Annotated in this window: 66 protein-coding genes (1 of these 66 only partly in view); 20 read left to right on the top strand and 46 right to left on the bottom strand. The window is 64.6% G+C overall.

Going from position 1 to position 53,295, the window contains the following annotated elements; all coding sequences use genetic code 11:
- Positions 1–342 carry the 3' portion of a type II toxin-antitoxin system VapC family toxin gene (locus H261_RS10595; RefSeq protein ID WP_008617216.1) on the top strand. The gene continues 72 nt to the left of window position 1, outside the view, so only the last 342 of its 414 coding nucleotides appear in the window; its start codon lies beyond the left edge, outside the window; the stop codon is at positions 340–342.
- A gap of 6 nt (positions 343–348) precedes the next feature.
- On the opposite strand, the gene H261_RS10590 is transcribed toward H261_RS10595, so the two are convergent.
- The 8 genes from H261_RS10590 to H261_RS10555 are packed head-to-tail and all read right to left on the bottom strand — an operon-like array spanning position 349 to position 5,380.
- Positions 349–873: a DUF1833 family protein gene (locus H261_RS10590; protein WP_008617215.1), complete on the bottom strand. Its 525-nt coding sequence runs from the start codon at positions 871–873 to the stop codon at positions 349–351.
- Positions 866–1,198 (bottom strand): hypothetical protein, encoded by a 333-nt coding sequence (locus H261_RS10585; RefSeq protein WP_040476216.1) that lies wholly within the window; start codon positions 1,196–1,198, stop codon positions 866–868. Before H261_RS10585 ends, H261_RS10590 begins: the two co-directional genes overlap by 8 nt.
- Positions 1,199–1,227: 29 nt before the next feature.
- Positions 1,228–1,665 (bottom strand): hypothetical protein, encoded by a 438-nt coding sequence (locus H261_RS10580; protein ID WP_008617213.1) that lies wholly within the window; start codon positions 1,663–1,665, stop codon positions 1,228–1,230.
- A 2-nt stretch (positions 1,666–1,667) separates the two neighbouring features.
- Positions 1,668–3,011, bottom strand: coding sequence for a hypothetical protein (locus H261_RS10575; protein WP_008617212.1), 1,344 nt, complete (start codon positions 3,009–3,011; stop codon positions 1,668–1,670).
- A 2-nt stretch (positions 3,012–3,013) separates the two neighbouring features.
- Entirely contained in the window at positions 3,014–3,580 is a 567-nt protein-coding gene (locus H261_RS10570) for a hypothetical protein (protein ID WP_008617211.1), read from the bottom strand.
- Positions 3,581–3,584: 4 nt separating this feature from the next.
- Positions 3,585–3,995 carry a hypothetical protein gene (locus tag H261_RS10565; protein ID WP_008617209.1) on the bottom strand — a complete coding sequence of 137 codons (411 nt, stop codon included), beginning with the start codon at positions 3,993–3,995 and terminating at the stop codon, positions 3,585–3,587.
- An 11-nt stretch (positions 3,996–4,006) separates the two neighbouring features.
- On the bottom strand, positions 4,007–4,876 hold the full coding sequence (locus tag H261_RS10560) for a hypothetical protein (RefSeq protein ID WP_008617207.1): 870 nt from the start codon (positions 4,874–4,876) through the stop codon (positions 4,007–4,009).
- Between the two features lie 6 nt (positions 4,877–4,882).
- The gene (locus tag H261_RS10555; RefSeq protein ID WP_008617205.1) at positions 4,883–5,380 is read right to left on the bottom strand and encodes a hypothetical protein; all 498 of its coding nucleotides are present in this window, start codon (positions 5,378–5,380) and stop codon (positions 4,883–4,885) included.
- Positions 5,381–5,470: 90 nt separating this feature from the next.
- On the opposite strand from H261_RS10555, the gene H261_RS10550 reads away from it, so the two are divergent.
- Both H261_RS10550 and H261_RS10545 read left to right on the top strand, forming a co-directional pair.
- Complete coding sequence (locus H261_RS10550) at positions 5,471–5,728, top strand: type II toxin-antitoxin system RelB/DinJ family antitoxin (RefSeq protein ID WP_008617203.1); 258 nt, start codon at positions 5,471–5,473, stop codon at positions 5,726–5,728.
- Positions 5,715–5,996, top strand: coding sequence for a type II toxin-antitoxin system YafQ family toxin (locus H261_RS10545; protein ID WP_008617201.1), 282 nt, complete (start codon positions 5,715–5,717; stop codon positions 5,994–5,996). The genes H261_RS10550 and H261_RS10545 overlap by 14 nt, the downstream gene beginning before the upstream one ends.
- Before the next feature lie 2 nt (positions 5,997–5,998).
- On the opposite strand, the gene H261_RS10540 is transcribed toward H261_RS10545, so the two are convergent.
- The 5 genes from H261_RS10540 to H261_RS10525 form a co-directional block, all read right to left on the bottom strand.
- On the bottom strand, positions 5,999–8,989 hold the full coding sequence (locus H261_RS10540; protein ID WP_008617199.1) for a tape measure protein: 2,991 nt from the start codon (positions 8,987–8,989) through the stop codon (positions 5,999–6,001).
- A gap of 3 nt (positions 8,990–8,992) precedes the next feature.
- A complete protein-coding gene (locus H261_RS26860; protein WP_456095269.1) occupies positions 8,993–9,130 on the bottom strand; it encodes a DUF7697 family protein in 138 nt (45 codons plus the stop codon).
- 74 nt (positions 9,131–9,204) lie between these two features.
- Entirely contained in the window at positions 9,205–9,720 is a 516-nt protein-coding gene (locus H261_RS10535; protein ID WP_008617198.1) for a hypothetical protein, read from the bottom strand.
- A 2-nt stretch (positions 9,721–9,722) separates the two neighbouring features.
- Positions 9,723–10,682: a phage tail tube protein gene (locus tag H261_RS10530; protein WP_008617195.1), complete on the bottom strand. Its 960-nt coding sequence runs from the start codon at positions 10,680–10,682 to the stop codon at positions 9,723–9,725.
- A 26-nt stretch (positions 10,683–10,708) separates the two neighbouring features.
- Positions 10,709–11,137 carry a hypothetical protein gene (locus H261_RS10525; protein WP_008617193.1) on the bottom strand — a complete coding sequence of 143 codons (429 nt, stop codon included), beginning with the start codon at positions 11,135–11,137 and terminating at the stop codon, positions 10,709–10,711.
- 65 nt (positions 11,138–11,202) lie between these two features.
- Between H261_RS10525 and H261_RS10520 the strand changes: the two genes are divergently transcribed.
- Both H261_RS10520 and H261_RS10515 read left to right on the top strand, forming a co-directional pair.
- Positions 11,203–11,484: a type II toxin-antitoxin system TacA family antitoxin gene (locus H261_RS10520; protein WP_008617191.1), complete on the top strand. Its 282-nt coding sequence runs from the start codon at positions 11,203–11,205 to the stop codon at positions 11,482–11,484.
- Positions 11,481–12,002, top strand: a complete 522-nt coding sequence (locus H261_RS10515; RefSeq protein WP_008617187.1) for a GNAT family N-acetyltransferase — start codon at positions 11,481–11,483, stop codon at positions 12,000–12,002. The genes H261_RS10520 and H261_RS10515 overlap by 4 nt, the downstream gene beginning before the upstream one ends.
- A gap of 9 nt (positions 12,003–12,011) precedes the next feature.
- Here H261_RS10515 and H261_RS10510 read toward each other — a convergent pair whose 3' ends face one another.
- The 9 genes from H261_RS10510 to H261_RS10470 are packed head-to-tail and all read right to left on the bottom strand — an operon-like array spanning position 12,012 to position 19,767.
- The gene (locus H261_RS10510; protein WP_008617186.1) at positions 12,012–12,647 is read right to left on the bottom strand and encodes a DUF6441 family protein; all 636 of its coding nucleotides are present in this window, start codon (positions 12,645–12,647) and stop codon (positions 12,012–12,014) included.
- Positions 12,644–12,940, bottom strand: a complete 297-nt coding sequence (locus H261_RS10505) for a head-tail joining protein (RefSeq protein ID WP_008617185.1) — start codon at positions 12,938–12,940, stop codon at positions 12,644–12,646. Before H261_RS10505 ends, H261_RS10510 begins: the two co-directional genes overlap by 4 nt.
- 2 nt (positions 12,941–12,942) lie before the next feature.
- Positions 12,943–13,965 carry a major capsid protein gene (locus H261_RS10500; RefSeq protein ID WP_008617184.1) on the bottom strand — a complete coding sequence of 341 codons (1,023 nt, stop codon included), beginning with the start codon at positions 13,963–13,965 and terminating at the stop codon, positions 12,943–12,945.
- A 14-nt stretch (positions 13,966–13,979) separates the two neighbouring features.
- Positions 13,980–14,369: a head decoration protein gene (locus tag H261_RS10495; protein WP_008617183.1), complete on the bottom strand. Its 390-nt coding sequence runs from the start codon at positions 14,367–14,369 to the stop codon at positions 13,980–13,982.
- Positions 14,370–14,381: 12 nt separating this feature from the next.
- Complete coding sequence (locus H261_RS10490; protein ID WP_008617182.1) at positions 14,382–15,590, bottom strand: S49 family peptidase; 1,209 nt, start codon at positions 15,588–15,590, stop codon at positions 14,382–14,384.
- A gap of 8 nt (positions 15,591–15,598) precedes the next feature.
- Complete coding sequence (locus H261_RS10485; RefSeq protein ID WP_040476213.1) at positions 15,599–17,017, bottom strand: phage portal protein; 1,419 nt, start codon at positions 17,015–17,017, stop codon at positions 15,599–15,601.
- Positions 17,018–17,019: 2 nt separating this feature from the next.
- Entirely contained in the window at positions 17,020–17,229 is a 210-nt protein-coding gene (locus H261_RS10480; protein WP_008617178.1) for a hypothetical protein, read from the bottom strand.
- 5 nt (positions 17,230–17,234) lie between these two features.
- Positions 17,235–19,184, bottom strand: a complete 1,950-nt coding sequence (locus H261_RS10475) for a phage terminase large subunit family protein (RefSeq protein ID WP_040476211.1) — start codon at positions 19,182–19,184, stop codon at positions 17,235–17,237.
- Positions 19,162–19,767, bottom strand: a complete 606-nt coding sequence (locus tag H261_RS10470) for a hypothetical protein (protein ID WP_040476209.1) — start codon at positions 19,765–19,767, stop codon at positions 19,162–19,164. The genes H261_RS10475 and H261_RS10470 overlap by 23 nt, the downstream gene beginning before the upstream one ends.
- A gap of 101 nt (positions 19,768–19,868) precedes the next feature.
- Between H261_RS10470 and H261_RS10465 the strand changes: the two genes are divergently transcribed.
- The 3 genes from H261_RS10465 to H261_RS10455 all read left to right on the top strand — a co-directional run bounded on the left by H261_RS10465 (position 19,869) and on the right by H261_RS10455 (position 21,082).
- Positions 19,869–20,231, top strand: coding sequence for a hypothetical protein (locus tag H261_RS10465; protein WP_008617174.1), 363 nt, complete (start codon positions 19,869–19,871; stop codon positions 20,229–20,231).
- Between the two features lie 120 nt (positions 20,232–20,351).
- Complete coding sequence (locus tag H261_RS10460) at positions 20,352–20,873, top strand: DUF3489 domain-containing protein (protein WP_008617173.1); 522 nt, start codon at positions 20,352–20,354, stop codon at positions 20,871–20,873.
- Between the two features lie 11 nt (positions 20,874–20,884).
- On the top strand, positions 20,885–21,082 hold the full coding sequence (locus tag H261_RS10455; protein ID WP_008617172.1) for a hypothetical protein: 198 nt from the start codon (positions 20,885–20,887) through the stop codon (positions 21,080–21,082).
- Here H261_RS10455 and H261_RS24795 read toward each other — a convergent pair.
- The 3 genes from H261_RS24795 to H261_RS10445 all read right to left on the bottom strand — a co-directional run bounded on the left by H261_RS24795 (position 21,052) and on the right by H261_RS10445 (position 21,806).
- Complete coding sequence (locus H261_RS24795) at positions 21,052–21,249, bottom strand: hypothetical protein (RefSeq protein WP_152426818.1); 198 nt, start codon at positions 21,247–21,249, stop codon at positions 21,052–21,054. The genes H261_RS10455 and H261_RS24795 overlap by 31 nt on opposite strands.
- Before the next feature lie 3 nt (positions 21,250–21,252).
- Positions 21,253–21,522 (bottom strand): HU family DNA-binding protein, encoded by a 270-nt coding sequence (locus H261_RS10450; protein WP_040476206.1) that lies wholly within the window; start codon positions 21,520–21,522, stop codon positions 21,253–21,255.
- A 71-nt stretch (positions 21,523–21,593) separates the two neighbouring features.
- Positions 21,594–21,806, bottom strand: coding sequence for a DUF7220 family protein (locus H261_RS10445; protein WP_008617170.1), 213 nt, complete (start codon positions 21,804–21,806; stop codon positions 21,594–21,596).
- Positions 21,807–21,897: 91 nt separating this feature from the next.
- Here H261_RS10445 and H261_RS25775 point away from each other — a divergent pair, with 91 nt between their 5' ends.
- The gene (locus H261_RS25775) at positions 21,898–22,062 is read left to right on the top strand and encodes a DUF6900 domain-containing protein (protein ID WP_008617169.1); all 165 of its coding nucleotides are present in this window, start codon (positions 21,898–21,900) and stop codon (positions 22,060–22,062) included.
- A gap of 2 nt (positions 22,063–22,064) precedes the next feature.
- Positions 22,065–22,280: a hypothetical protein gene (locus H261_RS10440; protein WP_040476204.1), complete on the top strand. Its 216-nt coding sequence runs from the start codon at positions 22,065–22,067 to the stop codon at positions 22,278–22,280.
- Here the strand turns inward: H261_RS10440 and H261_RS10435 are convergent.
- From H261_RS10435 to H261_RS10360, 16 genes are all read right to left on the bottom strand, one after another.
- On the bottom strand, positions 22,267–23,535 hold the full coding sequence (locus H261_RS10435; protein ID WP_040476203.1) for a site-specific DNA-methyltransferase: 1,269 nt from the start codon (positions 23,533–23,535) through the stop codon (positions 22,267–22,269). The two genes, H261_RS10440 and H261_RS10435, sit on opposite strands and share 14 nt — an antisense overlap.
- A gap of 2 nt (positions 23,536–23,537) precedes the next feature.
- Positions 23,538–24,407: a phosphoadenosine phosphosulfate reductase domain-containing protein gene (locus H261_RS10430; RefSeq protein ID WP_008617166.1), complete on the bottom strand. Its 870-nt coding sequence runs from the start codon at positions 24,405–24,407 to the stop codon at positions 23,538–23,540.
- Positions 24,404–26,140 carry a DNA cytosine methyltransferase gene (locus H261_RS10425; RefSeq protein WP_052004214.1) on the bottom strand — a complete coding sequence of 579 codons (1,737 nt, stop codon included), beginning with the start codon at positions 26,138–26,140 and terminating at the stop codon, positions 24,404–24,406. The genes H261_RS10430 and H261_RS10425 overlap by 4 nt, the downstream gene beginning before the upstream one ends.
- Before the next feature lie 426 nt (positions 26,141–26,566).
- A complete protein-coding gene (locus H261_RS10420; protein ID WP_008617162.1) occupies positions 26,567–26,971 on the bottom strand; it encodes a type II toxin-antitoxin system VapC family toxin in 405 nt (134 codons plus the stop codon).
- Positions 26,968–27,318 (bottom strand): helix-turn-helix domain-containing protein, encoded by a 351-nt coding sequence (locus H261_RS24790; RefSeq protein ID WP_008617160.1) that lies wholly within the window; start codon positions 27,316–27,318, stop codon positions 26,968–26,970. The genes H261_RS10420 and H261_RS24790 overlap by 4 nt, the downstream gene beginning before the upstream one ends.
- Before the next feature lie 74 nt (positions 27,319–27,392).
- A complete protein-coding gene (locus tag H261_RS10410) occupies positions 27,393–27,836 on the bottom strand; it encodes a DUF6362 family protein (protein WP_008617150.1) in 444 nt (147 codons plus the stop codon).
- Positions 27,829–28,026: a hypothetical protein gene (locus tag H261_RS10405; protein WP_008617149.1), complete on the bottom strand. Its 198-nt coding sequence runs from the start codon at positions 28,024–28,026 to the stop codon at positions 27,829–27,831. The genes H261_RS10410 and H261_RS10405 overlap by 8 nt, the downstream gene beginning before the upstream one ends.
- 168 nt (positions 28,027–28,194) lie before the next feature.
- Positions 28,195–28,749: a hypothetical protein gene (locus tag H261_RS10400; protein ID WP_008617148.1), complete on the bottom strand. Its 555-nt coding sequence runs from the start codon at positions 28,747–28,749 to the stop codon at positions 28,195–28,197.
- Between the two features lie 339 nt (positions 28,750–29,088).
- Positions 29,089–31,251: a helicase RepA family protein gene (locus tag H261_RS10395; protein WP_008617147.1), complete on the bottom strand. Its 2,163-nt coding sequence runs from the start codon at positions 31,249–31,251 to the stop codon at positions 29,089–29,091.
- Between the two features lie 82 nt (positions 31,252–31,333).
- Positions 31,334–31,966 carry a hypothetical protein gene (locus H261_RS10390; protein ID WP_008617146.1) on the bottom strand — a complete coding sequence of 211 codons (633 nt, stop codon included), beginning with the start codon at positions 31,964–31,966 and terminating at the stop codon, positions 31,334–31,336.
- 27 nt (positions 31,967–31,993) lie between these two features.
- Positions 31,994–32,746: a PD-(D/E)XK nuclease family protein gene (locus H261_RS10385; RefSeq protein ID WP_008617145.1), complete on the bottom strand. Its 753-nt coding sequence runs from the start codon at positions 32,744–32,746 to the stop codon at positions 31,994–31,996.
- Positions 32,743–33,042 (bottom strand): hypothetical protein, encoded by a 300-nt coding sequence (locus tag H261_RS10380; protein ID WP_008617144.1) that lies wholly within the window; start codon positions 33,040–33,042, stop codon positions 32,743–32,745. The genes H261_RS10385 and H261_RS10380 overlap by 4 nt, the downstream gene beginning before the upstream one ends.
- Positions 33,039–33,302: a helix-turn-helix transcriptional regulator gene (locus tag H261_RS10375; protein WP_008617132.1), complete on the bottom strand. Its 264-nt coding sequence runs from the start codon at positions 33,300–33,302 to the stop codon at positions 33,039–33,041. Before H261_RS10375 ends, H261_RS10380 begins: the two co-directional genes overlap by 4 nt.
- A gap of 202 nt (positions 33,303–33,504) precedes the next feature.
- Positions 33,505–35,403, bottom strand: coding sequence for a 7-cyano-7-deazaguanine synthase (locus H261_RS10370; protein WP_161625023.1), 1,899 nt, complete (start codon positions 35,401–35,403; stop codon positions 33,505–33,507).
- Entirely contained in the window at positions 35,396–36,178 is a 783-nt protein-coding gene (locus H261_RS25425) for a hypothetical protein (protein WP_040476225.1), read from the bottom strand. The genes H261_RS10370 and H261_RS25425 overlap by 8 nt, the downstream gene beginning before the upstream one ends.
- A gap of 214 nt (positions 36,179–36,392) precedes the next feature.
- Complete coding sequence (locus H261_RS10360) at positions 36,393–37,025, bottom strand: TetR/AcrR family transcriptional regulator (protein WP_008617123.1); 633 nt, start codon at positions 37,023–37,025, stop codon at positions 36,393–36,395.
- A 193-nt stretch (positions 37,026–37,218) separates the two neighbouring features.
- On the opposite strand from H261_RS10360, the gene H261_RS10355 reads away from it, so the two are divergent.
- The 10 genes from H261_RS10355 to H261_RS10310 are packed head-to-tail and all read left to right on the top strand — an operon-like array spanning position 37,219 to position 48,065.
- Entirely contained in the window at positions 37,219–38,355 is a 1,137-nt protein-coding gene (locus tag H261_RS10355) for a CaiB/BaiF CoA transferase family protein (protein WP_008617121.1), read from the top strand.
- A gap of 28 nt (positions 38,356–38,383) precedes the next feature.
- Positions 38,384–39,226, top strand: a complete 843-nt coding sequence (locus H261_RS10350; RefSeq protein ID WP_008617114.1) for an amidohydrolase family protein — start codon at positions 38,384–38,386, stop codon at positions 39,224–39,226.
- Between the two features lie 2 nt (positions 39,227–39,228).
- Complete coding sequence (locus tag H261_RS10345) at positions 39,229–40,422, top strand: acetyl-CoA C-acyltransferase (protein WP_008617113.1); 1,194 nt, start codon at positions 39,229–39,231, stop codon at positions 40,420–40,422.
- A gap of 2 nt (positions 40,423–40,424) precedes the next feature.
- Positions 40,425–41,189 carry an enoyl-CoA hydratase/isomerase family protein gene (locus tag H261_RS10340; protein WP_008617112.1) on the top strand — a complete coding sequence of 255 codons (765 nt, stop codon included), beginning with the start codon at positions 40,425–40,427 and terminating at the stop codon, positions 41,187–41,189.
- A 15-nt stretch (positions 41,190–41,204) separates the two neighbouring features.
- Entirely contained in the window at positions 41,205–42,062 is an 858-nt protein-coding gene (locus tag H261_RS10335; RefSeq protein WP_008617111.1) for a 3-hydroxyacyl-CoA dehydrogenase family protein, read from the top strand.
- 11 nt (positions 42,063–42,073) lie between these two features.
- Positions 42,074–43,141: a 6-hydroxycyclohex-1-ene-1-carbonyl-CoA dehydrogenase gene (had, locus tag H261_RS10330; protein WP_008617110.1), complete on the top strand. Its 1,068-nt coding sequence runs from the start codon at positions 42,074–42,076 to the stop codon at positions 43,139–43,141.
- A 2-nt stretch (positions 43,142–43,143) separates the two neighbouring features.
- Positions 43,144–44,253, top strand: a complete 1,110-nt coding sequence (oah, locus tag H261_RS10325; RefSeq protein WP_008617109.1) for a 6-oxocyclohex-1-ene-1-carbonyl-CoA hydratase — start codon at positions 43,144–43,146, stop codon at positions 44,251–44,253.
- The gene (locus H261_RS10320) at positions 44,250–45,020 is read left to right on the top strand and encodes a cyclohexa-1,5-dienecarbonyl-CoA hydratase (RefSeq protein WP_008617108.1); all 771 of its coding nucleotides are present in this window, start codon (positions 44,250–44,252) and stop codon (positions 45,018–45,020) included. Before oah ends, H261_RS10320 begins: the two co-directional genes overlap by 4 nt.
- Before the next feature lie 4 nt (positions 45,021–45,024).
- Positions 45,025–45,444 carry an acyl-CoA thioesterase gene (locus H261_RS10315; protein WP_008617106.1) on the top strand — a complete coding sequence of 140 codons (420 nt, stop codon included), beginning with the start codon at positions 45,025–45,027 and terminating at the stop codon, positions 45,442–45,444.
- 29 nt (positions 45,445–45,473) lie between these two features.
- A complete protein-coding gene (locus H261_RS10310; protein ID WP_008617104.1) occupies positions 45,474–48,065 on the top strand; it encodes a bifunctional acetate--CoA ligase family protein/GNAT family N-acetyltransferase in 2,592 nt (863 codons plus the stop codon).
- A 6-nt stretch (positions 48,066–48,071) separates the two neighbouring features.
- Here H261_RS10310 and H261_RS10305 read toward each other — a convergent pair whose 3' ends face one another.
- From H261_RS10305 to H261_RS10285, 5 genes are all read right to left on the bottom strand, one after another.
- Positions 48,072–48,977: a GNAT family N-acetyltransferase gene (locus tag H261_RS10305; protein ID WP_008617102.1), complete on the bottom strand. Its 906-nt coding sequence runs from the start codon at positions 48,975–48,977 to the stop codon at positions 48,072–48,074.
- Between the two features lie 10 nt (positions 48,978–48,987).
- Positions 48,988–49,827: a benzoyl-CoA reductase subunit D gene (bcrD, locus tag H261_RS10300; protein ID WP_008617091.1), complete on the bottom strand. Its 840-nt coding sequence runs from the start codon at positions 49,825–49,827 to the stop codon at positions 48,988–48,990.
- A gap of 22 nt (positions 49,828–49,849) precedes the next feature.
- Positions 49,850–51,142 (bottom strand): benzoyl-CoA reductase subunit A, encoded by a 1,293-nt coding sequence (gene bcrA, locus H261_RS10295; RefSeq protein WP_008617089.1) that lies wholly within the window; start codon positions 51,140–51,142, stop codon positions 49,850–49,852.
- A 4-nt stretch (positions 51,143–51,146) separates the two neighbouring features.
- The gene (gene bcrC / locus H261_RS10290; protein ID WP_040476196.1) at positions 51,147–52,307 is read right to left on the bottom strand and encodes a benzoyl-CoA reductase subunit C; all 1,161 of its coding nucleotides are present in this window, start codon (positions 52,305–52,307) and stop codon (positions 51,147–51,149) included.
- A gap of 136 nt (positions 52,308–52,443) precedes the next feature.
- A partial coding sequence (locus tag H261_RS10285) for a universal stress protein (protein WP_008617079.1) occupies positions 52,444–53,295 on the bottom strand: 852 nt, incomplete at its 5' end.

The following is a 53,295-nucleotide window of genomic DNA, read 5'->3' as shown; positions in this document are numbered from 1 at the left end:
TGGTTCGAGACGGTGCCGCAGGAGGCGCTGTTCCTCAGCGCTCTGACCCTGGGGGAAATCCGCCGGGGCGCTGAGAAGCTACCCGACGGGCGACGGCGTGGCCGGATCATCGCCTGGCTGGAGATCGAATTACCCGACTGGTTCGAGAGCCGCGTGCTGCCGGTCGATGCCGCCGTCGCCGACGAATGGGGCCGCCTGACCGCCCGGATCAAGCAGCCGCTGCCGGCCATCGACAGCCTGATCGCCGCCACCGCCCTGAAGCACCGGCTTACCGTAGTGACCCGCAACGTCGCCGACTTCGCGGCGGCTGGCGTCGATATCCTCAATCCCTGGGAAACCTGATCCCCGTTACCGCGCCAGACCGGGAAAGCGCCGGGCGGTATAGGTGATGGACGGAAACGACTTGTTCCCCGCATCCAGCATGCGGGCGCGCCCCGTCACCCTCATGGTGTCGGCCTCGACCTCGGTCAGGGTCATGGTGATGGGCGGGTCCATATGGGGGCCGTTGAGATCGGTGGAGAGATAGGGCCGCCAGGTGATCTCGATCACCTGCTGGCTGACGGCGGCCCCTTCCAGGGCGTTGGTGATGTCGCTGCCCACATTGTCGAGGGTGACGGTGATTTCCGGCACCGGAGCGGTATCCACCGGCGGCGGCGAGAACTCGAAGGCAAGTGCTGCGAAGGTCACCCGCTTGCCGCCGTCACGGGGAGCACCGGCCTCCAGCCGGGCGGTGAGGTCGGCATGATCCCGCACCACCCGGATCGGCTCGTCAAAGGTCGGATGCCAGATCTCCAACGTATCGAGAATCACCGTTCCGGCCGGGGCTGAAGCAAACGCCTCCTTCAGCGCCTGCGACAACGCCGGATCAGGCATCGCGCCGCTCCTCGCCATAGGGACACAAGGTGCGGGCCTCCAGCAGCAGGCGGATCTGGTGAACGATCTCGGACAGGCCCTCGACCGCCGAGCGCAGCGCCTCGGTCTGGCGGGCCTGCTCCTCCACCACATGGGCGAAGGCCTCGATGGGAACACCGGATGGATCCGGCGCCCCCTGCTTCCGCGACCATGCCCAGGCGACGATGGCGATGATGACCACCGTGGCGGCGATGGCGGCGATCTGGACCATGGGGGCGGCTTGCCCCCACGCGCCCACATACTGGGTGGCGACGCCCGCCCAGATGTCCGGGGATTGTTCTGTCATGGCGAGTTATTCCGAATCGGGGGAGGCGGCTACCAGGAGAAGGACTGGATCTCTTCCTGGGAGGCGAGTTTGGCGATTGCGGCTTCGGCCTGGTTGCTCGCCAGCCGAATGACCTCGCGCTCGGCATAGACCTCCTGGAGGGTCTTGGAGCCGTTTAGGACGTCCCGTTCACGGGCGCGTTCGACCTTCCAGTCGAGATTGGCGATGCGCTGCGCCGCTTCGGCCTTGACCCGGCGAACCAGGGCGGTTCTGGCCGCCTGGAGTTCCTCGGCCTGCCGCTCGACGACGCGCGCGGCATCAATCTCGCGGACCTCGTCGTCGGTGGCGCCGTCGTAGCGGTCGACAACCTCGCCATCGACGAGTTGGAAGCGGTGACCCAGGGTCGACTCCACCGGCAGATCGTGGTCGCCCTCGGGGCCGATGACGCCCCAGTCATTGCCGTGGGGGAAGCTGATTTTGCCGGCCATGATCAGATGCCTCCGATGATCGGGACGATGTAGGGGTAGTTGGTCGAGTGATAGGCGCTGTCGAAGATGTAGACGTTGAAGCCCGGCACCTTGGAACTCATGTCGCCCTTGTCGGCGATGGCCTGAAACACCGTCCGGGTGTCGATGTGCGACATGTAGATGCCGTAACCGCTGTCGGAATTCGGGCTGTAGGAGATCATGAAGTCGCTGTCGCGGATGGGCGCGAACGACCGGCCATAGCTGGAATCCTGGTATTGTAGAAAGGCGTACTTCCCGTCCGCCACCCGGATCAGGAATACCTCGGCCCCGGCCCCATAGTAGTAATAGGGCTGGTAGCAGATGACGTATTTGCCGTCGTTGGAGATCTGGAAGCGGATGCCGTTGCGGTCGGCGGATTCCATGCCGTAGGTGGTGGTCGTGCTCAGGGTGTGGGTGGCTTCCTTGGTGTAGCCTCCGGCGCCGTTCGGCGTGAACCGGTCCAGCATGCAGTAATTGCTGGGCTCCATCCGCACGATGATGATCTTGCCGTCATCGCAGGGAATGACGATGCCGCGATAGAGGCTCTCGGCATACCCGGCCGAATTGGCCGTCCAGTCGTAGAAGATGTGCTTGGTCTCATCGAGATTGTTGAACCAGGCGCGGCGGTTGCTGGCGGAAATGTCGAACGGCGGGACGTTGGAATAGACGTGCAGCCGCATGGAGGTGCCGCCGTTCTTGTTCTCATTGATGACCAGCGTGCCGGTCTTCTCGTTGTAGCCAATCATCCCGTACTTGTTGTACGTCCCGAAATTGTTCTGGGCGTAGAACTTGGTGTTGGTCCAGGCCAGATGCCAACCCTCGGTGCCGGTCAGGCGGCCGGGGGCGATGGCGCGGGGCGCCACGCCCGCATACTGATTCTCCATGAACAGGGCGAGGTTCTTGTTGGTCTTGTTGTTGACCCAGACACCGACATTGCGGAGTGCCGTGCCGGCATAGGGGCTGGGGCGGCCGATCATCGAGCCGTCGGGGCCGATGCCAAGGGCGATATGGCCGAGATGCCCGCACCGCGCCGTGCCGTCGCCATAGGAGGTGTCGGTCGACGAGATGTTCGAGTTCGTCTGGCCGTAGGAATACCAGTTGTTGAAGAATTCGGTGCCCAGGCTGCTGGTGCTGCCCTGCATGTAGCCGCTGTCATTGTAGTGCTGGCGGCAAAGCTCCTGGAGATAGTGGTTGTAGACCACCGTGCCCCAGGGCGCCGAACTGCTCATGGTGACCACGGCGAAGGCCGGGCGCTTCCAGGGATCGAGCAGATCGCTGTCAATACGGCGCTGGTACTGTTTCAGCGCGTTGAATGTCAGGATATCCATCGTCAAACCTCCGTGATGGCGGCGATCTGCCCGTCGGGCGTATAGGTGAAGCTGTAGGCGCGGGTATAGGTGATGCCGCCGAGGGTCAGCTTCTCGGCATAGCCCGCCATGGTTCCGTCGTCGTTGTAGGTGATGCCGTTGATCAGACGCGGCCCCTGGCGGATGGAAGCCGCTCTTCCCGCAACGTCGTAGACGACGTCACCCGCGACGATGCCCCCCGTGAACAGGGCAGCATTGGCGGCACTGACCGAATACCCGGCATTGGTTCCGAGGTAATTGGCGAGATTGACCTGGAACTCGGCCATCTGATTGTTGATGCGGGTTTCGATCCCGTTGGAGAAGGTCTCGATCTTGGCAAGGGCGGCGTTGAGACCGGCGATCACCGTGCCGTTGATGAAGCTGGTGGCCGTGCCCAGCCAGAGCGTGTTGATGTGATCCTTCAGCGCCTGGGCAATGGCATTGAGCCGGGCCGGGATTTCGCGGGCCTTGGAATTGCTGAAGATGCCGACATTGTCGGAGAACGCCACGAAGGGAGCAGCGTTGGGGATCGGGGGGATGGTCAGGGGCATGGGATCAGGTCTCCGCGTAGAAGGTTTCGAGGACGCAATCGCCGAACGATTCCAGGGTGCGCTCGCCGACCATCACGGCGCCGGTGACATCCATGTTCCGGTCATCGCGATTGAGCAGCATCCACCGCTCTTCCCCGCCATGGGGGATGTCGCCCAGCCTGGAAGCCCGGGTCAGCATGAGGATGTCCTCGCCGCTTAAGTCCGGGGCGTAGAGCCCGGCGGCCTTGGCCGCCACCTTGCGCAGCAGGGCGTCGTAGGAATCGGTGTCCTGGACGGTCTCGATCAGTTCGATGGCCTTCACCATCAGGGCGAAATCGTCCATCCGCAGGTTGGGATCGTCGAGTTTGGCCGAGATGGTGGCGAAGGCGTTGTCCTGGGCGGATTTGAGCGTCAGGTAATGGGCAAGGGTGGTCATGGGGCTTCCCTTCAGAACAACTCGATGCCGAGCGTCCGGTAGTCCGAGCCCCTGCGGGCGGAAACGATCAGGGTTTGCAGATCAAGCCCGGTGGCATCGGCGACGATGGTTGCCGCCGCTTCGGCGGCCACGGCGAAGCTCTCGGCTTGTCCGGCCCAGAAGGCGCCGTCGGTTTCGGCCTGGGCTGCTGCCGTGGCGGAACCGGCAGAGGCGGTTTCCGATGCACGGGCCTGGGCGGCCGACGCGGTGGCGCTGGCCTCGGCATGGACCGCCAAGGCCGAGGAGGTCGCCGCCTGCTGTTCCGACAGGGCCGCCGCCTCCGCGCTCGCCTGGGCGGCGACTTCGCTGGTATTAGCCGCTATGGCGGAGGCATCGGCCGCCGATGCCGAGGCGGCCGCATCGATTGCTGCCTGCGTGGTGACGGCTTTCGCCGCCACTGATGCGGTCCTGGACTGTTCCGCCTGGGCGGCAGCGTTTTCCGAGGCTTGCCGGGATGCCTGCGCCGCGACCGCGCTGGCATTGGCCGCAGCGGCATTGCCGGACGCGGATGATGCGCTGGCGGCGGCATGCGTTTCCGACAGGCGCGCGGCCTGGGCATTTGCCGCGATAGCTGCCTCGCTCGTCTCCACCGCATCGGCGCTTTGAACAGCAATCGTCGCGCTGGCCGCCGCCGCGGCAACCTTCTGATCCAGGGTTTCCAGACCGGACTGAAGCCGGGTGTCGATATCGGCGATGGCCTTGGCCACCGTCTTGACCGGCCCACCTTCGGTGACGACCTGACACTCGGTCCCGCTGGCGGGGCCATGCACCACCTTGTGCAGCAGGGTGCTGTCCGCGGTCACCTTGGCGACGGCAGCAGCGAGATCGGTTTGCAGAGTCATGGATGGTCACCAGCGAATGCTGACGGGCAAGCCGACATGCAGGGTGGAATGGAGGGTCTGGATGTTGGCAAAGAGAACGACCACGTCCTCGGCCAGCAGGATGTCCAACGCCCCCGCGTCGAGCATGGGGCGCTCACGAACTTCCAACACCGAGGTGACGATCCAAGCCCCGCCCCGGCTGGGCACCGCCTTGTAGGGGGTGTTGCCCTGGCCGACGAAACGGGCTTCGTGGGCGACAATGCCGCTTCCGCCCAGCAGGGAGATGGCGAACCAGTCGGCGCCATCGTCCAGCTTCAGGCGGAACCACGCCTCAAAGGTGGCGAAATCCACCGCCGACATGCGCCAGCGCACCGGGATACGGGTTGGCGTTTGGGTGAACCGCCGCCGCTGCCGGGCTGGGCCGGATTCCATGTCGGTGCGGGTGACGGCGGATTCCGGTTCCAGGGCATAGCCGTCATAGGTCGGCAGCGGCAGCCGGGCGGGCCAGGAGATGGTGGTGGTCATGACGGTCTCCGGGTACAGGCTCCTTGCATCCGGTGGACGGCCACCTCATCTCTGGGCTACACTGTGGCCCAAGTACAGGAGGTGCCCACCATGAACACTGTTGTCCGTGCCCGCATCGACGAGCACCTGAAGGAGGAAGCCGCAATCGTGCTGTCGTCGATCGGGCTGACCGTGTCCGACGCCTTCCGCATGATGATGGTGCGGATTGCCACCGAGAAGCGGCTGCCGTTCGAGCCGCTGGTTCCCAATGCCGAAACCATCGCCGCGATGGAAGCAGCCCGGCGCGGCGACGTGGTACGGGTCGGCAGCGTCAAGGATCTGATGGCGGATCTGAATGCGGACGATTAGCCGCACCGGTCAGTTCAAGCGAGACTACAAGCGTGAAAAGAAGGGGCGACATCGGGAAGCCCTCGATGCCGACCTTGTCGAGGTGGTCTCGAAGCTGGTGGCCGACGAGCCCCTGGAGGAGCGACATCACGACCACGCCCTGACCGGGAACTGGAAGGATCACCGCGACTGCCATATTAAGCCCGATTTGGTCCTGATCTACCGCCTCTCCGACGAAGAGACGCTCGATCTGGTGCGTCTCGGCTCGCACAGCGAACTCGGCTTGTAGCCTTACCGATATGTCCCTGCCGCCGGGTTCAGCCCATAGCGATGCTCCAGCATCGGGGCCATGCCCTCGCCGCGACCGATGCGGCGGCTCATGCGGCCCTCGATCTCCTCAACGATGATGTCGAGATGGATGCGGCCATCCGCCCCCTGGGATTGCTCGGCGCGGGCCTGGGTGCCCGACGCATGATTATTGACCGTGACCACCACGCCCACCACCATCGGCTGCGACAAGGCGGCATTCAGGATGCGGTCGGCATTGTCCATCTGCCGGGGCGTGAAAACGCCCTCACCGACGCGGGCAACGATGGGGCGCTCCCCCGCCACCAGACCGCCACCATGGTATTTCGGTGCATTGGCGAAGACCGAGGAGCTGAACGAACGAGTGTCCAGCCGGTCGAGACCGATCAAGCCGCCGGAATGGGCGATGGCGAAATTACCGGTATCGGGCACCGGCGCCGCGCCGCCGGAACTGGCGCCGCCAGAAGCGGTCCCGGAAAAGAAACTGCCGATCCCGGCGATCATGCCGCCGAAGATGCCGCCACCGGCTCCGCCGAACAGCGGCGCTACCACCGACATGCGCCAAGCGGCGCGCAAAGCCTCCTCGGCCAGACTGTTGAACAGATCCTGCCCGGCCAGCTTGCCGGTCATGGCCCATTTGACGAAAGCATCCTCGCTGGCCCGCAGCGCCCCGGACATGGCCCGCTCTGCCGAAGCCGCGGCATTGCTGGCTTCGTCGGCATAGGCCCGTACCGCCCGGATGGCGCCGTCCTGCCAGTCGCGGCTGGCGGCCAGCTTGTCCTGCTCCAATTCCCGATAGCGGCGGGTATAGGCTTCCTCCGACAAGGCACCGCTGGCCCGCTGCTCGTTGAGCTTGGCCAGTTCCTCGGCAAACCGCAGGGTGGCGTCGTAGGCCAGGGTAGTCTGGCGGGCCTCATCCTTGACCGCCTCGGCATATTGCCGCGAGCGGGCCGCCCGGTACTCATCGAGTTTGGGATCGTCCTCGGCCAGCTTGTGGCTGCGGGCGAATTTGGCCACGTCATTGTCGATGGTGACTGTGCGAACGCGGTTGCGATCACTACTGCGCACCGCCTCGGCCAGACGCACCTGGGCATCGATCTCGCGCTCCAGATCGGCGACGGCGCGAGTGGCCTCGCTGTTGGCGCGGGACTTCTGCACCAGGGCGTAGGAAGCCGCCAGTTCGCCATTGGCATCACTCAGCCCCTTGGATGCCTGTTCGGCCAGCCAATTGGTCCGCTCCGCCAGGATGGTGTCGGCCACCGAGCCCTTGGCGGAATCGGCGAGACGGTCATTGGCTGCGGCTTCCTGCCCCATGGTGCGGATCAGGCCGTTGGTCTGTTCCAGCAGCTTGGCGGCATCGATGCGGCGCAGCGCCCGATCGTATTCGGCCACCGCCGCGCCGTTATTCTTGAAGGCGAACTCCAGCACCTTGGCGGCCCGCGCCGCATCGATCTGGGCTTGCCCGCCGGTGCGGGCGGCTTCGGCCAGACGCTCCTGGCCACGGGCTTGGAGGTTCAGCCCCAGCACCTCGGCCTGGGCCTGGGCCGACATCTCTCCCGCCCCCTTGGCCTCGGCCTCACGGGCCAGCAGATCCTTGATCTCCTGTTCCTTGGGCTGGGTGCGATAGACGCCGCCTTGCTGGAACAGCTCCTTCTCAATTTGGCGAAAGCCCTTGGCCGCTTCGTATTGGGCCTTGGTGCGGGAGAACACCGCGTTGCCGGCGGCGCGGGCCGTGTTGAGCTTCTCCTGCCATTCCACCTCAAATTTGAGGTCGGTCAGCTTTTCGAGATAGCTGGGCTCGCGCTGCTCGGCCCTTACCCGATCGCGCTCCATCTTGGCCTGGGCTTCCATGCCCGCCCGCTTGCGGGTGATCTCGTCGAGGTCGGCGGCGACATCCTGGCGTTCGGCCAGCAGGCGGCGCAGTTCCTCGTTCTCCTCCCTGACCGCCATCACCACCACGGAATGGGTGCCGGCGGGCAACGGCTTGTCGAGGGCCTGCTCGCCCCCCAGGGCGGCAATGCGGCGGTCCAGATCGGCCAGCCGCGACTTGACCGTGGATTCGCCCGGCGTCAGCGATTCCAGCGTCGCCGCCCCGGCATTGGCGCCGCCCGACAGAACCTTGCGCAGCCAGGGGGCGTTGGTGAAGCCCTGCCAGGCATTGGCCATGCGGGTAAACGACCGCTCGGCGGTATCGGCGCTTTCCTTGGCGGCTTCGTCGAAACCCCGCAGCGCCTTGATCAGGGTGTCGCGGAAGAAATCCGCCGTGACCTTGCCCTGGGTGACCATCTGGCGGAAGCCGCCCGAGGGCAGAGCGGCGGCCCGGTCGAGAGCCTGCAGCAGCCCCGGCATGGGCTCGACAATCTGGTTGAGTTCCTCGGCGCGCAACGTGCCCGACGACAGCCCCTGGGCCAGACCGAACAGCGATTGCTCCAACTGCTCGGACGAGGCCCCCAGCGCGATGGCGGTGGACTGGAAGCCCTCCAGCAAGGCGCGGCTTTCGCCGGTGGTGATGATCCCGGCCTTCTGCAACGCCGCCAGCCGGGAATAGGCCCCGACCACGGTCTCCAAGGCGGTGCCGGTCTTCTGGGCCTGGGCATAGAGATAGCTGGTGGTTTCGGTCAGGGCGGCGGCGCCGACCAGCCCCTTCAGCCGGGCCTCCAGGCTTTCCACCTTGATGGTGGACTCCACCATGGCCTTGCCGAAGAAGCCAATAGCCGCGCCCGCCGCCAATCCCGCCGGACCCAGCGCCATCATCACCGAGCCGATGGGGCCAAGCCGGGAAGCAAACCCCGCCATGCCGCCCTGGATATCCTGGCTGGCGGCATTCATGGCCAGCAGCGACTTCGACGCCGGTTGCGCCGCTCCCTCGATCCGGGCCAGCGCCTTCTGGCCGTCGTTACCCAGTTGGATCAGGGTACGGCGCACGGTTTCGCCATCCTGCAGGGACAGGCGAATGGAGACGGATTTGGTGGCCATCGGTCAGGTCTCGGTTTGAACCTTGGCGGAACCGGCCACCATTCCCCGCTCAGCGAATGGCAGCAGCCGGGCCAGCAAGGGTTGGTCGTAACCCAGCGTCTGGGCCTGGATCAGCAGGGCGGGAAGGTCGAAGCCGGTGATGCCACCACGAGGACTGATGCGGAGGGCGCCGATGGCTCCGGTCAGGAGTTCCCAGGCTTGCCAGCCTGCTTCGGTCAGGGGGGCGTTGCGGTCATAGGGGCAGTCACAGTTTCCGCCGCAGCCTCGGCAGTAGTCAGGCCCGCCGCCGAAATGCCATTCGGCGCGGGCCTGGAGGCGTTTCCCTCGGCGATGACCGCTTCGTGGGTTTCGGTGTACTGGACGACGAAGCCCTCGGCCATGCGGGGAAGCTGCATCAACTCGGCGATGCTCGTGTCTGAGACCTCCGCAGGCTCGTCGGCCTCATCCAGCACGCCCTCCCATTTGGTGATGGCGGAGCGGGCCAGCCCTTGGGCGAACAGCATCTGCGACAGTCCGGCCAGGGCGTCCTCGTCGGATAGGTCCGGCAGGCCGGTAATATCGGCCCCGGCGGCTTTCAGATCGGCATGCTCGGCGGCGATGGCACGGGCCATGCGCCAGCCTCGGGCACGGGCGGCCTCATAGACCGCCGTGGTCAGGGGGCGGACGAACACCCGCACACCATGGGGGAGATCGATCCAGTAGGGTTCCTTGGGGATAGTCAGGCGGATCATGATCAATACCCCGTCACGTCGTTGACCAGGGTGACGCGGAGCAGATACCCCGCCACCGGATCGCGGGCGGCGCGCCAGTCGTAGCTGGCCTGGATGCCGCCGGGTCCTTTGATCTCCTGCTTCTTCTTGGGCAGGAACACGCGGGGTAGATGGAAGGTCAGCGCGAAGGACGAACCGGGGATGGTGAAGCCGTAATCCATCGCCACCGGGCTTTCGGCGGCGATGGCTGAGGTCAGGGTGGTATCGGTGCCGAAGCGGATGTCCACCGAACCTTCGGCGGTGGCTTCGGTTTCGTCCACGCCGTCGATCAACCCGTCGGCGCGGATGGTCTCGACCCGCTCCAGATTGTTGGAAAAGGACAACTTGCCGCCGGTGACGTTGGCGAGTTGGCCACCGCCGACCCGGATGGTGCCGCTGCCCTGGCTGAACCGCTTCAGGGCGAAGGTCGTCGGGGTGGCATCAATGGTAGCGGCGGCTTCGGTCTCGCCCTGAGCGATCACACCGATGCTGGCATTGGCGGCGCCGGAGCGGGCCATGTCGAAGGACAGCTTGTCGAGCTTGGCGCCGCCGTGACGGAAGAACTTCAGCACCGCCAACTGGGCATGACCGATCTCGATGGCAAGGCTGGGCAGCGTGCCGCCCGAGGTGAAGACATGGTCGAAGGTCCCGTCACCGTTATCGGCGGTGGCGGGCGCCCCGAACAGGCCCTTCAGCCAGAAGCCGAGCGCCCTAACATCCAGCGGCACGCCGATATCGCCCTCGTCCTTGATCGCCTCGTAGAACGGGTCCTGGGCGTCGCGACCCTGGCCCAGCAGCGGGTCGTAACCCAGCGGTCGCTCGGCCCCCAGGCTGGATTCCTTGAACGACAGCCGCCCATAACCGTCAGCAGGCAGGGTGCCGTAAACCGTCTCGAAGGCGGCCAGCAGCATGCAATCGGCGCCATAGGCCCGAGTCTTTGCCATGATCAGAATCCTTGATGGATTGGAAATCAGCCCAGCGGATCGTCGCTGGCGTAATGGATGGTGATCGGCACCGTGGCGCCGCGCAGGGCAGCAGCTCCGTCGATGGCTAGGCCGGAAGTCTTGGGAGCGCCCCATTCCAGCCATTCGGCCAGACCGCCGAGGGAGCGGTCTCCAGCCAGGGCGTTTCCCACCGCCATCAGCAGGGTTTCGAGGGCGGCGCTGTCGTCATCCTGGCCGCGCTGGAGGATCACCTCGATTTCGGTCTGGTGTTCCCAGAGATAGGTGACCGGCGACAGGATCACCTCGGGGTCGCCAGGATCACCGTCGCGCAGGATGATCAATCCACCGGAGGGGACCGTTTCCGGAAGCGGCACTTCCCGTTTGGCCGCGGCATCGGGCACGGCCTCGAGCCGCGCCAACAGGGCGGCAAGGACCTGTTCGCGGACGCTGGGCATGGGCAATCCTTGAAACGTGCGCCAATAAGGCGTACATATTTGAAGCATCAATTGGAGCCGCCACCATGCCCAGGACCGCCCAACGCCAGGAGCGCATCAGCATTCGCCTCAGCCCGCAATCGAAGCGGAAGCTGGAACGGGCTGCCGCCTATGCGGATAAGACGCTCACCGACTTCGTGGTCGATGTCGCCTTGCAAAAGGCGGATGCGGTGGTGCGCGAGCACGAGGTCATTTCGCTCGACGCCGAGGAATGGGAGCGTTTTCAGGAACTGCTGCTCAATCCACCCGAGCCGAACGAGAAGCTTCAAAAGGCGCTTGAAGAGCATGCTCGGATCGTGCGCCGGTGAGTTTCGCTGCCGATTCGATCCAGATCGAGCCACTTGATGCCCATCATGACCGCTCGTCTTTCTCCTGCGGCAATGTGTCCCTCGACCGCTATATCCACGAGCAGGCCAGCCAGGATGTCCGGCGGAATACCGCACGGGTGTTCGTGGCCGTCATGCCGGATCGGCCCGAGCATATCCTCGGCTTCTTCACCCTCAGCGCCGCGACGGTGGTCGCCGCTGACCTGCCGCTAGCAATGGAGAAGCGCCTACCGCGACATCCCATTCCGGCGGCTCTGATCGGGCGCCTCGCCGTTGATCTGGCCGCTGCTGGTCAGGGTCTGGGCAGTGTTCTGCTGGCTGATGCCGTCAAGAAGACCAAGGTGGCGGCGGAGACGGTCGCCATGTCGGTGATCGTCGTTGACCCCATCGACGATGGTGCCCAAGGATTCTACGCGGCGTTCGGGTTCCAGTCCCTGCGGGGACCACAGAGACGGATGTTCATGGCTATCCATGGCGGTGCGGCCAAATCGGTGCAGTGATCAGAATGATCACCGCCAATTCCTGACGATCAGCTCCGGCAGCGCCGAAGCCCACCGCTCGGCAGCGCCGTCGACGTCGAGGCGCTTCTTCAAGCTCACCTGCGGCACCAGGATGAACATCACCACGCTGGTCATCCCACGCCCGGAGCGGAGCGCCGAGGCGCTGCCCTTGGCGAAACCACCCCGCTTGCCGGTGCGGACCCGCATGTTCTCGGCCACCAGCAGCGATGGGGCGCCCCGGCGGTAGATGAAGCGCAGCCGGCTGCCGTGCATCTGTTCCCACAGGCTCGGCGTCATGCGTTTGCCTCGGGCACCGGTGCCGGCGGCAGGCGTTGGAATCGCCAACCAGAAGCCGTGCTTGGATTTGATCACCGCGCCCTGGTCAAAGGCGCGGATGATGGTCGGCGCCCTGGTGAAAACGAACCCCGCCGCCTTGATGCTTTTGCGCCCCTTGGGATAAAGCTCGGCCCGCCAGGTATTGGCGAGGCGCTGGCCCATGCCCGCTTCGCTGACCTGGCGGCGAAGATCCGCCTTCAGCCCGTCGGCGGCCTGGCGCATGGCGGCGGTGACCGCATCCTCGGCTTCCTTGACCTCCTCGGCCATGATCTTGCGCAGATCGCCGGAAATAGCCGCCGCCAGTTTCATGCCGGTCTCACGTCGATTGTCCAAACCAGCCGCTCGGCATCCAGACGGGGTTCGCCCTGGACGACGAAGCTGTCGCCATCGTGGACGATCACATCCCCCGCCTGGGGTGCCGCAACCTCCCGCCGCCGGATCTCGAACACCGCCGTGCTGGTCTGCACGGTGATGTCCGAAAACTCGATATCGCGGTCGGGCCGCCGTACCAGGGCGCGGATGGACCGGCCCTGGTAGCTGACGGTGACGGCGAGGTTGGGATCGGCGAACAGGTCGTCGATGGCGTCGGCAAAGGCGGTCACGCTCAGTTGCCCGAGAACAACCGCACAGCCAGACGCGGCCGCTTGTTGACCGGCAGGATGGACGCCTCGGTCTTGACGTCGATGGCGCTGCCGTCCTGGCGGGCAAGCTGCCGGGCGTACATGGGCACGCCCAGGGTGTTGACGGTCTCGATCAGATTGGCGGGGGCGCCGTAGGTGACGAAGGTGTCCATGGTGCCGAGCGGGAAGGCGATGCCCTCGCCGGCCGGGATCAGGGTCTCGGTGCCGCCGGTGGAAAGAGTGACGGTGGCGCTGTATTCCTCGAACACCAGCCCGGCGAAGGGGAAGCGGCGGCGCACGTCTTCCCTGAGCGGCTGGGCGCCCACGGTCGTATAGTACTGGTAGGCCTGCTCGACCTTGGCGTGGCCGATCAGCTTGTCGAAGAAATCGGGGCTGACCAGGGCGGTGACCGACGACATGGTCTCGCCCTTGAGTTCGGTTTCCACCTTGCGCAATACGTCGCGTACCTTGGCCTGGACATTGGTGGTGGCGGTTCCCAGGGCAAAATCCACCTGCTGGCGGGCCAGGCCGAATTCGCTGAAGTAGTCGTAGAGGGTGGACCCGGCGCCGTCGCGGACGATGCCGCGCAGCGCGTTGACCTCCATGAACTCGCGGGTCTGGGCGTGCTTGGAGCGCATGCGGGTCAGCTTGCGCTCCATGATGGTGGTCAGGGGATCGGCGGCATCGGCGCTGCCAAAGCCGCGCACTCCCTGGATATCCTGAGGCAAGATGGTGTCGTCATGGGGAATCCACGGGAGCGAGAAGGCGCGCATGGCGCGGTTGTCCCGGTTGGCGACGGTAGCCGGGCCGCCCAGCGGCACTGTGGGCAGCAGGTTGAGGACGCCCTCGGCCTGCTCGATGATCACCGAGCGCTGGGTGACGCCCTCGAAGCGGAACAGCCCCATCTGGCCGAGCCGGGTGTAGAGGTTGGGCAGGATGTTGATAGCCTGGGTCATTTCGGCCAGCGAATAGCCGCCCGCGTCGAAGGGATTGATAATTTCAACCATGGTTTCCTCGGGGGTCAGGACGTGGCGCGGGCGACGAGGCCCAATGCGGCAAGCTGGGTGATCTTGGCGGTGCGTTCGGCGGGGAGATCGACGGAGGCGTCGAAGGTCAGGACAAGCTGGGACAAGATCACCGGACCACGTGCCAGCACCACGCCGATGGCGTCGCCGGCACTGGCATCAACGGCTTCGGTCAACACGGCACTGGCGATTTCCGCCCCATCGTCGCCGGCCACCAGTGCGGCGGGAGCCAGCCGGTAATGGCCAGAAGCGGTAATGCGCCCCAGCACGGCGCCCAGGGGGTAATTGGTGCCGGCCTTCAGCGTCACCACCTCGCGACAGTAGCTGGGATTGCACTCGAATTTGAGGAGGTCGCCCAGGGTGGGCGCCATGGTCAGCACGGACATGGGGATTGCTCCTTACTTGCGGGCGGCGGCCTCGCGGGCGCGCCGAACGATGGGGCTTTCGGTTTCGGCCTTGGGCGTGGCCCCAGTCGGGGCAGCTGCCACCAAATCGGCGGCATCGGAACGCTCGGCCAGCTGATCCAGCACCGTGCGGCGCAGCGCCTCGGGGCGGATGCCCTTGGCCAGGGCGTCGGCGGCGTCGATGGTGACGCCGAGGCGGGCGGCCTGGGCGGCGATGGCGCTGATCTCGGAATATTCGGTGCGCAGACGCTGCTCGATCTCGGCGGTCGCTTCGGCGGCGGACGGCACAGCCGCCAGAACGGGGACATCCCCCGTTTGCTCGGACATGGTGGTCTCCTTGGGTTTGGACAGAACGGGGGAACGGACGGAGGAGCGCGCCAGGGTGGCGCCGAGATCGGCGAGGGCGACGCGGAGCGTGCCGACCTTGTCAGCCAGACCGGCGGCGACCGCTTGGTCACCGCGATAGACCGCTGCTTCCGTGGCCCGCACGGCGTCGGGAGATATCCGCCGCCGCTCGGCCACCAGGGCGGTGAATTTCCCGTACAGGGCATCAACGTCAGCCTGCAGCGTGGCGCGGGCGGAATCCGACAGCGGCTGATGGGGATTGCCATCCACCTTCGCCGCCCCGGCATGGATGAAGCTCCAGGCTCGCCCGGCCTGGGCATCGGCAGCGGATTCGTCCACATGGATGGCGACCACACCGACCGAGCCGACCTCACCGGTCTGGGTGAGGTAGAGGCGGTCGGCAGTGCAGGCGATGGCGTAGGCCGCCGACAGGGCGGCTTCGTCGGCTATCGCCCAAATCGGCTTGCCGCACTGGGCGCGGATGGCCTGGATGTGGTCGACCAGATCGAACAGGCCGCCCACCTCGCCGCCAGAGGAATCCACGTCCAGCAGGATGGCGCGGATGCCGGGATCGGTGGCCGCCGCCTCGATGGCATCGGCGATGTCGGAATAAGCCGTCAGGCCGCTGGCGGTGCCGAGATAGCCGGAGCGGGCCACCAGGGTGCCGATCACCGGCACGATGGCGATGCCGTCGGGCGTCACCGCCATTTCGGTGGAGGGGGCGGCATCCGCGTCAAAGGACAGTGCCTGTCCGGCCAGCCGGGGACCGAGGGCGCCCAGGATCACGTCCAGTTTGGCGCGGGCAACCAGCAGCGGCGTTCCGTACAGACGGGCCGCGATATGGGGCAGATCGTGCATGTCGGTCCTTATTGTGTCGGTGCGGACGGCATCGGCGTGGTACCGAGAACCAGCCCCAACCGCTGTTCGCGGGCCTTATCGGCGGCGATTTCGGCATCCACCTGTTCGGCGTCGAAGCCTCGCTCGGCCAGGGCCTGGGTGCGGCTCTTGAGACCGGCGTCGATCTGCTCGATCTCGGCGCGGGCATCCTTGAGCGGATCGACCCAGTCCCATTTGGGCGGCAGCCAGGAACAGGCGATGAAACCGGCCCGGTTGGGCTCATAGCCCTTGAGGACCAGGGCACCGGCCATTACGGCGGTATCCATCCAGCGCTGCCAGACGGCGCGGCAAAGCTGGTAGACCATGACGGCATGCTGCCAGGCGTCGATGCGGCGGCGGAATTCCAGCAGGGCGAGGCGCGAGTTGGAGTAATTGGCCTTCAGCATGTCGTTGGACAGGTAGGCGTAGGGCACCCCCAAGGCGGCGGCGATCTGCAGCAAGGTGCGGTATTGGAACGCCTCGTAGGAGCCGCCCACATCGGCGGGGGCCGAGGTCTGGATTTCCTCGCCCGGTTCCAGCATCACCACTTGGCCGGGCTGGACGTCCATCACCCGGTCGCCGGTGCCGCCGTCCTCGGCGATATCGAACGGCTCGCCCGGACTCGGCGTGGTGACGAACAACGCGTACATGGCCGCCACCTTCTTGCGGTCCAGTTCGGCATCGTCGTACTGGTCGAGCAGGAACAGCTTGACGATGGCCGGGGCAAACCGCGACACCCCGCGCAATTGCCCGGCATCCACAGGGTCCATCACATGAATGATCTCGGACGCCGGCACCCGTACTGTTTCACCGGCCATGCCGGGATCGGTACAATCGCCGGGATGGCGGCGCAGGAAGTGATAGGCGACGCGGCGGCCGATGCGATCGAACTCGATGCCCTGGCGGATGACATTGCCGCCGGGCAGGGTCTGGTTCCGGGTCAGCGGCAACATTTCCGAGGGCAGCATCTGCAATTGCAGCGGCACCGACAGGCCGTCCTCGGACCGACGCGGGCGGAAGCGGAAGAACACCTCACCGGCGATGAACACCTCGCGCGCAGCCCGGCGCTGCTGGCCGTAGAAATCGGTCAGCCCCTCGGCATCGGATTCGTCGGTCCAGGCCAGCCACAGCCTCTGCACCTGGGTCTTCAGGGTGGCGTCGGCGATCAGCGAGGACGGCTTGATGCCGGCGCCGACCACATTGCCAGCCCAGCTTTCGATGGCGTTGGCGGCATAACCGTTGTTGCGGACCAGATGGCGGGCGCGTGCCGTGATGTCAGACCCGGCAGCGGCGATCAGAGTGTTGAGATGGGCGCGGCTGGGCTGGAAGCCCTTGAGACGGCGGTTGCTCATGCCCGCCTCGAAGCCACCGATAAAGGCGCCCACCTTGCGGCGCAGGGCCGACAACATGGTCACAGCCCCTTGCTGGCCACGGTCAGGATACGGCGACGACGGCCCTTGCCCTCGGCCAGGGCGATACGGCGGTCGAGATCGGCCAGCACCTGATTGGCCTGGGTCAGGTCGTACTGGACCGTGCGGTCGCCCACGGTGACGCGGGCGACCAGCGAGTTGCGCCGCGCCATCACGCGCTCGCGCTCGGCCTTCATCTCGTCGAGGGTCATCGGGATCAGCCCATATAGCTGGAATGAAAAACCCGCCGGGAGCGGCGGGTCTGGGGTCGGCGGATCTGGCCCGCCTGGGGTTCTTCGGTTTGGGCCTGCTCGGATATGGCCAGTTGCGCTTCCAGATCCCGCCACTTGGCCTCGGGCCAGCGGTCGGCCCCGACGATCCAGGCGGCGGCGCGGGCATAGACCCGGCAATCCAGGGCTTCGTTGCGCTCGCGCAGCTTCTGCCATTCCAGCTTGGTGAAGCCGCGGCGGTTCTTGACCGTCACCAGTTGCTCGGCGACGAACTGCTTGCACCACTCGGACTCGGCCCACGATGGCAGATGCACCGTTCCGGCCGGGAAACGGACGCCTGAAGCCAGGTCCTCGTCGGTAGGACGTTCCAGCCGCAGGAAGCGGTAGGTCTCCGACTTGAAGGTGGAGACCGCCACGATCCACAGCCGGGCACCCCGGCGGATCTTCTTGCCGCCCTCGGTGGCGTCCACGTAGGTGGGCCCCGACACCGGGCTGGAGCGGTTGAAGCCCTCGACGCCCTTGACCGGCGACACGCTGGCGACGCCCATTTTGCGGCCCCAGGTGTAGACCGCCGAAGCCTCGTAACCGGTGTCGATGGCGAGGCGGGCAATGCGCAAGGCGGCGCCGTTGGCGTGGGTCCAGGTTTGGCCCAACACCCGCTCCAGCGCCGTCCAGGTTTCGGCATGTTCCGGCCCGCCCTCGATGACGATGTGGTCGATCAGCCAGCTTTCGAGGTTTCGGCCCCAGGCCCAGACGTCAATCTCGACCCGGTCCTTCTGGACGTCGGCCCCGGCGGTGAGGAACAACCCGCCCGCCGGGACCGTACCGTTGCTCCAGGTTTCCCTGCGGTCGTAGAGCCGCTGCCAATCGGGGGCCTCGCCGGATTCGGTCCAGGTTTCGCCCAGCACGGTGTTCTTGAACACCCGCAGCGCGTCATCATTGCCCTGGGCCGCTTCCCATAGCCGGGCGATGTCCCGCCACGACTGCCAGCCCGGCGGAGAATACAGCGCCGAGATATGGAAGCCGATGGTGCCGGGATCACTGGCAATGGCGGTGGCTCGCCACTCGCCCGCCGCCAGCATGGTGCCCTTGTGGTGCTCGGCGATGTCCTGGTCGCAGGATTCGCAGACGTAACGGACGCTGCCCGGCTGGCCCTTGTCCCACTTGAGGCGCTCGAATTTCAGCCACTGCATGGTCCCGCAATGGGGGCACGGCACGAAGAAGCGGCGCTGGTCGGACGCCTCGTATTCCCGCTCGATCCGCGACATCCCTCGGATGGTGGGCGTCGAGGCCAGGAACGCTTTCCGCCGGTGGGCGAAGGTCAACGAGCGGGCCTCGGCCAAGCCGACCGGGTCGCCTTCCTCGTCGGCCGAGGCCGGATAGGCATCCACCTCGTCCAGAAACAGGTAGCGGGCCGGCATGGAGCGCAGGCCCACCGCACTGTTGGCCCCGGTCAGCACCAAGGTGCCGCCGGGAAAGTCCTTCGACAGCATGGTGTTGCCAGCATCGCGCGACCGGGCCGGTTTGACCCGTTCCCGGATGGCCGGGCTTTCATCGATCAGCGGGTCGATGCGCTGGCGGGACGCCCGTTTCGCCATCTCCACCGTGGGCTGGACGCAGAGCATCGGCCCCGGCGCGTGATGGATGACGAAGCCGATGAAGCAACAGCCCGCCTCGGTGGCCCCCACCTGCGCCGCCTTCATGAACACCACCCGCTGCACCGGGCTGGTGGGCGACAACGCATCCATGATGTCGCGCATATAGGGCGTGCGGGCCGTCCGATAGCGGCCCGGTTCCGCCGAGGCGCGGCTCGACAGCATGCGGTGCTGATCGGCCCATTGGGATACGGTCAGGCGCGGATCGGGGCGCATCCCGTCGCACCAAGCCGCCAGGATCTGCTCCGCCCCATCGAACTCAGCGAAACTCCGGTTTGACATCGGCAAGCTCATTGAGGTGCGCCCGGACATAGGTTTCCAGCAAGGTCTGCATGGTGTGCGGGTCGATCCCGATTTCGGCCGCCATCTGACCGGCGACCCGCGCCGGCCAAGTCACCCAGGAATCACGTTCCTGCCGGGCCAACTTGAACACCATGGCCAGGGCATTGGCGCGGTCGATGACCTCGTCCTTGAGGCGCTGCACCTGGATGCGGGCCTTCTGCGCCTTGGCCACCTCGTGCATGGTCCGCGCCTGGGCGAAATTGGCCCCGGCGGCTTTGCCGCCATCGAACGAGCTACCGCCACCGGCGGCGGCCGGAGCCGGGGCGGTCACCGCCTCACGCTGGAGCGGAGCCGGGGCCGTCGCGGTCACCGACATGGCCGGTGCGGATGGTGCCGCGGGCGGAGCCTTGACCGTGGCGGGGCGCTTGGCCGGGTCGGTCTGGGCGTCCCAGGCGGCATCGGCCCTGGCCGGGTCGATGGTGCCATCCACCTCCTGCGGGATGCGCCCGGCGCGGACGGCCTTCATCACCGCCACATGGCTCACCCCGCGATGACGCGCATAGGCGCGAACCGATAAGCCCATGATCGAACGCCTACGAAATACGCAATTAAATCATCTAGTTATCGAGTTGATGTGCTTGGCTGTAAGAGCGATTGATGGTCCCACGAACAACGGAGACCACCATGCCCGACACCATCCTGCCCACCACCAACACCGATTGGGGCTTCTTCGGCACCATGGCCGACCACGCCGACCCGGCCGAAGCCTGGAAGATGGCGATGCTCGCGATCCAGACCGCCACCGGCTGTCCCGACACGGCGGTGCGCGATTTCCTCGACAGCACCTTTGGGCGCCACTTCGCCGACGACGTTGCCAACGGATTGTTCGCCGGCAAGATCCTGATGGTGGCGGTCGACGCGACGGTGGCCCGCTGGATGGCCTGGACCATCAGCCGCCGCACGGCGCGAGAAACCGGCATCCCGCACGGACTGCCCTACCTCACCGGTTTCGCCACCCACTTCGAGATTCTGGCCGACGCCAGTTGATCGGCGAATTCCCCCTCCCCGCCCCCCGCTTTCGCGGGGGCAGGCCCCGACCGGGTCCGCCCGGCGGGGCTTGGGGTGGTACAGGCGCATCCCCGCGCCAGCACCCCGGAGGGAACCATCATGACCCAGCAGATTCAGCTTTCCGAGACCCAGACTACCATTCTCGCCGCCGCCTGCTCCCGCGACGACCGGCTGGTCTTCCCGGTCACCGCCAAACTGAAGGGTGGCGCGGTCGGCAACGTGCTCAAGAGTCTCTTGAAGAAGGGGCTGATCGAGGAGATCGCCTCCAAGGACGACGCCACCGTCTGGCGGGTCGGCGAAGACGGCACGCCCCTCACCCTGCGCGCCACCGCAACCGCCGATGCCGCCCTCGGCATCGAGACCGCCGACGACGCCCAGCTCGAGGAAGCCGCGACTCCGGCCGCTCCCCGCCGCCAGCGCGAGGGCAGCAAGCAGGAGGCCCTGATCGCAATGCTGAAGCGGCCCGAGGGCACCAGCATCGCCGAGATCACCGCCGAATTCGGCTGGCAGCCCCACACGGTGCGCGGCGCCATCGCCGGAGCTTTGAAGAAGAAGCTGGGCCTGGAGGTCACCAGCGAGAAGATCGAAGGCCGCGGCCGTATTTACAAAATCCAGGACTGAGGCAAACGGCCATGCCCCGCTACAGCGTCATCATCACCCGCGACGTCACCGAAAGCACCAGGGTCGAGGTCGAGGCCGAAACACCCGAGCAGGCCGAGACGAGAGCATTCGAGAAACTGTTCAACAGCGCCGACACCGAATGGGAATTGGACGAAGGGTCCTGGAACAAGGCCGACGCCTACGTCACCGGTGTGGACGAAATCTCCTGATGGCGCTCGATTTCGGTCAGAACCATCAGGGCTTGATCGAGGGCCGGCATATCACCGGCCCTCGACGCGCGTTCAGCTTGCGTTTTGGCCACATCGAGAGCGGCCTGACCATAGTGGTCCATCAGATCATTCGCGGCGCGGGCCACATGCTCAGGGTCAACGGCCATGACTTACAGCGACTTCTTCAGTGCCGCCGAGGTGCTGAACTTGATCGAGGTCGAGGCGGCGATGTCGATGGCCTCGCCGGTTTTCGGATTGCGGCCCTGACGGGCCGGACGCTCCGACTTGGAGAAGGAGCCAAAACCGATGAGGCTGAAGCGGCCCTCGGTCTTAACGCCTTCGACGATGGTGGCCAGTACCGCTTCGACGGCGGCATCGGCCTGGGCGACGCTGCAACCGGCGGCTTGGCGGATGGCCTTGGACATGGCGGATTTACTCATGATGCTCTTCCCCTCGGAAAATGTAGCCCGAAAGAGTAGCCGCCCGCCGCCTCGATTCCAAGTCGGCCAGATCAGCGGCGGCAAACCTCGAACAGTCGCCGCAGAGCGTAGGACCGGAGAATCGAGACCACGGCAAAGACCAGACCGATGGTCAGATCGTCGGCCAGGGTGATGCGGATGCCGAAGAAAGGAAACACTACTACCTGGGTGGCAACCGCGATGCCGTAGCCGATCACCACGTTGGCGGCAGCCTCGACCAGGGACATGCGGCGGGATTGACGCATCACGTTACAGCATTGAAATTGCACGATTAACCAGCTTGATAAGCAGCCGAAACAGAGCGTTACTGGCTTCACCAAAACGGAGGCCAACACCATGCAGACCCGAGACCAAGCCCTGACCGAGATCGCCACCCAGATCCTCGACCTGGAGACCCTGGACACCCGCAAGAGCGACCGCCTGGACTTCCACGAACTGGCGGTTTGGCAGATCAAGAAAGCCCTGGAAGCGGCCTACGCCGCCGGCCAGAAGGCGAAGTGACCATGGCGGCCCGGTTGAACGTCCGCCCCACCGCCGCCCTGAAGGCCCATCCGCAGTGGTCGCAAAGCGACTTCGAATACTTCCGGGGCAAGGGCTATTCCAACCAGCAGATCCTTGAATTCTGGGAGCGCGACCTGCGCCTCGGCTGCAAGCCGCTGGACTGGAAGCCCACCGACGCCAAGTACCAGCATTCCCTACGTCGGATCACCCGGCGCTGACCGCCTTCCCGGCGGCGATTTCCTCGAAGCAGCGGCCATCGCCATCCAGGATGGCCTTGCCCCCGGTCAGCTTCTGCCAGCGACCGACGATCACGTCGGCATAGGCCGGGTTCAGCTCCATGGCGAAGCAAATCCGCCCGGTGGTCTCGGCGGCGACCACCGTGGTGCCGCTGCCCGCGAACGGCTCATAGACCGCCTCACCCTCGGCGCTGTTGTTGAGAATCGGGCGACGCATGCATTCCACCGGCTTTTGGGTGCCGTGAACCGTGGCCTCGTCCTCATCGCCGTTGTTGCCGATGGCCCAAACGGTGGCCTGATCCCGAGCGCCTTGCCAATGGCCGGTGCCGTTCTTGCGCACAGCATAAATGCAGGGCTCATGCTGCCAGTGGTAATCGCCGCGTCCCAGGACGAAGCGGCTCTTGGACCAGATGATCTGGGCGCGGATCTTGAAGTCGTTGGCTTCCAGGCTGTCCGCCACAATCTTGGCGAATATCGCCGCGTGCCAGACATAGGCCACCTCGCCGGGGAACAGCGCCCAGGCTTCCCGCCAGTCGGCGCGGTCGTCGTTGGCGACCTTGCCGGTGCGGGCCGAGGACGACACCCCGGCTTCGTTGCGCCAGGTGGGATCGTATTCCACCCCGTAAGGCGGATCTGTGACCATCAGGTGCGGCGTGGCCCCGGCCAGCAGGCCCTCCACGTCGGTGGCGACAGTGCTGTCGCCGCACAGAAGGCGGTGTCGGCCCAGGATCCACAGATCACCGGGCCGCGTCACCGGATCGGCGGGCGGTTCCGGGATCTCGTCTTCGTCTCCATCGCCCTGGCCGTCACCCTCGTCGTCGAGGGGGGCCATCAGGGCATCCAACTCCTCTTCCGAGAAGCCGATCAGATCGAGGTCGTAGCCCTCGGCGTTGAGCGCGTGCAGCTCCGCCGCCAGGGTTTCGTCGTCCCAGCCAGCATTCAGCGCCAGCTTGTTGTCGGCCAGGATGTAGGCGCGGCGCTGGGCCTCGCTCAGATGGTCAAGGATCACCACCGGCACCGCGTCCAGCCCCAGGGACTTGGCGGCGGCCAGACGGCCATGCCCGGCGATGACATTGCCCTTGCTGTCGGCTAGCACCGGATTGGTCCAGCCGAACTCGACCATGCTGGCGGCGATCTGGGCGACTTGGGCATCCGAATGGGTCCGCGCATTGCGGCCATAGGGGATCAGCCGGTCGATGGGCCAAGGCTCGACCGTGTCGGGAAGCGGATGAGTCATGATCAGTCCGTGCAATCGCAGGGCAGGCAGTCATCGGACGGGCCGCCCTCGAAATCCCGCTGGCGGCGGACGAAATTGAGCAATTCGCGGTAGCTGGGCCGGTCGGCGCGGAACAGGGCCATCTCCGGCTTGGTCAGGGTGCCAAGGGCCGGGGCGTTGCGCTCCATGTCGATCCACCATCTGGCCCGTTCGGGGAACAGGCGCATGATCCCCTTGATGGTCGCCGCGCCCTTCATGAAGCAGAGGTCGCAATTGCCCAGTGGGGTCTTGCCATTGTTGTCGGGCAGGCCAAGATCGAAGGGCTGGCGCTTCCAGAAGGCCGAGACGTCCTGGCGGCTGACGCGGGCCTGATCCAGCGGCAGGACGGTCTCGAAGCGTTCCTTGCCAGCTTCATTCATGGCCTTCTGGCGGGCGACCCGGCGGGGTTCGTCATGGCGCAGGCCGACGACGTTGACCCATTCCCCGTAGCCCAGCATGTCGCGCATGAACGCGATGCCGCGCTTGACCTTGAGGTAATGGGTGCAGAGCCGCATGGTCGGGTTGGGCAGGAAGCCCCGCACCTTGATGATCTTCTCGAAGGGCTCGCCATCGCGCGACGCGCTGTTGTAGCCCACCACGCTGGTGTCGAACGGCTCGGCCGGATCGTATTCCAGCCAAGTGATGGCGACCTGCCAGCGCACCGAGCATTCGTGGACGAAGCGCAGGGTCTGCTCGAACTCCCGCCCGGTATTGAAGAACACCACATGGACGTCGGAGGGTAGCTGGCCGTTATGGGCGTCCAGGATCTGGTGCAGCATGTAGCCGGACGTGCGCCCGCCCGAGAACGACACCAGGGCGGGGCCGTCCATGCGATAGGGATTGCGGGGCATCATCGCCTCCCGGCGGCCTGGATGCGGCGCCCGATCCAGCGCATCACCGGCACGGCCATGGAGTTGCCCAGTGCCCGATAACGCGGCCCGTCGGGACAATCCTCGGCGGCCTTCTTGCGCCACAGGATCTGGGTGTAATCGTCGGAGAAACCCTGGAGGCGCTCGCATTCGCGTGGCGTCAGGCGCCGCACAGCCATGTCGTGCTGGACCGCCAATTGGCCGCCGCCATTGTCGCGGCCTAGGGCATTCATCGCTCGGAGCGTCGGGGTGACGCCGTCGGCATTGATCGTCTGGAACCCGGTGCCTGCCTTGCAGTCGAACGCCACATAGGTCTGCTGCTTGGTCCCCGGCTCAGCGGCCAGAGCGCCCGCAATTGTCAGGGGGCGGACCTCGTCCCGCTGATTCTGGGCGAAGGCGACATAGCTGCGGCTGGAGCCGCCGCTGGCCGCCCGCAGGCTGGCGAGGTTGTCGGCATCAATCTCGGCCTGCGCCCCACCATCGCGGCCGCGCAGATTGAACGCCACGGCGTGTTGCTTGCCCGCCTGCAACGTGAACATCGGATCGCCATCACTGCCGACACCGATTCCGGCACGCACGTCCGTGGTGCTGATGCCGGTGCGGGCACCGGCCTCCTGGATCGGGATAGCCACCGGCACCAACGGAGTGCCGCGTCCGGTGCCGTCTTCCGAGGCGTCGAAGCCCTCACCGCGTAGGGAATGGGTGACCAGGGTGTCGATATCGGGCCGATGGGCGAGGTTCGACTTGGCCCGCAGGGTGTGGGCGATCAGCGTATCGGTGCAGTCGCTGTCCACGCCACGGGACAGGTCGCGTGCCCGCAAGGTGGTGGCGACGAAGGTCTCGCTCTCGAAATCCATCCGGCCACTGGCCGAGGCGCAGGCATTGAGCGCGGTGGCGACATCAATGGGGCCGGAGGTGTTGTTGCCGCCGAACGCCTCGGCAATCAGTCCGCCGCTGGTGGCGAATGACGTTTCGCCGCTTCGGCCAGCGCGAGCATCAAGCGTGGGGGCAACACCTTGTTCCGCTTCTCGGCGCGGCGGATGATCCCGGCGCACGCCTTCGCGCTCAAGAAGTACTTGGACGGGATCGGCCCGGTCTCCAGCACCTGCGACAACGAACACACGGCGGCGGCGTTGGGCCAGGCCGAAATATTGGGCGTCGAGCACCCGCCACGCGACTGTGCGCGCGGGTCCAACGACAACACCAGCGTCCGACCATTTTCCCCCTGGCGGGACGACCGGACCATCTTCTCCGGCCAGTCCGCCCAGAAGACATCCGAAGGCGTTGTCGCGGGTGGACAGGACTCCGGGGACGTTTTCCCAAACAACCCAAGCTGGATCGATGGCATCGGCGAGTTCCACGAATTTGAGGGCAAGGTTGCCGCGGGAATCGTCCAACGACTTGCGCAGGCCCGCCACCGAGAACGCTTGGCAGGGCGTGCCGCCCACCAGCACATCGATCTCGCCTCGCCATGCCCGACCGTCGATAGCGGTCATGTCGCCCAGGTTGGGAACATGGGGGTAATGGTGGGCCAGCACGGCGGATGGGAACGGTTCGATCTCGGCGAAGAAAGCGGGCCGCCAACCCAACGGCTCCCAAGCCACCGTCGCGGCCTCGATCCCGCTGCATACGCTGCCATAGACCAGCCCTTCGGCGGCCAAGGCGCACGACATCGCGCCGATGGCCGGTGGGACCGGCTCGGAATGAGCAAGCTGCATGGGGATGGTAACCGGGCTGTGGGTGGTAACTACCGGCTGGTAACCGGCGAGGTGGTAACCTGGGGCGTGGTAACCGGGCGGTTACCAGGGTTGGTTACCACCCCGCCAGAAACACGAAAGGCGCGCCGTCCTTGGACTTGCGCGCCTCATGGGGTGGTAACTGGTAACCGGGTGGTAACCCAGAAATTCAGGCTGTCGCTAGCGATATTCTGCGCTGTTGCCCCCCGCATAGCGCAGTAGCCAGGGAGGACCCGCTTTATTTCGCGCCGCCCCTCCGCAATCTTTCTCTTGACTGCGATTGGCGCTTGACTTGATGGCGTCGCCGCCGTCCATCCGCGCCTCTCGCAAGCATGACTGGATATTTACCCCAAACCGCCCCACTTGGTCTCAGCGAAAAGTGTCCGCCTCGGCGTTTCTTTCCGACAATCAGGAATCAGGGACCAGGACGGCCTGAATATCGCTCTGGGAGAAGTCGTTGCCCTTGAACAGCAGCGGCAGCCCACGCCCGGCCGCAAGGGCGTAGGCGGCACAGTCGCCGAAGTTGAGGGCGGCGGGGTGACGCCCCTTGCCGAACCGCAGGAAGGCATCGCGGGCAAGCTCGGACTGGCGGCGATCAAACGGCACCACCTCGATGCCGACCCGCTCGATCAGGGCGTCGAGATCCTCGGCGGCGCCGGCTCCCGACCGGCCGGTCAGCACCATGGCGGCTTCCAGATGGCTGACCGCCGACAGGATGCAGCCATCGGCGTCGGCGATGGCCCGCGCCATGTGCGGTGCGTCGTCCTCGCCCCGCAGCAGCGCCACCACGGCGGAGGTGTCGAGAACGATCACGACGGCAGACCGTCGTCGCCGTAGAGGTCGGCCTCGGAGAAGCCGGGATTGATCACCGGGCGGGCCGCGCCGTGACGGGCGATCGCCATGATGTCGGCGAACAGTTCATCCGCCCTGGCGCGATCCCGTGCCGGGCGGCGGCGAACACCGTCGTCGATGAATTCCGCCCCCGCCTCCTCCAGCGCCCGCTGAACTTCCTTCACCGTGCCGGGAGATACCCGCTGAACGCCATTGAACGCCTCCAGCCGCCGAATGGTGGCGGCGGAGATGTGGGCGCGACGCGCCAGATCATCCTGCTCGATGCGGAGAAGCGCCCTGGCGGCGCGAACCTGTTCGGACGTAATCATGAGCGATATATAGCACCTTGCGCTGTTTGGTGCAATTGAGCAGGAGCGGTGGTGAACCGCCCCTGCTCCGACCGTCACCGCGACACCGCCTGCATCCGATCGATCAGGAACTGGCGCGATCGTTTGACGGGCACCGCTTGCCCCCGCAGCCTCCAGGCGATGACGCAAAGGCCGTACAGCCAGTGCTGATGGACGGCGGAACGCTGCATGCCCACCGACCAGCAAATGACCTTCCAGCGGTCGCCATTGGCCCGCAACCAGACGATCTTGGCATCGGTGGGATCAAGCCAGGTCAGCCACGGCAATGCCTCGTCCATGCGGGTGATGGCGGCAGCCGAGGGTGGCGGGCGGCGCAGCTTGACCTCGGCGACGCCGTAGGATTCCCAGTATTCCCGCACATAGGGCGGCCAAGCGCTGGCATGGCCCTGCACCCTGGATTCCGGAAGACGACGCAGGATATCGGCGGCTTCGGCGAGACGCTCCTCGACCTCGGCCGGAGTCAGCGTGGCTTCAGCCATGATCAACCTCCTTGGCCGGACGGGTGCCGTAGAGCTTTTGCCCAAGCTGGCGGATCAGTTCGCGCTCGGGCCAAGTGAGGCGCTGGTCATCCTCGGCGATGACCAGGACACCGCTTTCCCGCCAGCCGTCGCGCTTGACCCGCTCGGCATCGCGACGCTCGCCGCCGAAGCCTTTGGGGAAATACGTCATCGCGCACCTCCCTGGGCATCGACGGCCCAGGCCGGTAGCGCCGGAATGCTTGCAATGTCGCCCTGAACGGGCAGAGTCGGGACTGCCATGAGGATCTCCTTCCATGGGATTGTCGTGGTGTGGGCGGCGGCGGGGTGTTCTTGGTGGGACGACCCGCCGCCGTTCGGCTCAGAATGGGATCGGGTCGCCCTCCTTCCAGTCGATGGTGGCCAGGCCGATGCGGGTGATCTCGGTGCCGGGAAAGGCCTGCTTGACGCCCAGCACGGTGTCACCCAGCGCGGCGATCAGCCGGGCGATCTCGGCCAGGGTGAACACTCTGCCGTGACGGCAGACGGCACTGGCCTCGGCCTCGGTGCGGACGATGGCGACGATCTCGCCGGTCTCGGGCAGGACGCATTCCCACACCTGGGGCGACAGCGGCTGGCCGCCGGTTTCGGTCGCCGCCTTGTCCAGCGCCGCCCAGGCCTTGCGCATGCCCTCGGCCTGGACCCGGACATAGGTCTCCCGCCCGCTGGCGATGGCGGCTTCGAGCTTGCCGCGCTGGGCATCGAACTTGGCCCGCAGCAGGTCGGACACCAGCAGCCGCAAGCGGCCGATGCCCCATTTGCGCTCCATATCGGCCGCGATCAGGTCCAGGCCCTCGACCATGGACTGGATGACGGCATTGGACGGCGCCCACGGGTCGGAGGCGAGGTCATGGGACGGGCGTGCCGGATGGGTCATGACGGTCTCCCGCTGGTCTGAGGTGTGGACGGCGCGGATGGGCGCGAGATCCTCGCGCGCGCATACGCGCAGAGGGGGGTATGGGGGGAGGAACTTCCGCCGCAAACCTCCGCATGCAAAATCAATGGGTTAGCGGTCAACCTCCGTGACTTCCGCACTGGACTTCCGCAAGCGGGATAAGCCCTGTGTTTCCAATTGGTTATCCCGTTCTGATCTGTCGATTTGCGGAGGTTGCGGAAGTTAACCTCCGCGGACTTCCGTAAACTTCCGCAGTCGGCGCGGAGGTTGCGGAGAAGGAACTTCCGCAAGACTTCCGCAACTTCCGCAAATTCTGTGGTTTCAATCTGTTGCGTCATTGGGGACCTCCGCAGCACCGGATACCGGCCGCAAGCCCTTGCGCTTGGAATTGCGGTCGACCACATCGACCTTGAGCCGGCGCAGATCGCACAGCCGGAGATAGGCGGCGCGGACCAGTTCGGTCGGCAGACCGAGCCGGGGCGGCAGCGCCTTGAGCAGATGACGGTCGCGGGCCTGGGGGGCATCGCTGTAGGGATCGCCGCAGTCCCAGGCGCGGCCGATCTCGGCCAGTACGGTATCGAGAACGTCGGGGGCCACCTGGGCGGTCATCGTGGCGGCGATGTCGGCCAGATCCTCCGGCACCAGAACCCCGACCTCGTCGCCATTGGCGATGGTGACGCCTTCGCGCCGGAACCAGCGGGCATCGGCCGAGATCAGGCCGAGATTGGCCTTGGCGTCGTCGAGGCGGATGTAGCGATGGCGGTTCTCAGCCGGAACGTTGAGTTTCTCGGCATCGGACGGACTCATGGAGAACAGGGTCTGCACCACGCGGGCGATGCCCGGCAAGGCGCTGGCGCCACGCGCGGTGTTCATGTTGCCGGCATGGCCGTCGCTGGAGCCTTGCGGCGGCTTGGCGGTATGATGCACCAGCAGCACGGAGCAATCGCCCTTCTGGGCGATGTCGCGGAACATGGCCGCCACCGCCTTCATCTGGTCATTGCTGTTTTCGTCGGCGGCATGGGTCTCGACGAAGGGATCGACCACCAGCACGCCGATGGCATGGCGGCGAACATGCTCGATGCAGGCATCGACGTCGGGGCGGCGCACCACATTGCCGGCGCTGTCTCGCGTCGCCACCAGCAGGGGATGGTCGGCGCCGCTGTTCAAAGCCACGCGGCCCCGGATCTCGGCGAAGGGGATGCGCCAGAATTCCAGCACGGCGGCAAGACGGCGCTTGAGTTCGTCGAGATCATCCTCGTTGTTGTAGAGCCACACCCTGGCCGATTCGTGGACGGCGAGATTGGTGATCTCGCGGCCGGTGGCGACGGCGACCGCCTGCTCGATGCTGAGGGTTGATTTGCCGACGCCGGGTGGCGCCACCATCACCGTCACCGCCCGGCGCAGCAGCATGCGGCCCAGTATCCAGCGGCGACGGGGGATCAGGCCGGGCGCGAAGGCGTCGAGAAAGCCCGGCTCCAGCGGCGGCCCCGAGCTGAAATCCTCCTCGAGAGCATGATCGGGATTGGGGATGGCCCATTTGGCGCGGCCCCCGGCGATCATGGCCGCCACCTCGACGTGGGTCTGAGCGGCGGTCCAGCCCGGCAGGGTCAGGGATTCGGCGGCGGCGATGATTTCGGCATCGGACCAGCCCCGCGCGATCCAATGGCCAACGAGGCGAACCATGTTGTCGTGCCAGTGATCACCGGCCCGCACCGCCGCCATCACCCCGCCGGCGCTGACGCCCTGGGCGGCATTGCCGATGGCGAGGCCGGATTGGGGGATATCGGGGGTCGGGGCAAGTTCGACCACCTCCACCGGCGGAAATACCTTCGCCAGTTGACCGGGCAGATACAGCACCGGCCGGCCATCGGCGAAGGTGTGCAACTCGGTGCGCTCCAGCACCCGGCCCGGCTTCGACGGCCACGCCACCGATCCGGCAAGACGCATGACGCGGGACGGATTGACCACCTTGATGTCACCGCCGAAAGCCAGGGCCAGCGCCCGGTTCTGACGGCGGCAGAGACCTGGATCACGCTCAGGCGATTCGTGCCGCCACCACAATTGCACCCGCAAATGGGGATGGCGGCCGGTGACCACTGCGGCGGTGGGCGGGCAATGCCGATAGCGGGATTTGGCGGCATCGGCGGCGCCGGCATCGTCGAGATCCACATAGAAGGCCGGCAGCGCCAGGACATCGCTGTCATCGGCCCGCCCGAACGGCGACGTCCCGGATTGGCGCAGGGCGGCGCCGACATAGATGTTCTGGCCGGGAATGCGGTTGGCGGCGGCGGCGAATTCGGCCGCCTCGTCCAAATCGTCGGTGCCGACCAGCCTAGCGTGCTGAAGGCGACCGCTGGCACCGTCGGTCCAAGCGATTTCGACCAGCCCGTCCTGGCAGCCATCCAGATCGCCGCCGAATAGATGCTCCAGGTGGCGGAGCATGATGGCTGCGTCCGGTTCAAGCAAAGGGGTGACGTTGGTCATGATCGACGGCTGATCCAGGGAAGGTGCTGGGGGCGCTCTCCAAGGACCCCGCCGGAACGACGGGGCCAAGGGGCAGCGTCCGTCAGAACTCGGACGACATCATGGGATCGGCTTGGGGCGGGCTTTGGCTGGGCGGTGCCACCGGCTTCTGCCCACCGGACGGGGCAGATGTCCGCGCACCGGGAGCCTGGACATTGGATTCCACCGCCACCACCTCGACCAGATCGGCGGGGCGCTCCACCCATTTGGTGATGCGGAACACCGGGCGGTAATTGGTGCCGTAGCGGTCCTTCATGGGCTGCACCGAGTCCAACACCACCACCGGCACCTGACCGCGATGCTCGTCCCGGCCCGCTTCCCAATCGGCATAGAGGGCGTTGACGGCATTGCACAGATGCAGGCTGTTGCCCGACATCTCGCGCACGCCGCCCAGGGCGTTGCGGCTGTAGACCTGCAGCACGAAGCCGCGCTTGAAGCCCTCGCCCTCGGGCCGGGGAGCACTGCCGCCATTGGGATGGTCGAGCAGGCGCTCGGGGGCCTGGCCTTCGCGGAAGCGCAGCCAGCCGGTGACGATACGCTCCAGATCGAAGATGGCGGTCAGGTTGGCGATCTCGATCTGGTCGCCTTCGGCGTCATTGATGGCCAGCCGGCCCGACTTGGCGTTGAACTTGAGGTAATTGGCGGCCTCGCCGCTCGATCCGATGTTAAGAGGCATGATGCGTTTCCTTCGCGATTGGCGTTATCAGATGCCGTAGAGGTCGCGCCCGGCGGCACGGGTTTCCGCCGACCAGCGGAATTGCGAGTAATCGGGCACCAGCAGGCCGGCGATCTCTGCGGCATCGGCGCTGAGCGCCAGCAACCGCGACATGGCGAGCGCGATGCGCCGGGCCTGGGCCAAAGCCTCGTGCGGCTCCTCCAGCCGGTACACCGTGCACTTGGCCTTGGTGGCGTAGCAGAACCGCTGCTCGCGGTTGCCCGAGGCCGAGAAGTAAATGGCGCCCTGGACCCGGTGCTCCTGGCTCATCTGCGAGGGCAGACGGGCCGAGGTCTTGAGGTCCACATCAAGGCCGTGGGCGTCGAAACTGAAATCCTTGAAGCCGATCACCGGCACCGCCACACCGTCGAGATGCACCTCGATGCGCTGCTGGGTGGCCGAGGGTACGCCGTAGGGCCTGAGCGCCTCCAGGGCATGGCCGACCATGCCGGGGATTTCGGCGCCCTTATCGTCGCGCTTGGCATCGCCCGACAGCAGGGTCAGCTCGCGGTAGCGCTTCTGGGCCATGGCGGTGCAATCCTCCACCGCCATGGCCGGATCGAGCAGACCGGCGGCAACGCCCGCCTCCACCGAGGTGCCGCAATGGGCGGCGACACCGACACTGCCGCGCACCTTCAACAGGTATTCCACCACCCACAGGGCCGGGCTGGCGCGGTACAGGTTGAGCTGGCTGGCCGACAGATGGGCGAGGCCGTGGCGCTCGAACGGATTGGCGGTCATGCCCGGCCTCCTTTGGCTTTCGGTGGGGTCGCCTTGATAGCGAGATAGGCCACCCGGTCCTCGCCGACCCGGCGCTGGGCCAATACCACCCGCCCCTGCCCGGCCAGATCCATGGCGCAGACGGCGACGCGATTGATCTCGGCCCGCACCGGCTCCGGCAGGTGCGATATCCGGAAAGCACGGTCGCAGCCGAGATGGCCCTCGTGATAGGCGATCCGCTCGCCGGGGGCGGCGCGGTCGAGCCAGGCGAGGAAGGCGCCCTCGCCCAACACCGGCATGGCGGTGGCGGCGATCATTTGACACCTCCCGCCGCCGGAGCGGTGGCCGAGGTGCTTTCGCGCACCTGCTCCGCCTCATAGGCGTCGATGTCTTCCTGGCGATAGCGCACCCGGCCACGGATCTTGAGGTAACGCGGGCCGATCCCCAGCCAGCGCCACCGCTCCAGCGTGCGTGGGCTGATCGCCCACCGCGTGGCGATGTCCTCCTGGGTCAAATACGGCAACGGCCGGATATCACCGGTCACCACCTTGGGCTGGTCAGACTTGATCTGTGACATGGCACCTCACTACGAATTGCGCCCCCGACCGCGTCGGAACGAGAGCAATAGATTGAATTCGCAGTGATTTTCAGGGTTTCGCGCCGAGAGAGATATGGATGGTCACAAACAAAGTTGTGACATATTCGAGCCTGTCGCCCGAGAATTGCTGCGGCTTTGCGGGAAAAGCTGTGACATCGGGCCGGAAAGTCGTGACATCGGGTCAGTCGGACCCGATGTCACCGAGTTGCCCAGGCTGGATCTGGAGCAGGTAGGGATTGAGGCGATAGCCACGCCAATTGACGTTCTGGATAACGGCATCGTCGGCAATCTGAACATCCAGCTTGTCCAGGAACTGCTTCTCGATGGCGTTACGGGTCCGCACGACTCGCTTGCGCAACGTCGGTTCCTCGATTCCCAAACGCTCGGCAAGAGCATCGCTTTTAATCAGGCGATGCTCTTCGTGCGGAAGACCGGCCGTCACATCTGCGGCGAAATCAGCCACCAGAGCCCGCAAGAGCTTGAATCCTGCTCCGGCGAGTTCGACACCACCACGGAAAAGAATGCGCTCCTTTTCCTCATCCACGGCGAAAAACAGTCCGTTGGCGGATCGCCGGGAGACATCAGCTGCGGCCTGCTCGGAGGCGGGCGGCTCGACCTCAGCCGGGTCCACCGTTTCCATCGATCGCATGGACGTGGATTTCAGCAACATCAACAGCGATGTATCCGGCAGGCCCAGCGTATGCGTCAAACTGGCGTTGTTGCCCAATTCCCAATCAACGACACGGGCCACCGTCTGGCCGTGACGTCGGAGCAGATCATAGATCTTCGCCGCCGCCTCGTCTGGCGGCCCCGGCAGATATGGTAGCACCCGAAATGCCTGCCCGAACGTGCTGAAGAATCCTTGCTCGGACATGCCTGCCAATTTCATGGCGTTCAGCACATAGGATTCAGCCATCACCACGTCCGTACCGGGCTTGCGCTCGCCCTTGAACAGATCGACGGAATAAGCTTCGGCCGATTCGTATTCACCGAGGCCCGCCCCCAGGATGCCGAAGTGACGATCGAGACATTGAGAGCAGACACCGCAATGGCGCTTGCGCTTGGTCGCCTCGCGCACGCGTGTGCAACTGAATGTCTCGGCAATAAGATCGGCACAGCCATGTTTGGCGATGACACCGACCACGTCGCTCTTGGTCAACCACAGATAGGGATTTTCGACCAAGACCGCCTCACCCAACAGCAGCGAGAACAGCGAGGTGAAATCGGCCAATACATGGGGATGGGTGGTACGAGTGGCCCGTGCGCCCAGCACATGTTCGGCCAGTGGTAGATTGATGCTGACGACACCATTCTCGTAAAACCGGATCGTGCGTTGCCCGAACAGATGCGCCACCACCAGTCCCAGGCTCGCGAACAAAAATGACCGCGTCCGCTGGGTGAACTCGACGGCCTCTTCCTGACCTTTATTGACACTGACATAGACGTGAAAAAGCTGACTGGCCCGAGTCCGATTACGCAAGGCAATCAATAGCGCCGATTGTCGCGATGTCACCATGGACGAGCCCCGATGGCTAACCAACGCCACCTTGCGACCGTTGCCAATCAGACTATCCACCGCCCCGGCAAAGGAATCGAGGCCGCCGGAGAACAGCATCACCTCATCGGGAACAAACCCACGATCCGCCGAATGGCCGAGATCAAGGTAGGGCTGCAATCCCGTGGCCGGTGAACCATGCTCGACGAATTCAAGGGCGTAGGCATCCTCAGACAGAAAGCCCAACGTCTCGCATAATGCCTCGATCACATCCCGACGATTCCAGAGGTCGGGGCGACGCACAGGAATGATGAAGCGGAACTGGCGTCGCCATTCCGCTCCCATACTCCGCATTCCATCCCGGCCGCGCCGAGTGAACTGGTCGGCGCAATAAACATAGGACGCCACCTCCAGCAAGTCCGCCAACACGGCCGGAACATCCTGCACCATGCGGGCGCAGAGATCTCCGAGCCGGAGATTGACTTTCTGCGGCGTGCCCTCCGGCGCATTGACGTCCATTTCCAGAACGTTCCTGGCGCCCGGCACACCCGTTACGCCACCGCAGATGACCAGCCGCTCAGCCATCAGCATCTCTCCGTTTGCGCAGTTCCCTGCGTATCTTGTCGAATGCGACATGCCCGAAACGGGCCGCCTTGTCCTGGTCGATGCCGCCCTCATAATTGCTCTTCGAGAACCAGTCCCGTGAGAATTTCTTGACGATTCTGGCCGTCTCACGGGTGTGGGTATCGAGTGCTCCCTCGAATTCCTTATGCTCGCGCGCGGTCTGGAAGCGCTTGCCGACACCGACATGGTTTGGCAGTTCACGACTGAGGTAGTAACCCAGGTGCCGTCGGGTCAGGCGGGCGAAAAAATCCCGCGACAGCACGCTGAACTGATCGGGTGTTCCCAAGCCAGCCAACGCGCCTCGGACATCCTCGAAAGAGGTCCCGAACAGCCCAGGGAGCTCACGACTGGCGACGGCATTAAGACTTTCCGCCGCCGACAATTGTGCCATCTCGCCCAGATCCGTCCGCCCGCCCGCTGTTCGGACATGGCGATCAACAGCATCGGTAAGCGCGGTGACGATCTCTACCAGGGATGGCCGATCACTCAGCTTGAGCCCGAGCATTCGGAGTTCCGGAATGAAATGCTCGCCCATGCGCGCGGCCAATGGGATCTGGGTCAACAGCCAGAATGCGTGCCGGAGCGCTTCATCCTTTCCGGCATCGATCATATCCCGCTCGGCAGCGGCGGAAGTAGCCTCGGCAATGTCCCGCATATCAGCACCGCCGCCGATCATCTCGACGACGCGCTGCCACTTCTTTGTGCGAGGAAGCGTGCCGAGACGCTGGTGGCCCAAGACAGTCCCTTTCATTATGCTTACATTGGCCGCTCGCCTCATGTTTTATGGGGCCAAACGCCATGCTGTGCCTGAAGATCGAGTTGCCCGTGTACCCATCACACTAGGAGATGTGCAACTTTCTTCAGCCCAATACCGAACAGCCTAGCGTCACGCTCTATCCCATAGATATTTCCCGGCAAACGTGTCCCATCCCTTCTTGCCAGCGGGTCACTCAACTTCTGTTCATGATGCCGTGCAACAGGGTTGCCCGAAGGGTGTTCGCGAGGTTCTTGCCTGTCAGTTCCTTGGGCCGACGGTACCACTCAACCAGCACACCATCATGGCCTGCCATGACGATGGCGGTAAGGTCGTGGGCAGAGAGATCCGTGCGGAAGACTCCTTCCGATTGACCTTGGACGATGACCCCCTCGATAGCCGTATACATGCGACGGTAGATGGACTTCACCTTGTCCTCTATCTCGTTGCTGGCACCGCTGAATTCGATGGAAACCAAGATGAGCAACAGCACATGCTCAGGCCGCGTCAGACCGAGAATCGACTGGCTGTGAATGAATTTCACAAGCTTAGCATCTGCCCCCGGCCCAGCCTCGGCGATATGGCTGGCGATAGGACTTACCACGTACTCTTCAGCCTGCTCCAGGAGGCGAAGCATGATGGCGTCCTTGGCCTTAAAGTAGAAGTAGACAGCCCCCTTGGTCAGCCTCGCCTTAGCCGCAATATGATCAATGGTAGTGGCGCGGTAGCCATTCTTCACGAACAAGTTCAAGGCACAAGCAAGGATATTCTCCAGGCTGGCGGCTCGCTGCTCTTCTTTCTTGTTCGGCTTTTTCGTCGTCACATCCATGGCTCGCGGTTCCATCGTGCTTCATAGGCCGTCAAAACAGTCTGACCAGTTAGTATCAATGTCCGCCCAGGTCAATTCGAAAGCGCCCCCCCTGGAACCCCATCGCCGGAAAAGGGTTAAAGCTCGCCGTTGACCTTTACAAACCGACTGTATAGTATGTATGCGAGGCTGTGAAGATAGGATTGCAAACACTATGGGGCCCTTGGCGGATCTGAAGGTTGTCGAACTTGCCGGACTTGGTGCCGCCCCGTTCTGTGCCATGTTGCTGGCCGACCTGGGGGCGGATGTGATTCGTGTCGATCGCTCTGATGCCAGAGGAAAGGGATCGAGCTTCGACATCTTGAATCGAGGTCGCCGCTCGGTCGCCTTGGATTTAAAAAAGCCGGCGGGCATCGCGGCGACTATGCGATTGGTCGGACAAGCCGATATCTTACTCGAAGGCTTCCGGCCCGGGGTGATGGAGCGGTTAGGACTTGGCCCGGAGCACTGCCTGACCGCCAATCCCCGGCTGGTTTACGGCCGAATGACTGGCTGGGGGCAGGAAGGTCCCTTGGCCAAAGCTGCCGGCCACGACATCAATTACATCTCGCTCACGGGTGTCCTGGAAGCCATCGGCACCAACAGCGCAAAGCCCGTTCCCCCACTCAATCTGGTGGGAGACTATGGCGGCGCCATGTTGATGGCTTTTGGCTTAGTTTCGGCCGTTCTGGAGGCAAAAAGCAGCGGTCTGGGCCAAGTGGTGGACGGTGCCATGCTGGATGCCGCCGCACTTACCATGAACCGCTTCCTCGGCCTCCACGCCGAAGGTAAATGGCGCCTTTCCCGCCAGTCAAACTACCTGGATGGCGGCGCCCATTTTTACGACACCTATGCCTGCGCCGATGGCCGCCATGTGGCCGTCGGCCCAATCGAGCCGCAATTCTACCGCCAACTGCTGGAGCGCCTCGGGGTGGAGCTTGACCCATCCCACCAATTGGACGCTCAAACATGGCCAGAGCAGAAGCAGATCCTGGCTCACGCCTTCATGGGGAAAACCCGTGATGAATGGACGGACTTGCTCGAAGGAACCGACGCCTGCGTTTCCCCCATTCTTGATCTGGTCGAAGCCCCGGAGCATCCACATAACGCCGCACGGCAAACCTTCCGCTCCCTGGACGGCGTCATTCAGGCCGCCCCTGCGCCTCGGTTCAGCCGCACCCACGCCGAACTGGACCTGCCGCCACCACAGGCCGGCCAGCACGATGAACAAGCCCTGTCCCGCTGGGGCGTCTCCACCGAGGAAATCGCGAGCTTCCGCCACGGCGGGGCCTTTGGCGCCGATCAACCTTAAAACCTTCAACACTGCGAAGAGGACCGTCATGGCCATCGACTTCCACTGCAATTTGTTCACTCCCGAGGCCATCGAGCGGCACTGGTACGGCCAACCCGAAATGTACCGGCTGATTAAGTGGTGGAAGATGGAGGAGCGTGTGAAAGGCGTCACCGTGGATGACTTCGTCGCCATGATGGACGCCGCCGGGCTGGAAAAAGCGCTGATCCCCGCCATCCGCATGATGTCTTATCAGAAGAAGACCATGGTCTGGGACATCACCGAGGAAGAGGTCCACGCCGCTGTCAGTCGCCACCCCGACCGGCTGGTGGGCCTGTGCGGCTTCAATCCCCTGCAGAAACTAGACAGTGTCCGCAACGTGGAACGGGCAGTGAAGGATTACGGATTCAAGGGCGTCTACATCCACACCTACGGCTTCGGCATTCCGCTCGACCACCGGCTGTACTACCCGCTTTACGCCAAGTGCGTCGAACTGGGCATCCCGGTCTCCATGCAGGTCGGCCACTCCGCCGAGCACATGCCCAACGAACTCGGCCGCCCCATCCACCTCGACAACATCGCCCTCGACTTCCCCGAGTTGAAGCTGATCGGCGCCCATACCGGCTGGCCGTGGACCGAGGAGATGATCTCGTTAGCCTGGAAGCACGAGAACGTCTATCTCGGCATCGACGCCCACAATCCGAAATACCTGGAACCCACCCTGGTCCATTTCATGAAGACCCGGGGCCAGAACAAGGTGATCTACGGCACAAACTACCCGGCCATCACCCATGCCGAGTCCATCGCCAGCATCCGGAACGAGCTAGGACTGACCGAAAAGGTGGCCGACAAGATCCTGCGCGGCAACGCCGCCCGCGTTTACGGGCTCTGATCATGGCAAACGCAAACGACATCGTCGCCATCAGCGCCGTCCGCACCCCCATGGGAGCCTTCGGCGGCAGCTTCAAAGACATCCCCGCCTACGACTTGGGCGCCGTCGCCATCCGCACCGCGCTGGAGCGGGCCGGCATCACCGGCGAACAGGTGGATCAGGCGATCTACGCCAATTGCCGGCAGGCGGGCAACGGCCCCAATCCGTCGCGAACCGCCGCCGTGCGCGGCGGCATCGCCCTCGACCGGCCGGTCTTCACCGTCAACATGGCCTGCCCGTCGGGCATGAAGGCGATGATGCTGGCCGGGTTGGAGCTCGCCAGCGGCGGCTCCAAGATCATCGTCGCCGGCGGCATGGAATCCATGAGCACCATGCCCTATCTGCTGAAGAACGTCCGCTGGGAAGGCTTCAAGCTGGGCGACAAGACCCTGTCCGACAGTTGGAGCGACACCCTCGACCCCCTGTGCGGCTACGGCATGGGCATGACCGCCGAGAATCTGGTGGCCAAATATTCCATCGGCCGCCAGGAGCAGGACGACTTCGCCCTGGCCTCGCAGAAGAAGGCGGCGGAGGCCCAGGCGGCGGGAATGTTCGACAGCGAGATCGCGCCGGTGACCCTTGCCGCCAGCCGCGACCGCGACGAGACCGTCGTGGCGCGTGACGAATCCATCCGGCCCGACACCTCGCTGGAGCGCCTGGCCAAGCTGAAGCCGGTGTTCAAGAAGGATGGTTCGATCACCGCCGGTAATTCCTGCGGTATGGGCGACGCCGCCGCCGCCTTGGTCCTGACCACCCGGGGACATGCAAAATCTATTGGTAAGGCGCCGCTGTTCTCGGTGGTGGCCTCGGCTCAGATCGCGGTCGAACCCGCCACCATGGGCGACGGCCCGGGCTGGTCCATCCCCCTGGCCCTGACGAGGGCGGGGATGACCCTGCCCGACATGGACTTCATCGAGGTCAACGAGGCCTTCGCCGCCCAGATGATCGCCAACGAACGGGTGTTGGGCTGGGACCGCGCCCGGGTTAACGCCTTCGGCGGCGCCATCGCGCTGGGCCATCCCACCGGCAGCACCGGCGCCCGCCTCATGGTGACCTTGGACAACATCCTGCGCAAGCGGGACAAGGAACTGGGGATCGCCTCCATCTGCGGTGGTGGCGGCGTCACCACCGCCATGATCATCCGGCGGGAGAGTTGAGCATGGCCGCCGAAATCCTGCTGGAAAAGCGCGCCGACCGAATCGCCGTGCTGACCCTCAACCGCCCCAACGCCCTGAACGCCATCGACCGCGCCATGGTGCAGGCCTTGCGTTCTGCCATCCGAGACATCGAGGCCGACGATACCATCGACGTGGTGATCATGGCGGCGGCGGGCGAAAAGGCGTTCTGCGTCGGGGTCGATCTCAAGGAGCGCCAGACCCTGAGCGACGACGAAGCCTACACCTTCCGCCTAGGCGAGCTGTTCCCCATGTACGAGGAACTGGAGAAGCAGACCAAGCCGGCCATCGCCGCCGTCAACGGCCATTGCCTGGCCGGCGGATTCGAGCTGGCGTTGTCCTGCGACATGATCCTGGCGACCGAGCGTTCCACCTTCGCCCTGCCCGAGGTCAAGTGGGGATTGATCCCGGCGGCCGGCGGCTGCCGCAAGCTTCCCAAGCTGATCGGGACGGCGCGGGCCAAGGAACTGATCCTCACCGCCGCCACCATCGACGCATCCAGGGCGGAACACCTCGGCCTGATCAACCGCATCGTCCCGGACGAAAGCCTGACGGACGAGGCGCTGGCCCTGGCCAGGCGGGTCCAGGCCAATGTCCAGGTGGCGGTTAGGGGGGCCAAGCGCTGCATCGATCACGCCATGGACATGGAGCACTCCATCCTCTTCGACATCGAGGTCTCCACCGGCTGTTACGCCGCCAAGGATCGCAAGGACGGCATCGCCAAATTCGCCGAGCGCAAGCTGTCATAAAAGGGAACATCACAGATGAAAAAGATCGCCGTCATCGGCGCCGGTGCCATGGGGCGCCAGATCGCCCTGCAATGCGCCCTGTCCGGCTTCAAGACCAGCCTAAACGACTCGCGTCCCGAAGGCCTGGCCGAGGCGGAAAGCTTCGCTCGTCAGTATCTGGATGACCGGGTGGCCAAGGGCCGGCTGAGCGAGCCGCAAAAGACGTCGGCGCTGGCCAATCTTCACTTCACCGCCGATCTGGCCGAGGCGGCTGCCGACGCCGATCTGGTGATCGAGGCCATCATCGAGAAGTTCGAGCCCAAGGCCGAGTTGTTCAAGGCCCTGGACCGGCTATGTCCGGCCAAGACCATATTCGGCAGCAACAGCTCGAATATGCGGGGATCAAGGCTGGCCGAAACCACCAGTCGCCCGGACCGGGTGCTGAACATCCATTTCTTCAATCCGGCCCTGGTGATGGAACTGGTGGAGGTGGTGGTCCACCACAAGGTTCCGGACGAAGTGACCGATGCAGTGGTGGACTTCTGCAAGCGTATCGGCAAGGCCCCGGTGGTCATGCGCAAGGAAATTCCCGGCTTCATCGTCAACCGGATCTTCCGTGCCCTGACCCGCGAGGCGGTCAGCCTCTACGAGGAGGGCTACGCCAGCGCCGAGGACATCGATCTGGCGGTGACCAAGGGCCTCGGCCACCCCATGGGGCCGCTGCGCCTGCTGGACACCACCGGCATCGATGTCTCCTACCTGGCACGCCAGGACGAGTACGAGGAAACCGGGGTCGAGGCCGCCAAGCCCAACCGGATCCTCAAGGACATGTACGAAAATGGCGAGTGGGGCAAGAAGACCGGCAAGGGTTTCTATACCTACCCCAAGGATTGAAGGAGCATTTGATGTCCAAGCAAGCTTACCGCTGGGTGATGACGGGTGTCGGCCAACCCATGGAGAGGCAGGCGTTCGATCCTTTCCCGCCCAGCCCCGGCGAAGTGGTGATCGAGATCTCCGGTTGCGGCGTCTGTCACACCGACCTTGGCTACTACTACGACGGCGTTCGCACCAACCATGCCCTTCCGCTGACGCTAGGCCACGAAATCAGCGGCCGCGTGGTTGCCGTCGGAGCCGGGGCGCAAAACTGGCTGAACAAGGCGGTGATCGTGCCGGCGGTGTTCCATTGCGGCGAGTGCGATCCCTGCAAACGCGGCAAGGGAACCCTGTGCATCAACGAGAAGATGCCCGGCAACGACATCCATGGCGGCTTCGCGTCCCACATCAAGACGCCCACCCATGGCCTGCTGGCGGTGGATGAAGCCCGCTTGGCCAAGGCCGGTCTCAACTTGGCCTCGGTCTCGGTGGTGGCCGACGCAGTCACCACCCCCTTCCAGGCGGTAAGCCAGTCTGGGATCGGCCCGGGCGACCTCGCCATCGTCAATGGGGTCGGCGGGGTCGGTGGCTATTGCGTCCAGATCGCCAAGGCCTTCGGCGCAACGGTGATCGCCATCGACGTGGACCCGGTCAAGCTGGACATGATCGGTCAATATGGCGCCGACCTGATCCTGAATGCCCGCGAGATGGATGGCCGCGAGTTGAAGAAGCGCGTTGCCGCCTTCGCCAAGGAACGGGGCCTGCGCCCCATCGAGTGGTTCGTGTTCGAATGCTCGGGCACCAAGGTTGGCCAGGAAACTGCCTTCGGCCTGATGGTCAAGGGATCGACCCTGGCGGTGGTGGGCTTCACCATGGACAAGGTCGAGATTCGCCTCTCCAACCTGATGGCGCTGCACGGCCGCGCCCTGGGCAACTGGGGCTGCGTCCTATCCAACTACGGGCCGACCCTGGACATGGTCCTGGCGGGTAAGGTGCAGATTCTGCCCTTCGTCGAGGAACACCCGCTGGACCAGATCAACGAGGTGTTCGATGCCGTCCATCATCGCCGGATCGCCCGGCGCGTCGTATTGGTTCCCTGATCATGATCAAAGATATCGTCACCAAAACCGCGCCTTCGCAGCTGGTGGATCATTCCGCCTGCCCAGCGCCGTCGTCCCCAGGCATCCTCTATGAGAAACACCCGACGGCGGCGGAAGGACTCTTCAACGTCTGGGTCACCATCGACAACCCCAGGCAGTTCAACAGCTATTCCATCGACATGCTGAAGGCGTTGCAGCAAGCCTTCCGAACCGCCGGCGAGGCCCGCGATGTGGTAGCGGTGGTGCTGACCGGCGCCGGCAGCAAAGCCTTCTGCACCGGCGGCGACGCCATGGAATTCGCCACCTATTACGCCGGCAATCCCCAGGAATTCCGCAGGTTCATGCGGCTGTTCGACGACACCATCTCGGCCATCCTCGCCTGCGACAAACCGGTGATCTGCCGGGTCAACGGGCTGCGTAGCGGCGGCGGCCAGGAGTTGGGCCTAGCGTGCGATTTATCGGTCGCCCAGGATCTAGCGGTGTTCGGCCAGGCCGGCCCCAAGCATGGCGGCGCCATGGTCGGCGGTGCCACCGACTTCCTGCCGGTGATGATCGGAGCGGAGGAGGCCATGGCCGCCGGTATCCTGTGCGATCCCATCTCGGCCCACAAGGCGCGGCGGTTGGGCATGATCAGTGCGGTGGTTCCGGCGCTGAAGGTCGACAGCCGCTTCATCCCCAACCCGTCCGTCGTCACTGACCGAGTGGTGGACGAGTTCGGCGAATTCATCCTGGGCGAACCCAAAGCCGGTGGGGAGATCAAGGCGGCCAAGGAGATCGTGGCCAAGGGCGAGATCGACCTGTCGCGTCTCGACGCCAAGGTTGAGGAGCTGTGCTCCAAATTCCTCCATATGTCGCCCGAGGCCCTGACCAAGACCTTGGAGGAATTGCGCAAGCCCAAGCTCGACGCCTGGAACCGCAGCAAGGAGGGCAACCGCGCCTGGGCCGCCATCAACATGACCACCGAGGCCCATGCCGGATTCAAGGCCTTCGCCGTGGGCAACAAGGAGGTCGGCCGCGAGGTCAACTTCGTGGCTCTGCGCCAGGCCCAGGCCATAGGCGCGCCCTGGACACCTGACCTGATCGAGGCGTTGATGCCCGGGAGGATTTCATGACCGATACCCCCCTGCAGACTTGGCTTGACCGCGACGGCAGGCTGCTACGCCTGCGGCTAAATCGGCCCAAGGCCAATATCGTCGATGCCGCCATGATCAAGGCCCTGGACGCCGCCCTGGCTGCGCAGAAGGGCAACAAGAACCTATCCGCCGTCCTGCTGGACCATGCCGGGCCGCATTTCAGCTTCGGCGCCAGCATCGAGGAGCATTTCCCCGACCAGATGGCCGACATGCTGGCGGTCCTGCACGGACTGCTGAAGCGCATGCTGTTCTATCCTTGCCCCATCCTGGTGGCGGTTCGCGGCCAATGCCTGGGTGGTGGCCTGGAGGTCGCCCTGGCCGGCAGCATGATTCTGTGCTCTCCCGACGCCAAGCTGGGCCAACCCGAGATCAAGCTGGGAGTCTTCGCCCCCGCCGCCAGTTGCCTGCTGCCCGAGCGGATCGGCCCCGCGGCGGCGGAAGACTTGCTTTACACCGGCCGCAGCGTCGGTGCCGACGAAGCGCTACGCATGGGAGTGGTCGACCGCGTTTCTGAAGACCCGGAGGCAGCCGCACTGGCTTGGTTCGACGAACATTATGCCCCGTTGAGCGCCTGCGCGTTGCGGTTTGCCGTCAAGGCGGCTCGTGGGGCTTTGGCCCACCGGGTATCACTGCGCCTCGACGAGGTCGAGCGGCTGTGCGGCGTCGATCTCATCAAGACGAAAGACATGATGGAAGGACTCGTGGCATTCCAGGAAAAGCGCCCTCCCGAATGGAGCAATTGCTAGAGCAATGGCCATCCTTATCACCTATCGAGGGACCACCTATCCGTGGCAATGCGACCATATGGGCCATGTCAACGTCATGTGGCACGTCTCCAAGTTCGACGAAGCGACATGGCCATTCTTCTCGGCCATGGGGCTGACGCCTTCCTATCTGCGGGGACGTTACGCCATGGCGGCAGTGCAGCAAAACATTACCTACAGGGCAGAGTTACTAGCGGGCGACATCATCGAAGTCCGCTCCCGGGTTCTGGAGGTGCGCGATAAGGTCATCCGCTATGTCCACGAGCTTTATCGGATCGAGCCCGAGGCCCTTTGCACAGTCTGCGAGTTGACGACGGTCCATTTCGACCGCGAAACACGCCGTTCCTGTCCTCTCCCGCCGGAGATTCGAGCTCAGGCGACGCGGTTGATGGATCACGACGCATGATCCCGGTTTCGCCATGAAAGGATAGGGGTTTGTCCATCACCAACCTGACCCATCTGCTCGCTCCCCGCACCATCGCCGTGATCGGCGCCTCCGACCAGCCGGGCTCCCTCGGTGCCACGGTGATGCACAATCTTGTGGACGGGCGCTTCGGTGGCCCGGTGATGCCGGTGGCGGCGGGACGGAGGGCGGTGGCCGGGATACTGGCCTATCCGAATATCGCCTCCCTGCCGGTCGCTCCCGACCTCGCTGTGATCTGCACGGCGGGAAGCGACGCCCCGGCCTTGATCGAGCAGCTTGGGCAACGCGGCTGCCGAGCAGCAATCATGATGGAAGCTCCTGGCGACCGTACCACCTTCATGGCCGCCTCAAAGTCATGCGGGCTACGCGTTCTGGGCCCCGACAGCCTGGGCCTCATGGTTCCATCCGCCCGGCTGAATGCCAGCCTGGGACACGTCCCCGTCCTGCCGGGTCAGATCGCCTTCGTGTCCCAGTCCGGGGCCATGTTCTCCACCATTCTCGACTGGGCCAACACCCGTGGCATCGGCTTTTCCCATTTCATCAGTCTGGGCGGCGGCGAAGACGTGGATTTCGGCGACATCCTTGACTATTTGGCCAATGACGAAGCAGCCAGGGCCATCCTGCTCTATGTGGAGGACATCCCCAACCGTCGGGATTTCGTGCCAGCGGCGCGTGCGGCGGCGCGCAACAAGCCGCTGCTGCTGATCAAAGCCAACCGAGCCGGCAACAACCGCCCGATCGGAGCGTTCCTGTCGGAGACCCTCGCCGCGCCGGACGAGGTGTTCGACGCGGTTGCCCGCCGAGCTGGCGCGCTGCGGGTCGATCACATGGATGAGCTGTTCGCGGCGGTCGAGACCTTGGCGCGCAACCGCCATATGAAGGGCGAGCGTCTGGGTATCGTGTGCAACGGCGCCGATCTCGCCCTGATGGCGGCGGACGAAATGGCTCTGATCGGGGCTGGAGAGCCGGCCCGGTTGATAAATCTGGAGACGGCAGCCCAACCCGATCGTTATGGCACGGCCCTGACCGAACTGGTCGAAACGTCGAACCTGGACGCGACCTTGGTCATCCATGCCCCCACCGCATTGTCGAACGGCGGCGCTTGCGCCAGGGCGGTCGCGGCCGCTCACCAGCGGGTCGGAGGTGCATTGCTGACCTGCTGGCTCGGCGGCGAGTCATCAATGACCGCGCGCTCATTGTTCGCCGAGGCGGGATTGCCCAATTACGAGACGATCGGCGACGCCATCCGTGGATTCCGGCATCTAGTGGACTTTCACCGCAATCAGGAAATGCTGCTGGAAACGCCGCCGTCCGACATTTTGGAACTGCACTCCGCCAGACGGAGTGCCCGCGCGATCATCGACCGGGCACTCGATCGCGCCGACGGATTCCTCACCGACCCGGAAACCCGTGAATTGCTGTCCTTCTACGGCGTCGCCACGGTGGAGAGCGTCCTGGCCGCCACACCAGAGGACGCGGCGCAGGCGGCCACCCGCATGGGCTTTCCCGTCGCCTTGACCTATTCCTCGCCCGATGTGCCCCGCAAGTGGGATGTGGGCGGCGTGGCGCTCAACCTTGAGAACGCTGAGGCGGTTCGGACCGCCGCCGAGGCCATCTTCCACCGGGTGGCCTCAACCTCGCCGGAACTGCGCTTCGACGGCTTCGGAGTGCAGAAAATGGCGCTGCGGCCCCATGCACGCCAGTTGATGATCGGCATCGCTTGCGACCCTCTGTTTGGGCCGGTGCTGGTATTCGGCGAAGGTGGGCGGGCGGTGGAGGTCATTCGCGACCACGCCCTGGCCTTGCCCCCGCTTAATCGCCCCCTGGCGCGGCGCCTGATCGCGCAGACCCGTGTTTCGTGGCGCCTGGAGGCCCAAGGCGGCCGTCCGGCGGCCGATCTGGACGCCATAGCCGACGCCCTGGTAAGGGTGTCGGCTATGCTGACCGATAATCCAGAGATCATCGCCTGCGACATCAATCCGCTGTTCGCCGATGATCGCGGCGTTCTGGCGGTGGATGCGAGAATCCGGACGGCCCCTCCGGATCAGTCCGATCTCCGTAGCTTCTCCATCCTGCCTTACCCGGCCGAACTGGAGGAACCTGCGACACTCCGTGATGGCTCGGCCGTGGTGCTTCGGCCTGTTCGCCCCGAGGATGAACAGGCCCATGCAGATCTCGTGAACCGGATGAATGAAACAGATCTTCGTTACCGGTTCTTCGGTACCCCGCAGAGATTTGGCCACCACCAACTCGCCCGGCTGACCCAGATCGACTATGACCGGGAGATGGCCTTCATTGCCAGCCGGCCAGTTCCCGGGCAGGGGTGGGAAACCTTGGGCGTTGTGCGGACGGTCGCCGACCCAGACAACCGCAAGGCTGAGCTTGCGATTTTGGTTCGCTCCGACCTTAAGGGAACTGGGCTGGGCAGCACCTTGATGACCAAGATCATCCGCCATCACCAGACCCGGAAAACCCACGAGATCGGCGCGCAAATTCTGTCGGATAACACCGCCATGCTGGCGCTGGCGAGAAAGTGCGGTTTCATTTTGACGTCAAGCGAGGACCCGGAGGTGACGGAATGCCTCCTGGTCCTCGGCGACTGATAGACTTTAGGTGAGCTCTCGGGCGAAGGAGAGCGCCTCAGTAGGCTGAAAGCCGTTCCGTTCCAGGAACGACAGAAGGCCGTACCCATTCCATGGAACCACGGTTCGGACACGCTCGATACGGAGCGAAACCAAATTCTGGAACAGTTGGGCCATTAATGCGGCACCAACGCCATGGCCATCAAATCCAGGGCGGACACCAATGGTGTCAAGAACAGCGGCCGGACTGGTTTGACCGAATTCGCCGTAATCCACCCTCGCCATAACAAATCCAACGGCGATTCCATCCTGCTCGGCCACCATCGACACCCGAACCCCGGACTGCTCTAGAACCTCGGCAAATTTGCGCTTGTAGAAGGCTGATCGATCCAGCCCCATAGCCTTGCGGTCGATGGCGGTCACGGCATTGAAATCGGCCTCGTTCATACTACGGACAACGATGGTCGCGTCATCTTCCCGAGCCTCCAGCGATGTAAGGGGGCGCTCCAGCACCACCTGAGGCGAGATGGAGAACTTCGATGCGGCTAACAGACGTACCAGCCCAAGCTGTTCCCAGTGAGCCTGACTGATTATTCGCCGGGCACCGTGCGCCTTGGCCAATGAAGCTATGTCTTCAAGCAACTTAAGGCCGATTCCCTGGTGTCTGGCATCGGATTCTACGCCCAGGGCGTCGAGGACGGCGACAATCTCTCCACCCCCGAATTCACCTTCAAGAATATGAGCGGAGGCGAACCCGGCCAGTTTTCCATGGGTCCACGCCCCGATCTGGATGAACCCATCGGATGCCGACTCCTGGGCGCCAAACCGTTTCTCGAAGAAACCACGCCGGGAACGGCCGCTAATCAGACGGTCACACTCGACAACCTTCTCAAGGTCCTTTGCCGTCAATGCGGCGATCGTGACTTTACTCATGATATGCCTCCTACGCCGCTTGCCCGAGGCGGGCCAGCTTTTCGTGACGGAAGGCGCCCCACAGTGCGGCGCCGATGGCGCCGGCATAGATCGAGTCCGGATGGGACACGGCCTTGAGGTTGACCTTCTCCTGCTCGGCGGCTTCGTTCAGGGCGGCGACCAGACCGGCGTCGAGCGCCAGACCGCCGGTGACCTGGACGATGCCGTCGACGGCGCCGATGGACTTCAGCAGCTTGGCCAGGCGCACCGCCATGGACACATGGATGCCCTTGAGGATGTTGGAGGCCGAGATGCCGCGCGACACCATGTTGATGACGTCGGTCTCCGCCAGCACGGCGCAGATGGACGACACCTTCTCGGGGTCATCGGCCTTCATGGACAGGGTGCCGATCTCGTCCTGGGCGATGCCCAGATAGCGGGCGATGTTCTCGAGGAACTGGCCCGAGCCCGAGGCGCACTGGCTGGTCATCTTGTAGGACAGCACCTTGCCGACGCCGTCCATGCGGATGGCGCGGCCGTTCAGGGCCCCGATATCCAGCACGGCGCGGGCTTCGGGGTTGAGGTACAGGCCGCCACGACCATGGGTGGTCATGGAGTAGAAGTGGCCGGTGGCGAAGCTGAGATTCTCGGCGTCGCCGGTGGAGGCCACATAGGAGACGTCCGAGCGGCTGACGCCGGCCGTCTTCAGCATGTGGTCATAGGCTTCGTTGGTCAGCTGGAAGGGGTCGCGGTTGCGGATACGCGCGGTTTCCTTGCCCAGCCATTCGACCTTGTCGCCGTTGACCTTGAACACGACGGTCTTGATGCAGCCCGAACCGATGTCGACACCGGTAGTGATAAGTTCAGACATGGGTTGTCTCCTCCCCTCCCAATCAGTTCACGACCGCGCGGACGGCGAAGGTGGCCCCGCCGAGAGCGCCGGTGTAGATCGAGTCCGGATCGATGTTGATGGTCACGTCGCCGTAGTTTTCCTTGATCAGCTTGCGCAGCTCGCGCACCGCCGCCTCGTTCTTGGCGACGCCACCAGTGAAGGTAAACTGGTCCTTGACGCCGCCGGCACGCGACAGGATGGACATGGCGCGCAGGATGATGGCGCGGTGCAGACCGGCCAGGATGTCCTCACGCTTTTCGCCCAGAGCCAGACGGTCACGCAGCTCGGCACCCGCGAACACGGTGCAGGTGGAGTTGATGCGGACCTGCTTGTTGGACTTCATGGCCAGCGGCCCGAGTTCGTGCAGGCCCATGTTCATCTCGTCGGCGATATAGCCCAGATAACGGCCGCAGCCCGCGGCGCAACGGTCGTTCATCTGGAAGTTCTCGACGATGCCCACCGGGTCCACCTGGATGCCCTTGGTGTCCTGGCCGCCGATGTCGAGCACCGTGCGGGTTTCCGGGTACATCATATGGGCGCCCAGGCCGTGGCACAGGATCTCGGAGCGGATGTGCTCCTTGGGGAAGGGCAGGCGGACGCGGCCATAGCCGGTGCCGACCACATAGGTCTCTTCCAGCGGAATGGCGAGCGCCGACTGCACCGGGGCCAGGATCGAGGCGCCGGTCATGGTGCCCTTTTCCAGGGCGCGGACGAACTTGCCCTCCATGTCGCCCGACGGCGGACGGTTTTCCACTTCGATGATCGACTTGTCATAGACGTTGAGGATCAGGTCGAAGCCGAGACCGGCCTCCTTGCACACCGCCTCGCCGTGGCTCATGAACTCGGCGCCGGCCAGATCGCGGAAGAAGTCCGACTTGCGCTTGACGCCCGGGGCGTACTGGGCGGCCGAGCTCTCGCGCAGGCGCGAGAAGGTGCCTTCCAGGGCCTCGATCACCACCTTCTCGCGGCCGGCGAAGCGCGGCCCCTTGATGTTGGCGATGCAGGTCTGCTGGAGGTCTTCCAGCTGCTCGAGGAACTGGACGTGACGGAAGTTGCGTTCCAGGTCGGACAGGATGTCGTCGACCTTGCCCGACACTTCCGGAACCGAGCCGAGCGCCCGGCGGAACAGGGTCAGACGGGTGTCGATCAGCGCTTCCTGCTTGGAAACCGCCGCCGCCGTGTCGTAGTTCGAACGCGAATTGGTGATGCCACGTCCCAGGATCTGGAGGTTCTCATCCATCACCACGGCTTTGGTGGTGGTGGAGCCCAGATCGATGCCAATGAAACAACGCATGATGTCAGCTCCACAGCTTGATGGAATCGGCGAACGTGCCAGCTTGCTCGCGGATCGGCTGCATCTGGCCCGAATTTTCGGCGTATTTGAAGGCGATGTAGGGGATGCCTGCTTCGGTGAGGGCGTGGCAGACCATTGGACGGTCCAGCAGGGCGGGGTCGCAAAAGGATGGGGTGGCGTAGATCACACCCTCGGCACCGCAGGCCTTGACCGCATCCACATGGAACTTGCCCTTGACCTTACCGTCGGGCACGTACTTGCACGAGGTTTCCACCGAGTTTTCAATATAGGTGGTGGCCAGTGCCTTCAGTGGATCACCCTCGGTGAGGACGTCGACCATGAGGAAACGGTTGACCAGAGCGTAGTCGTCATCGACCACATAGCAGCCAGCCATCTCGATTGACTTGATCAGGTTGAGCGGCGGCTGCTCGCAGAACGAGCCAAAGATTGCGACCCGCACGTTGTCGCGCTTGGGCCGATCCTCGGCGGCGGCGGCGGTAATGTAGTCGCGCAGCATCTGGTTGTGCTCTTCCACATCCATCATCAGGCCGGCCCGCATCAGCAGGTAGACCTCTGAGGTCGGGGCCAGCCAGGGCTGATTGGCGCGGAAGGCGTAGACCTCGCGCACCAGGCGGCGGTTCTCGTTGTAGAGCCGGATCGAGTTGCGGATGTCGTCGTCGCTGATCGTGCGGCCGGTGAGATGCTCCAGGCCCTCGCGTAGCTCGACCAGTTCCTGGGTGTAATAGGTGCCGCCCAGCGAGGCGTCGAAATTCTGCGGGGTGTCAAAGAACTTGGTCCACACATTGGGGAACATCATCTTCCAGATGCCCGACAGGTTGCGGATAACGTCGCAGACGAACGGGAAGATCATGCCTTCGACGAAGTCGAGGCGGTTGGTCACCCCCAGTTCGATGGTCGAGCGCGGAATGCGGCAGATGTAGCTCTGGTAATAAGCATCGCCGTGGATGACTTCCATCTGGTCGCCGCCGCCGAAGATCCCCAGCGGCAAGCAACCGGCAGCATGGATCATTTCGAGCGGAGCGTAGACGGGCAGGAAGCCGACCACCTTGCGGCTGGGCTTGGCGGCCTTCCACTTGCGGGCATAGTTGAAATCCAGATCCTCAATCATCCGTTCACAACGGCTGACGATATCGGCGACTGACATTCCTCACCCCTCTCATGGCAGTAGAATCCCGAGATCGCCTCGGGTCCGCAGAATACATACTAGGTGGTCGGTATGTATTCTGTTTGATCACGGGAGTCAACCAGCTTTTTGACAGCCGCCGACATCCTCTCTTCGGTCAGTTGGACAACAACGTTGGGATGGTCATATGGCGCAGTATGTAGGCCGCACCACCCGCATGCCACGGCACCAACGCAGAATGGGAGTGAGCCCCCATCACCAGCAGATCGGCCCCCAGGTCGCACAGCCGGGACAGAAGAACATCCATCTTATCAAGGCCATCGACTGGCATCCGCTCCAAACGGGCATCGATCCCCCAACGCGAAAGATGATCGACGACGTCCACATGGGGAACATCGCCCATGCTGGCGCCTCCCTCGTCGGTGGTAGCATGCAGCGACAAGACAGTCACCCCCCCGGTGGCAACCATCAGCGGCTTGGCGTCATTCAAGGCCCGCACCGCTTCCCGATCGGCATTCCACGCCACCACCATATGCTCTCCCAAGGTTGGAAAAGAACCGGAATGGGGCACCACCAGCACCGGCCGACCACAATGCAGGACCACATGTTCGACAAGATCCTCGGGGACCTGCTTGGTCTTTGATTCGAATTGGCCCATCACCACCAGATCAGCGTAGCGGGCACAGAACATGGTCTCAGACAGGACATGACCAGGTTCGCCATGCGATAGCTGCCACCAACGCGAGGCAATACCAGCCTCCTTCACGGCGGCGTCAAAGACCGCTTTAGCCCCGTTGCGAACCTTGACCAGGACATCGCTGGCATGACGCGCCACGGCACTGGGCTTAAAACTGTCGATCCGGGCAAATAACCCCGTCAGTACGGCGCCGTGACGCTTCGCCAGACCGATGGCCATGTCGAGACGAACCGAATCACGCTCACCACCATCAAGATGGACGAGAATATCCTTCACATTAAATCTCCCCCTGTTGCGCCAGTACTCTGGAGC

Origin of the sequence: Paramagnetospirillum caucaseum (genome assembly GCF_000342045.1) — a bacterium.
Lineage (GTDB): Bacteria > Pseudomonadota > Alphaproteobacteria > Rhodospirillales > Magnetospirillaceae > Phaeospirillum > Phaeospirillum caucaseum.
Note: the sequence above shows the minus strand (reverse complement) of the source record. Positions and strands in the feature narration are given on the sequence as shown.

Excerpts from the sequence above, each read along its gene's own strand:
- H261_RS10590 (WP_008617215.1), bottom strand. The coding sequence starts at position 873 with ATGCCTGATCCGGCGTTGTCGCAGGCGCTGAAGGAGGCGTTTGCTTCA.
- H261_RS10585 (WP_040476216.1), bottom strand. The coding sequence starts at position 1,198 with ATGACAGAACAATCCCCGGACATCTGGGCGGGCGTCGCCACCCAGTAT.
- H261_RS10580 (WP_008617213.1), bottom strand. The coding sequence starts at position 1,665 with ATGGCCGGCAAAATCAGCTTCCCCCACGGCAATGACTGGGGCGTCATC.
- H261_RS10575 (WP_008617212.1), bottom strand. The coding sequence starts at position 3,011 with ATGGATATCCTGACATTCAACGCGCTGAAACAGTACCAGCGCCGTATT.
- H261_RS10570 (WP_008617211.1), bottom strand. The coding sequence starts at position 3,580 with ATGCCCCTGACCATCCCCCCGATCCCCAACGCTGCTCCCTTCGTGGCG.
- H261_RS10565 (WP_008617209.1), bottom strand. The coding sequence starts at position 3,995 with ATGACCACCCTTGCCCATTACCTGACGCTCAAATCCGCCCAGGACAAC.
- H261_RS10560 (WP_008617207.1), bottom strand. The coding sequence starts at position 4,876 with ATGACTCTGCAAACCGATCTCGCTGCTGCCGTCGCCAAGGTGACCGCG.
- H261_RS10555 (WP_008617205.1), bottom strand. The coding sequence starts at position 5,380 with ATGACCACCACCATCTCCTGGCCCGCCCGGCTGCCGCTGCCGACCTAT.
- H261_RS10550 (WP_008617203.1), top strand. The coding sequence starts at position 5,471 with ATGAACACTGTTGTCCGTGCCCGCATCGACGAGCACCTGAAGGAGGAA.
- H261_RS10545 (WP_008617201.1), top strand. The coding sequence starts at position 5,715 with ATGCGGACGATTAGCCGCACCGGTCAGTTCAAGCGAGACTACAAGCGT.
- H261_RS10540 (WP_008617199.1), bottom strand. The coding sequence starts at position 8,989 with ATGGCCACCAAATCCGTCTCCATTCGCCTGTCCCTGCAGGATGGCGAA.
- H261_RS10535 (WP_008617198.1), bottom strand. The coding sequence starts at position 9,720 with ATGATCCGCCTGACTATCCCCAAGGAACCCTACTGGATCGATCTCCCC.
- H261_RS10530 (WP_008617195.1), bottom strand. The coding sequence starts at position 10,682 with ATGGCAAAGACTCGGGCCTATGGCGCCGATTGCATGCTGCTGGCCGCC.
- H261_RS10525 (WP_008617193.1), bottom strand. The coding sequence starts at position 11,137 with ATGCCCAGCGTCCGCGAACAGGTCCTTGCCGCCCTGTTGGCGCGGCTC.
- H261_RS10520 (WP_008617191.1), top strand. The coding sequence starts at position 11,203 with ATGCCCAGGACCGCCCAACGCCAGGAGCGCATCAGCATTCGCCTCAGC.
- H261_RS10510 (WP_008617186.1), bottom strand. The coding sequence starts at position 12,647 with ATGAAACTGGCGGCGGCTATTTCCGGCGATCTGCGCAAGATCATGGCC.
- H261_RS10500 (WP_008617184.1), bottom strand. The coding sequence starts at position 13,965 with ATGGTTGAAATTATCAATCCCTTCGACGCGGGCGGCTATTCGCTGGCC.
- H261_RS10495 (WP_008617183.1), bottom strand. The coding sequence starts at position 14,369 with ATGTCCGTGCTGACCATGGCGCCCACCCTGGGCGACCTCCTCAAATTC.
- H261_RS10490 (WP_008617182.1), bottom strand. The coding sequence starts at position 15,590 with ATGCACGATCTGCCCCATATCGCGGCCCGTCTGTACGGAACGCCGCTG.
- H261_RS10485 (WP_040476213.1), bottom strand. The coding sequence starts at position 17,017 with ATGTTGTCGGCCCTGCGCCGCAAGGTGGGCGCCTTTATCGGTGGCTTC.
- H261_RS10480 (WP_008617178.1), bottom strand. The coding sequence starts at position 17,229 with ATGACCCTCGACGAGATGAAGGCCGAGCGCGAGCGCGTGATGGCGCGG.
- H261_RS10475 (WP_040476211.1), bottom strand. The coding sequence starts at position 19,184 with ATGTCAAACCGGAGTTTCGCTGAGTTCGATGGGGCGGAGCAGATCCTG.
- H261_RS10470 (WP_040476209.1), bottom strand. The coding sequence starts at position 19,767 with ATGGGCTTATCGGTTCGCGCCTATGCGCGTCATCGCGGGGTGAGCCAT.
- H261_RS10465 (WP_008617174.1), top strand. The coding sequence starts at position 19,869 with ATGCCCGACACCATCCTGCCCACCACCAACACCGATTGGGGCTTCTTC.
- H261_RS10460 (WP_008617173.1), top strand. The coding sequence starts at position 20,352 with ATGACCCAGCAGATTCAGCTTTCCGAGACCCAGACTACCATTCTCGCC.
- H261_RS10455 (WP_008617172.1), top strand. The coding sequence starts at position 20,885 with ATGCCCCGCTACAGCGTCATCATCACCCGCGACGTCACCGAAAGCACC.
- H261_RS24795 (WP_152426818.1), bottom strand. The coding sequence starts at position 21,249 with ATGGCCGTTGACCCTGAGCATGTGGCCCGCGCCGCGAATGATCTGATG.
- H261_RS10450 (WP_040476206.1), bottom strand. The coding sequence starts at position 21,522 with ATGAGTAAATCCGCCATGTCCAAGGCCATCCGCCAAGCCGCCGGTTGC.
- H261_RS10445 (WP_008617170.1), bottom strand. The coding sequence starts at position 21,806 with ATGCGTCAATCCCGCCGCATGTCCCTGGTCGAGGCTGCCGCCAACGTG.
- H261_RS25775 (WP_008617169.1), top strand. The coding sequence starts at position 21,898 with ATGCAGACCCGAGACCAAGCCCTGACCGAGATCGCCACCCAGATCCTC.
- H261_RS10440 (WP_040476204.1), top strand. The coding sequence starts at position 22,065 with ATGGCGGCCCGGTTGAACGTCCGCCCCACCGCCGCCCTGAAGGCCCAT.
- H261_RS10435 (WP_040476203.1), bottom strand. The coding sequence starts at position 23,535 with ATGACTCATCCGCTTCCCGACACGGTCGAGCCTTGGCCCATCGACCGG.
- H261_RS10430 (WP_008617166.1), bottom strand. The coding sequence starts at position 24,407 with ATGATGCCCCGCAATCCCTATCGCATGGACGGCCCCGCCCTGGTGTCG.
- H261_RS10425 (WP_052004214.1), bottom strand. The coding sequence starts at position 26,140 with ATGCAGCTTGCTCATTCCGAGCCGGTCCCACCGGCCATCGGCGCGATG.
- H261_RS24790 (WP_008617160.1), bottom strand. The coding sequence starts at position 27,318 with ATGATTACGTCCGAACAGGTTCGCGCCGCCAGGGCGCTTCTCCGCATC.
- H261_RS10410 (WP_008617150.1), bottom strand. The coding sequence starts at position 27,836 with ATGGCTGAAGCCACGCTGACTCCGGCCGAGGTCGAGGAGCGTCTCGCC.
- H261_RS10405 (WP_008617149.1), bottom strand. The coding sequence starts at position 28,026 with ATGACGTATTTCCCCAAAGGCTTCGGCGGCGAGCGTCGCGATGCCGAG.
- H261_RS10400 (WP_008617148.1), bottom strand. The coding sequence starts at position 28,749 with ATGACCCATCCGGCACGCCCGTCCCATGACCTCGCCTCCGACCCGTGG.
- H261_RS10395 (WP_008617147.1), bottom strand. The coding sequence starts at position 31,251 with ATGACCAACGTCACCCCTTTGCTTGAACCGGACGCAGCCATCATGCTC.
- H261_RS10390 (WP_008617146.1), bottom strand. The coding sequence starts at position 31,966 with ATGCCTCTTAACATCGGATCGAGCGGCGAGGCCGCCAATTACCTCAAG.
- H261_RS10385 (WP_008617145.1), bottom strand. The coding sequence starts at position 32,746 with ATGACCGCCAATCCGTTCGAGCGCCACGGCCTCGCCCATCTGTCGGCC.
- H261_RS10380 (WP_008617144.1), bottom strand. The coding sequence starts at position 33,042 with ATGATCGCCGCCACCGCCATGCCGGTGTTGGGCGAGGGCGCCTTCCTC.
- H261_RS10375 (WP_008617132.1), bottom strand. The coding sequence starts at position 33,302 with ATGTCACAGATCAAGTCTGACCAGCCCAAGGTGGTGACCGGTGATATC.
- H261_RS10370 (WP_161625023.1), bottom strand. The coding sequence starts at position 35,403 with ATGGCTGAGCGGCTGGTCATCTGCGGTGGCGTAACGGGTGTGCCGGGC.
- H261_RS10360 (WP_008617123.1), bottom strand. The coding sequence starts at position 37,025 with ATGGATGTGACGACGAAAAAGCCGAACAAGAAAGAAGAGCAGCGAGCC.
- H261_RS10355 (WP_008617121.1), top strand. The coding sequence starts at position 37,219 with ATGGGGCCCTTGGCGGATCTGAAGGTTGTCGAACTTGCCGGACTTGGT.
- H261_RS10350 (WP_008617114.1), top strand. The coding sequence starts at position 38,384 with ATGGCCATCGACTTCCACTGCAATTTGTTCACTCCCGAGGCCATCGAG.
- H261_RS10345 (WP_008617113.1), top strand. The coding sequence starts at position 39,229 with ATGGCAAACGCAAACGACATCGTCGCCATCAGCGCCGTCCGCACCCCC.
- H261_RS10340 (WP_008617112.1), top strand. The coding sequence starts at position 40,425 with ATGGCCGCCGAAATCCTGCTGGAAAAGCGCGCCGACCGAATCGCCGTG.
- H261_RS10335 (WP_008617111.1), top strand. The coding sequence starts at position 41,205 with ATGAAAAAGATCGCCGTCATCGGCGCCGGTGCCATGGGGCGCCAGATC.
- had (WP_008617110.1), top strand. The coding sequence starts at position 42,074 with ATGTCCAAGCAAGCTTACCGCTGGGTGATGACGGGTGTCGGCCAACCC.
- oah (WP_008617109.1), top strand. The coding sequence starts at position 43,144 with ATGATCAAAGATATCGTCACCAAAACCGCGCCTTCGCAGCTGGTGGAT.
- H261_RS10320 (WP_008617108.1), top strand. The coding sequence starts at position 44,250 with ATGACCGATACCCCCCTGCAGACTTGGCTTGACCGCGACGGCAGGCTG.
- H261_RS10315 (WP_008617106.1), top strand. The coding sequence starts at position 45,025 with ATGGCCATCCTTATCACCTATCGAGGGACCACCTATCCGTGGCAATGC.
- H261_RS10305 (WP_008617102.1), bottom strand. The coding sequence starts at position 48,977 with ATGAGTAAAGTCACGATCGCCGCATTGACGGCAAAGGACCTTGAGAAG.
- bcrD (WP_008617091.1), bottom strand. The coding sequence starts at position 49,827 with ATGTCTGAACTTATCACTACCGGTGTCGACATCGGTTCGGGCTGCATC.
- bcrA (WP_008617089.1), bottom strand. The coding sequence starts at position 51,142 with ATGCGTTGTTTCATTGGCATCGATCTGGGCTCCACCACCACCAAAGCC.
- bcrC (WP_040476196.1), bottom strand. The coding sequence starts at position 52,307 with ATGTCAGTCGCCGATATCGTCAGCCGTTGTGAACGGATGATTGAGGAT.